Source organism: Streptomyces sp. NPDC048349 (assembly GCF_040651925.1).
GTDB lineage: Bacteria > Actinomycetota > Actinomycetes > Streptomycetales > Streptomycetaceae > Streptomyces.
This window is the reverse complement of the sequence record NZ_JBEZLA010000009.1, coordinates 1-56,215: the sequence shown is the minus strand read 5'-3', so window position 1 is coordinate 56,215 and position 56,215 is coordinate 1. Positions and strand designations below refer to the sequence as shown.

Annotated in this window: 48 protein-coding genes, 1 tRNA gene, 1 pseudogene and 1 riboswitch; of the genes and pseudogenes, 22 read left to right on the top strand and 28 right to left on the bottom strand. The window is 74.2% G+C overall.

Going from position 1 to position 56,215, the window contains the following annotated elements; all coding sequences use genetic code 11:
* Positions 1 to 122 precede the first annotated feature (122 nt).
* From galK to AB0D44_RS07735, 3 genes are read right to left on the bottom strand one after another with little or no spacing between them, the layout of a single operon-like run.
* Positions 123 to 1,280: a galactokinase gene (galK, locus tag AB0D44_RS07745; RefSeq protein ID WP_362585972.1), complete on the bottom strand. Its 1,158-nt coding sequence runs from the start codon at positions 1,278 to 1,280 to the stop codon at positions 123 to 125.
* Positions 1,277 to 2,320, bottom strand: a complete 1,044-nt coding sequence (gene galT, locus AB0D44_RS07740; protein WP_362585969.1) for a galactose-1-phosphate uridylyltransferase — start codon at positions 2,318 to 2,320, stop codon at positions 1,277 to 1,279. Before galT ends, galK begins: the two co-directional genes overlap by 4 nt.
* Positions 2,321 to 2,334: 14 nt before the next feature.
* Positions 2,335 to 4,146, bottom strand: a complete 1,812-nt coding sequence (locus tag AB0D44_RS07735; RefSeq protein ID WP_362585966.1) for a beta-galactosidase family protein — start codon at positions 4,144 to 4,146, stop codon at positions 2,335 to 2,337.
* Positions 4,147 to 4,312: 166 nt separating this feature from the next.
* Between AB0D44_RS07735 and AB0D44_RS07730 the strand changes: the two genes are divergently transcribed.
* Complete coding sequence (locus tag AB0D44_RS07730) at positions 4,313 to 5,458, top strand: substrate-binding domain-containing protein (RefSeq protein WP_362585963.1); 1,146 nt, start codon at positions 4,313 to 4,315, stop codon at positions 5,456 to 5,458.
* Between the two features lie 259 nt (positions 5,459 to 5,717).
* Here the strand turns inward: AB0D44_RS07730 and AB0D44_RS07725 are convergent, their stop codons facing one another.
* Together AB0D44_RS07725 and AB0D44_RS07720 are read right to left on the bottom strand one after the other, a co-directional pair.
* On the bottom strand, positions 5,718 to 6,533 hold the full coding sequence (locus tag AB0D44_RS07725; protein ID WP_362585961.1) for a sugar phosphate isomerase/epimerase family protein: 816 nt from the start codon (positions 6,531 to 6,533) through the stop codon (positions 5,718 to 5,720).
* Positions 6,530 to 7,606, bottom strand: a complete 1,077-nt coding sequence (locus AB0D44_RS07720) for a LacI family DNA-binding transcriptional regulator (RefSeq protein WP_362585958.1) — start codon at positions 7,604 to 7,606, stop codon at positions 6,530 to 6,532. Before AB0D44_RS07720 ends, AB0D44_RS07725 begins: the two co-directional genes overlap by 4 nt.
* A 214-nt stretch (positions 7,607 to 7,820) precedes the next feature.
* Between AB0D44_RS07720 and AB0D44_RS07715 the strand changes: the two genes are divergently transcribed.
* From AB0D44_RS07715 to AB0D44_RS07705, 3 genes are read left to right on the top strand one after another with little or no spacing between them, the layout of a single operon-like run.
* On the top strand, positions 7,821 to 8,972 hold the full coding sequence (locus AB0D44_RS07715; protein WP_362585955.1) for a Gfo/Idh/MocA family oxidoreductase: 1,152 nt from the start codon (positions 7,821 to 7,823) through the stop codon (positions 8,970 to 8,972).
* Positions 8,969 to 10,126 carry a dihydrodipicolinate synthase family protein gene (locus AB0D44_RS07710; protein WP_362585952.1) on the top strand — a complete coding sequence of 386 codons (1,158 nt, stop codon included), beginning with the start codon at positions 8,969 to 8,971 and terminating at the stop codon, positions 10,124 to 10,126. Before AB0D44_RS07715 ends, AB0D44_RS07710 begins: the two co-directional genes overlap by 4 nt.
* The gene (locus AB0D44_RS07705) at positions 10,123 to 10,962 is read left to right on the top strand and encodes a sugar phosphate isomerase/epimerase (protein WP_362585949.1); all 840 of its coding nucleotides are present in this window, start codon (positions 10,123 to 10,125) and stop codon (positions 10,960 to 10,962) included. The genes AB0D44_RS07710 and AB0D44_RS07705 overlap by 4 nt, the downstream gene beginning before the upstream one ends.
* A gap of 22 nt (positions 10,963 to 10,984) precedes the next feature.
* On the opposite strand, the gene AB0D44_RS07700 is transcribed toward AB0D44_RS07705, so the two are convergent.
* On the bottom strand, positions 10,985 to 11,878 hold the full coding sequence (locus AB0D44_RS07700; RefSeq protein WP_362585946.1) for a hypothetical protein: 894 nt from the start codon (positions 11,876 to 11,878) through the stop codon (positions 10,985 to 10,987).
* Positions 11,879 to 12,013: 135 nt separating this feature from the next.
* On the opposite strand from AB0D44_RS07700, the gene AB0D44_RS07695 reads away from it, so the two are divergent.
* Together AB0D44_RS07695 and AB0D44_RS07690 are read left to right on the top strand one after the other, a co-directional pair.
* On the top strand, positions 12,014 to 13,636 hold the full coding sequence (locus AB0D44_RS07695) for a N,N-dimethylformamidase beta subunit family domain-containing protein (protein WP_362585943.1): 1,623 nt from the start codon (positions 12,014 to 12,016) through the stop codon (positions 13,634 to 13,636).
* 138 nt (positions 13,637 to 13,774) lie between these two features.
* Positions 13,775 to 14,173, top strand: a complete 399-nt coding sequence (locus AB0D44_RS07690) for a VOC family protein (RefSeq protein ID WP_362585940.1) — start codon at positions 13,775 to 13,777, stop codon at positions 14,171 to 14,173.
* Between the two features lie 60 nt (positions 14,174 to 14,233).
* On the opposite strand, the gene AB0D44_RS07685 is transcribed toward AB0D44_RS07690, so the two are convergent.
* The 4 genes from AB0D44_RS07685 to AB0D44_RS07670 all read right to left on the bottom strand — a co-directional run bounded on the left by AB0D44_RS07685 (position 14,234) and on the right by AB0D44_RS07670 (position 17,524).
* Positions 14,234 to 15,004, bottom strand: coding sequence for an ABC transporter ATP-binding protein (locus tag AB0D44_RS07685; protein WP_362586182.1), 771 nt, complete (start codon positions 15,002 to 15,004; stop codon positions 14,234 to 14,236).
* A 119-nt stretch (positions 15,005 to 15,123) separates the two neighbouring features.
* The gene (locus AB0D44_RS07680; protein WP_362585937.1) at positions 15,124 to 16,185 is read right to left on the bottom strand and encodes an iron ABC transporter permease; all 1,062 of its coding nucleotides are present in this window, start codon (positions 16,183 to 16,185) and stop codon (positions 15,124 to 15,126) included.
* Positions 16,182 to 17,183 (bottom strand): ABC transporter substrate-binding protein, encoded by a 1,002-nt coding sequence (locus AB0D44_RS07675; protein WP_362585934.1) that lies wholly within the window; start codon positions 17,181 to 17,183, stop codon positions 16,182 to 16,184. The genes AB0D44_RS07680 and AB0D44_RS07675 overlap by 4 nt, the downstream gene beginning before the upstream one ends.
* Positions 17,184 to 17,229: 46 nt before the next feature.
* Positions 17,230 to 17,365, bottom strand: a riboswitch (cobalamin riboswitch).
* 82 nt (positions 17,366 to 17,447) lie between these two features.
* Positions 17,448 to 17,524: transfer RNA gene (locus AB0D44_RS07670), tRNA-Trp, on the bottom strand.
* A 90-nt stretch (positions 17,525 to 17,614) separates the two neighbouring features.
* Here AB0D44_RS07670 and AB0D44_RS07665 point away from each other — a divergent pair.
* The 4 genes from AB0D44_RS07665 to AB0D44_RS07650 all read left to right on the top strand — a co-directional run bounded on the left by AB0D44_RS07665 (position 17,615) and on the right by AB0D44_RS07650 (position 21,938).
* A complete protein-coding gene (locus tag AB0D44_RS07665) occupies positions 17,615 to 18,136 on the top strand; it encodes a hypothetical protein (RefSeq protein WP_362585932.1) in 522 nt (173 codons plus the stop codon).
* A gap of 303 nt (positions 18,137 to 18,439) precedes the next feature.
* Entirely contained in the window at positions 18,440 to 19,774 is a 1,335-nt protein-coding gene (locus AB0D44_RS07660; protein WP_362585929.1) for a glycoside hydrolase family 18 protein, read from the top strand.
* Positions 19,775 to 19,860: 86 nt separating this feature from the next.
* Entirely contained in the window at positions 19,861 to 21,060 is a 1,200-nt protein-coding gene (locus AB0D44_RS07655; RefSeq protein ID WP_362585926.1) for a serpin family protein, read from the top strand.
* Positions 21,057 to 21,938, top strand: coding sequence for an aldo/keto reductase (locus tag AB0D44_RS07650; protein WP_362585923.1), 882 nt, complete (start codon positions 21,057 to 21,059; stop codon positions 21,936 to 21,938). The genes AB0D44_RS07655 and AB0D44_RS07650 overlap by 4 nt, the downstream gene beginning before the upstream one ends.
* Here AB0D44_RS07650 and AB0D44_RS07645 read toward each other — a convergent pair.
* Both AB0D44_RS07645 and AB0D44_RS07640 read right to left on the bottom strand, forming a co-directional pair.
* Positions 21,925 to 22,908 carry a PfkB family carbohydrate kinase gene (locus AB0D44_RS07645; protein ID WP_362585920.1) on the bottom strand — a complete coding sequence of 328 codons (984 nt, stop codon included), beginning with the start codon at positions 22,906 to 22,908 and terminating at the stop codon, positions 21,925 to 21,927. The two genes, AB0D44_RS07650 and AB0D44_RS07645, sit on opposite strands and share 14 nt — an antisense overlap.
* A 146-nt stretch (positions 22,909 to 23,054) precedes the next feature.
* Complete coding sequence (locus AB0D44_RS07640; protein ID WP_362585917.1) at positions 23,055 to 23,705, bottom strand: bifunctional 4-hydroxy-2-oxoglutarate aldolase/2-dehydro-3-deoxy-phosphogluconate aldolase; 651 nt, start codon at positions 23,703 to 23,705, stop codon at positions 23,055 to 23,057.
* 87 nt (positions 23,706 to 23,792) lie between these two features.
* Between AB0D44_RS07640 and AB0D44_RS07635 the strand changes: the two genes are divergently transcribed.
* Together AB0D44_RS07635 and AB0D44_RS07630 are read left to right on the top strand one after the other, a co-directional pair.
* A complete protein-coding gene (locus tag AB0D44_RS07635) occupies positions 23,793 to 24,593 on the top strand; it encodes an IclR family transcriptional regulator (RefSeq protein ID WP_362585914.1) in 801 nt (266 codons plus the stop codon).
* Between the two features lie 387 nt (positions 24,594 to 24,980).
* Entirely contained in the window at positions 24,981 to 26,627 is a 1,647-nt protein-coding gene (locus AB0D44_RS07630; protein WP_362585911.1) for a sigma-70 family RNA polymerase sigma factor, read from the top strand.
* 51 nt (positions 26,628 to 26,678) lie between these two features.
* On the opposite strand, the gene AB0D44_RS07625 is transcribed toward AB0D44_RS07630, so the two are convergent.
* Complete coding sequence (locus AB0D44_RS07625) at positions 26,679 to 27,533, bottom strand: RNA polymerase sigma-70 factor (RefSeq protein ID WP_362585908.1); 855 nt, start codon at positions 27,531 to 27,533, stop codon at positions 26,679 to 26,681.
* A 179-nt stretch (positions 27,534 to 27,712) separates the two neighbouring features.
* Between AB0D44_RS07625 and AB0D44_RS07620 the strand changes: the two genes are divergently transcribed.
* Positions 27,713 to 30,220, top strand: a complete 2,508-nt coding sequence (locus AB0D44_RS07620; RefSeq protein ID WP_362585905.1) for a Helicase associated domain protein — start codon at positions 27,713 to 27,715, stop codon at positions 30,218 to 30,220.
* On the opposite strand, the gene AB0D44_RS07615 is transcribed toward AB0D44_RS07620, so the two are convergent.
* The gene (locus AB0D44_RS07615; RefSeq protein WP_362585902.1) at positions 30,214 to 31,605 is read right to left on the bottom strand and encodes a glutamate decarboxylase; all 1,392 of its coding nucleotides are present in this window, start codon (positions 31,603 to 31,605) and stop codon (positions 30,214 to 30,216) included. The two genes, AB0D44_RS07620 and AB0D44_RS07615, sit on opposite strands and share 7 nt — an antisense overlap.
* Positions 31,606 to 31,869: 264 nt before the next feature.
* Between AB0D44_RS07615 and AB0D44_RS07610 the strand changes: the two genes are divergently transcribed.
* Positions 31,870 to 32,265 (top strand): tyrosinase family oxidase copper chaperone, encoded by a 396-nt coding sequence (locus AB0D44_RS07610; protein WP_362585899.1) that lies wholly within the window; start codon positions 31,870 to 31,872, stop codon positions 32,263 to 32,265.
* Positions 32,262 to 33,109 (top strand): annotated as a pseudogene (locus tag AB0D44_RS07605) (tyrosinase family protein). Before AB0D44_RS07610 ends, AB0D44_RS07605 begins: the two are co-directional and overlap by 4 nt.
* Here AB0D44_RS07605 and AB0D44_RS07600 read toward each other — a convergent pair.
* Together AB0D44_RS07600 and AB0D44_RS07595 are read right to left on the bottom strand one after the other, a co-directional pair.
* Positions 33,064 to 33,765, bottom strand: coding sequence for a response regulator (locus AB0D44_RS07600; protein ID WP_362585896.1), 702 nt, complete (start codon positions 33,763 to 33,765; stop codon positions 33,064 to 33,066). The pseudogene AB0D44_RS07605 and the gene AB0D44_RS07600 overlap by 46 nt on opposite strands.
* Positions 33,762 to 35,372 (bottom strand): sensor histidine kinase, encoded by a 1,611-nt coding sequence (locus AB0D44_RS07595; RefSeq protein ID WP_362585893.1) that lies wholly within the window; start codon positions 35,370 to 35,372, stop codon positions 33,762 to 33,764. Before AB0D44_RS07595 ends, AB0D44_RS07600 begins: the two co-directional genes overlap by 4 nt.
* Before the next feature lie 106 nt (positions 35,373 to 35,478).
* Here AB0D44_RS07595 and AB0D44_RS07590 point away from each other — a divergent pair, with 106 nt between their 5' ends.
* On the top strand, positions 35,479 to 36,834 hold the full coding sequence (locus AB0D44_RS07590) for a cation:dicarboxylase symporter family transporter (RefSeq protein ID WP_362585890.1): 1,356 nt from the start codon (positions 35,479 to 35,481) through the stop codon (positions 36,832 to 36,834).
* 264 nt (positions 36,835 to 37,098) lie between these two features.
* On the top strand, positions 37,099 to 38,868 hold the full coding sequence (locus tag AB0D44_RS07585; protein WP_362585888.1) for a S8 family serine peptidase: 1,770 nt from the start codon (positions 37,099 to 37,101) through the stop codon (positions 38,866 to 38,868).
* Positions 38,869 to 38,924: 56 nt separating this feature from the next.
* Here AB0D44_RS07585 and AB0D44_RS07580 read toward each other — a convergent pair whose 3' ends face one another.
* Together AB0D44_RS07580 and AB0D44_RS07575 are read right to left on the bottom strand one after the other, a co-directional pair.
* On the bottom strand, positions 38,925 to 39,596 hold the full coding sequence (locus tag AB0D44_RS07580; RefSeq protein ID WP_362585885.1) for a (2Fe-2S)-binding protein: 672 nt from the start codon (positions 39,594 to 39,596) through the stop codon (positions 38,925 to 38,927).
* Positions 39,597 to 39,601: 5 nt separating this feature from the next.
* A complete protein-coding gene (locus tag AB0D44_RS07575) occupies positions 39,602 to 40,858 on the bottom strand; it encodes an MFS transporter (RefSeq protein ID WP_362585882.1) in 1,257 nt (418 codons plus the stop codon).
* Between the two features lie 702 nt (positions 40,859 to 41,560).
* Here AB0D44_RS07575 and AB0D44_RS07570 point away from each other — a divergent pair.
* Complete coding sequence (locus AB0D44_RS07570) at positions 41,561 to 42,247, top strand: GNAT family protein (protein WP_362585879.1); 687 nt, start codon at positions 41,561 to 41,563, stop codon at positions 42,245 to 42,247.
* A gap of 82 nt (positions 42,248 to 42,329) precedes the next feature.
* Here AB0D44_RS07570 and AB0D44_RS07565 read toward each other — a convergent pair whose 3' ends face one another.
* Positions 42,330 to 43,358, bottom strand: coding sequence for a hypothetical protein (locus tag AB0D44_RS07565; RefSeq protein WP_362585876.1), 1,029 nt, complete (start codon positions 43,356 to 43,358; stop codon positions 42,330 to 42,332).
* A 250-nt stretch (positions 43,359 to 43,608) separates the two neighbouring features.
* Between AB0D44_RS07565 and AB0D44_RS07560 the strand changes: the two genes are divergently transcribed.
* Complete coding sequence (locus tag AB0D44_RS07560) at positions 43,609 to 44,877, top strand: alpha/beta hydrolase-fold protein (protein ID WP_362585874.1); 1,269 nt, start codon at positions 43,609 to 43,611, stop codon at positions 44,875 to 44,877.
* Here the strand turns inward: AB0D44_RS07560 and AB0D44_RS07555 are convergent.
* Positions 44,855 to 46,336 (bottom strand): carboxylesterase family protein, encoded by a 1,482-nt coding sequence (locus AB0D44_RS07555; RefSeq protein ID WP_362585871.1) that lies wholly within the window; start codon positions 46,334 to 46,336, stop codon positions 44,855 to 44,857. The two genes, AB0D44_RS07560 and AB0D44_RS07555, sit on opposite strands and share 23 nt — an antisense overlap.
* A gap of 192 nt (positions 46,337 to 46,528) precedes the next feature.
* Here AB0D44_RS07555 and AB0D44_RS07550 point away from each other — a divergent pair, with 192 nt between their 5' ends.
* Positions 46,529 to 46,813, top strand: a complete 285-nt coding sequence (locus AB0D44_RS07550; protein WP_362585868.1) for a chaplin — start codon at positions 46,529 to 46,531, stop codon at positions 46,811 to 46,813.
* A gap of 78 nt (positions 46,814 to 46,891) precedes the next feature.
* Here AB0D44_RS07550 and AB0D44_RS07545 read toward each other — a convergent pair whose 3' ends face one another.
* The 6 genes from AB0D44_RS07545 to AB0D44_RS07520 form a co-directional block, all read right to left on the bottom strand.
* A complete protein-coding gene (locus AB0D44_RS07545) occupies positions 46,892 to 47,755 on the bottom strand; it encodes a tyrosinase family protein (protein ID WP_362585865.1) in 864 nt (287 codons plus the stop codon).
* Between the two features lie 16 nt (positions 47,756 to 47,771).
* On the bottom strand, positions 47,772 to 48,137 hold the full coding sequence (locus tag AB0D44_RS07540) for a tyrosinase family oxidase copper chaperone (RefSeq protein ID WP_362585862.1): 366 nt from the start codon (positions 48,135 to 48,137) through the stop codon (positions 47,772 to 47,774).
* A 59-nt stretch (positions 48,138 to 48,196) separates the two neighbouring features.
* Positions 48,197 to 48,724 carry a GNAT family N-acetyltransferase gene (locus AB0D44_RS07535; RefSeq protein ID WP_362585859.1) on the bottom strand — a complete coding sequence of 176 codons (528 nt, stop codon included), beginning with the start codon at positions 48,722 to 48,724 and terminating at the stop codon, positions 48,197 to 48,199.
* 115 nt (positions 48,725 to 48,839) lie between these two features.
* The gene (locus AB0D44_RS07530) at positions 48,840 to 49,964 is read right to left on the bottom strand and encodes an acyl-CoA dehydrogenase family protein (protein ID WP_362585856.1); all 1,125 of its coding nucleotides are present in this window, start codon (positions 49,962 to 49,964) and stop codon (positions 48,840 to 48,842) included.
* The gene (locus AB0D44_RS07525; protein ID WP_362585853.1) at positions 49,961 to 51,154 is read right to left on the bottom strand and encodes an acyl-CoA dehydrogenase family protein; all 1,194 of its coding nucleotides are present in this window, start codon (positions 51,152 to 51,154) and stop codon (positions 49,961 to 49,963) included. Before AB0D44_RS07525 ends, AB0D44_RS07530 begins: the two co-directional genes overlap by 4 nt.
* Entirely contained in the window at positions 51,151 to 52,122 is a 972-nt protein-coding gene (locus tag AB0D44_RS07520) for an NADPH:quinone oxidoreductase family protein (RefSeq protein WP_362585850.1), read from the bottom strand. The genes AB0D44_RS07525 and AB0D44_RS07520 overlap by 4 nt, the downstream gene beginning before the upstream one ends.
* A gap of 197 nt (positions 52,123 to 52,319) precedes the next feature.
* On the opposite strand from AB0D44_RS07520, the gene AB0D44_RS07515 reads away from it, so the two are divergent.
* Entirely contained in the window at positions 52,320 to 53,456 is a 1,137-nt protein-coding gene (locus tag AB0D44_RS07515; protein WP_362585847.1) for a hypothetical protein, read from the top strand.
* 49 nt (positions 53,457 to 53,505) lie between these two features.
* A complete protein-coding gene (locus AB0D44_RS07510) occupies positions 53,506 to 54,405 on the top strand; it encodes an SDR family oxidoreductase (RefSeq protein WP_362585845.1) in 900 nt (299 codons plus the stop codon).
* A 51-nt stretch (positions 54,406 to 54,456) separates the two neighbouring features.
* Here the strand turns inward: AB0D44_RS07510 and AB0D44_RS07505 are convergent, their stop codons facing one another.
* A complete protein-coding gene (locus tag AB0D44_RS07505; protein WP_362585842.1) occupies positions 54,457 to 55,293 on the bottom strand; it encodes an enoyl-CoA hydratase/isomerase family protein in 837 nt (278 codons plus the stop codon).
* Positions 55,294 to 55,346: 53 nt separating this feature from the next.
* On the bottom strand, positions 55,347 to 56,111 hold the full coding sequence (locus AB0D44_RS07500) for a PIG-L family deacetylase (protein ID WP_362585839.1): 765 nt from the start codon (positions 56,109 to 56,111) through the stop codon (positions 55,347 to 55,349).
* Between the last annotated feature and the right edge of the window lie 104 nt (positions 56,112 to 56,215).

The window sequence follows — 56,215 nt, the reverse complement described above, 5'->3', positions numbered from 1 at the left end:
TGTGTCCTGCGTCCCGCGGGTCGCGGGCCGCGGGGACGGGCCCGCCCGGCCGCCGCACCCGGCGGGCGCCACGGGTTCGGCGGTGCGCGGCGCTGGGGCGGGCGCGGCGGCGGGGGCGGCCGCTAACTCAGGCGGACGGCTCCCGCCGACGGGGCGGCCGCCGTGATGCGGGGTTCCGCGTGGCCCGCCCGCCGGAAGGCGGCCGTCACGGCGCTCGTCACGGCGGGCTCGGCGGCCGCGTCGATCAGGGCGAGGGCCGAGCCGCCGAAACCGCCGCCGGTCATCCGGGACCCGTGGGCGCCTGCCGCGTCGGCCGTGGCCACCGCCAGGTCGAGTTCGGGGCAGGAGACCTCGTAGTCGTCGCGCAGCGAGACATGGCCCTCGGTGAGCAGCGGGCCCGTCTCGCGCAGCCGCCCGGCGCCGAGCAACTCCTCGATCCGCAGGACCCGTTCGTTCTCGGTGACGACGTGCCGGACCCGTTTGCGCGCGACCGGGTCCGGCAGGCGGGCCAGCGTCCGCTCGAGATCCTCGTACCGGAGGTCGCGCAGGGCCGGTACGCCGAGGGCCTCGGCCGCCTGGTGGCAGGAGGCCAGGCGCTGCGCGTAGGCCCCGTCGGCCAGGGCGTGCTTGACCCGGGTGTCGATGACCAGGAGGCGCAGACCCGCGGCCGCGCAGTCGAAGGGGATGTGCCGCTGTTCGAGGCTGCGGGTGTCCAGGTGGAGGGCGTGGCCCTCGGTCGCGCACGCCGAGGCCATCTGGTCCATGACCCCGCAGGGGACGCCGACGTACGCGTTCTCGGCGCGCCGGGCGAGCGCCGCCAGGCGGGGGCGGGTGAGCGGGAGCCCGTGCAGGTCGGCCAGGGCCAGTGCGGTGGCCACTTCCAGGGCGGCGGAGGAGGACAGGCCGGCGCCGGTCGGCACGTCGGACCGTACGTGCACATCGGCCCCCCTGACCGGAAGGCCGGCGTCCAGCATGGCCCAGAACACCCCGGCCGGGTACGCGGCCCAGCTGTCGGCGCCCCGTGGGGGGCGGGCCGGATCCAGCGCGGCGAGGTCGAGGGTCACCACACCGGCCGGGGTGTCGGCGGAGTGGAACCTGAGGATCCCGTCAGTGCGCGCGGCGGCGGCCACCTCGGTGCGCTGCGGGAGCGCGAAGGGCAGCGCGAAGCCGTCGTTGTAGTCGGTGTGTTCGCCGATCAGGTTGACGCGGCCGGGGGCCGCCCAGACCCCCTCGGGCGGGTACCCGTACACCTCCCGGAACTGCCGGGCCGTCCCGGTCACGGGCTCGCCACCTCCCGCAGCCGCGCGGCCGCGTCCTCGGGCCGGACGTCGTTCATGTAGGCCTCCATCCCCGATTCGGTCCCGGCGAGGTACTTCAGCTTGTCCGCGGTGCGGCGGACGGTGAACAGCTCCAGGTGGAGCGCGAAGTCCTCGCGGCCCCCGCCGAGCGGGGCCTGGTGCCAGGCGGAGATGTACGGGGTCGGGTCGGTCCGGCCGAAGAGCCGGTCGAAGCGGCGCAGCAGCTCGAGGTAGATCCCGGGGAACTCGGCGCGGGCCGCGTCGCCCAGTGCGGGCAGGTCGGGGACCCGGTGGTGCGGGTAGAGGTGGACCTCGTACGGCCAGCGCGCCGCGTAGGGCACGAAGGCGGTCCAGTGCTCCCCGGCGAGGACGGTGCGCGAGCCGTCGGCGCGTTCGGCGGCCAGCACCTCCTCGAAGAGGTTGCCGCCGGTGCGGACCCGGTGGGCGGCGACGGTCGCGAGCATCCGGGTGGTGCGCGGGGTGACGAACGGGAAGGCGTAGATCTGGCCGTGCGGATGCGCCAGGGTGACGCCGATCTCGGTGCCCCGGTTCTCGAAGCAGTAGACCTGCCGGACGCCGTCGCGGGCGGAGAGTTCGGCGGTGCGGTCGGTCCAGGCGGCCAGCACCAGGGCGGCGCGCTCCTCGTCGAGCTGGGCGAAGGAGGTCCGGTGGTCGGGGGTGAAGCAGATGACCTCGCAGCGGCCGGTGTCCCCGGCGAGAGAGGGGAAGCGGTTCTCGAAGACGGCCACTTCGTAGTCGGGGGCCGGGATCTCGCTGGCCCGCCCTTCGGTGGACGGGCACAGCGGGCAGGCGTCGGCCGGCGGGTGGTAGGTGCGGCCCTGGCGGTGGGAGGCGATGACGACGCTGTCGCCGAGCAGTGGGTCGCGCCGTACCTCGGAGGTGGTCGCGGCGGCCGAGGCGTCGAGCGGGCGGGTGTCGGGGAAGGCGCGGGCCGCGCCGTCGCCGGTGTCGTAATAGAGGATTTCGCGGCCGTCGGCCAGGCGGGTGCTGGTGCGCTTCACGTGGAGATCCTCTCTCACTGGAGGGTGACGACGGTGCGGCGGCCGAGGTCGGGCTGGTCGCGCAGGGGCAGTTCGGTGCCGGGGCGCTCCAGTTCCAGGACGACGATCTCGTTGTCGCCCGTGGTCCACAGGGGGCCCGGGGCGTAGAGCGTGCGCTGCGGGCCGCGCGGTGTGTCGTGGTGGCCGAGGAGGAAGCCGTTGAGCCAGACCAGGCCGGTCCCCCAGCCGGACATGTCCACGAAGGCGTCGGCCGGCCCGCCGGGGAGGTGGTGGGTGAAGCGGTGGAAGACGGGCCTGCCCGCTTCGGGGACGGTGGCTCCGGGGCTGCCGGGGGCTTCGGGGGCGAAGTGGAGTCCGGTGAGGTCCGTGAGCGGCAGCGGGCGGATCTCCCACTCGAACAGCTGCTGGTGGCCGTGGCGCACGCCGCGCCAGATGCCCTTGCGGTCGTCGAGGAGCGGACCGTAGTTGACCCGCCCCTGGGCCCTGACCAGGACGTCGAGGACCACCCCGGCCTCCCCGACGGGCAGGTCCAGTCCTTCGTCGGGAGCGTTGCGGTCGAGTACGCCCAGGGGCGCTCCGTCGGCGAAGACGTACGCGCGGTCGCCGAGCCCGTCGATCTTCACCGGCATGGCGGGACGCGGGCCGGTGATCGTCGTCCGGTAGTGGATCAGCCCGTGGCTCTGGCCGAGGCGTTCCATGGACTGGGGAGCCGGTCGCAGCAGCGGCGGGCCGGCGAGCACGTCGAGGGCGGTCAGCAGCGGCGCCGTGCCCGCGGGGGTGGCGAGGGCGGGGGTGATCCGCGGCGGCGGCTCGGGCAGGGGGGCGTCGGGCAGCGGTACGTACCTGCCGATGACCTCGCGGAACGCATGGAACTTCGGGGTGAGTTCGCCGGCTTCGCCGATGGGCGCGTCGTAGTCGTAGCTGGTGACGGTGGGCTGGTAGCCGGCCTCCCCCGGGCGCGAGCCGGTGTGGTTGGCGCCGGCCCAGAAGCCGAAGTTGGTGCCGCCGTGGGCCATGTAGAGGTTGACGGAGGCGCCGGTGGCGAGGAGTTCGTCGAGCGATGCGGCGGCGTCCTCGACGGCGCGGACGTGGTGGTCCTCGCCCCAGTGGTCGAACCAGCCGATCCAGAACTCCATCGCGGCGAGCGGACCGGTCCGCTGGTAGCGGCGCAAGGCGTCGAGCCGCTCGGCGGGCCGCGCGCCGAAGGTGGCGGTGGCGAGCCGGCCGGGGAGCATGCCTCCCTGGAGCATGGCGTCCTCGGGGCCGTCGGCGGTGAACAGCAGGCAGTCCACGCCGCGTTCGACCAGGGCCTGCTCCACGTGGGCGCGGTAGCGGCGGTCGTTGCCGTACGAGCCGTACTCGTTCTCGATCTGTACGGCGACGACCGGGCCGCCGCGGCTCGCGAGGAGGGGCAGCAGCTCGGGGACGACCAGGTCGAACCAGCCGTCCACCTCGGCCTCGAACCGGGGGTCGGAGCAGCGCAAGTGGAGGCCGTCGACCGCGAGGAGGCGGGCGGGCAGACCGCCGAAGTCCCACTCGGCGCAGATGTAGGGGCCGGGGCGGACGATGGCGTCGAGGCCGAGGTCCTGGGCCGTGCGCAGGAAGCGTCCGAGGTCGCGCCAGCCGGTGAAGTCGGCCTTGCCGGGGGCGGTCTCGTGGAAGTTCCAGGGGACGTACGTGTCCACGGTGTTCGCGCCCATCGCCCGCAGCCGCTCCAGCCGGTCCTCCCACAAGTCCGGATGGACCCGGAAGTAGTGCAGGGCCCCCGAGACGATGCGGTGGGGGCGCTCTGCGCGCCGGAATCCGTCCTGGTCGTGCGTGAGCATGCGCTGACTCCCGGGAGAGGGTCGTGATGCCGTGAGTGCGGGACGCCGCCGAATATATGAACGTTCCGACCATGCCGTCAATGACGAATTGATCGGGTTCGATCGAATCGATCGGTTCGATTGCCTATGATGGCGCCGACGGAACGGCAGAGCGCAGGGGGACCCCTTGAGACCACACGTAGACCAGCGTCAGGCACAGGTGCTCGAGCTCGTCCGGGCGCGGGGCAGCGTGCGCGTCGCGGAGCTGGCCCGGGAGCTGGGCGTCTCCCCCGTCACCCTGCGGCGGGACATCGAGGCGATGGCGGGGCGGGGCGAGATCCAGCGGATGCACGGGGTGATCAGCCGGGTGGAGCCGGGAGCCGCACCGGCGGGCGCCGCGCCCGCGGGCGCGGGGGAAGCCGGGTCGTCCGCCTCGGCCTCGGCGGGGGACGGGGCACCGGCGGGGGGCGGCGAGGGGCTCGTGATCGGAATGGTGGTACCCACGACCGAGTACTACTACGCGGACGTCGTGCGCGGGGCCCGCGCGACGGTGGAGGCCCGCGGCGCGCGGCTGACGGTGGGGCTGACCCGGTACCTGCCGGGCGAGGACCGGACCCAGGCGGACCGGCTGCTGTCCACGGGAGCGCACGGGCTGCTGCTGACCCCGAACTGGGAGGCCGGGTCACCGGCGCCCGGGGAGGGCGCCTGGACGGCGGAACTGCCCGTCCCGACCGTCCTGGTGGAGCGGTGGGCGCCGCCCGGGCATCCGGCGGCGGCGCTGGACCGGGTGGCCTCCGACCACGCGCACGGCGCGGCCCGGGCGGTGCAGCACCTGGTGGAACTGGGGCACCGGCGGATCGCGCTGGCCAGCCGGACCACGCCGACCACGGCGCGGCTGCGGGCCGGATACGAGGCCGCCGTGGCCGCGCTCGGGCTGGAACCGGCGCCGCCGTGGCCGCCGGCCGGGCCGGGCCCGCTCTCGGACGCGGACGCCTTCGCCCGGACCCTGGACTACCTGTGCGACGCGGTGACGGCGGGCGGGGTGACCGCGGCGCTGATCCACAGCGACACGGATGCGATCATGCTGATCCCGCGGCTCCAGGCACGGGGGGTGCGGGTGCCCGAGGACCTGGCAGTGATCACGTACGACGACGAGGTCGCCGGGATGGCCGACGTACCGCTGTCGGCGGTGGCTCCGGCCAAGCGCGAGGTCGGCGCCCGCGCGGCGGCGCTGCTCCTGGACCGGCTGCTGGCCCGGGCCTCGGGCGAGAAACCGCTGGACGGTCCGCGGCAGCACCTGGAGCTGCTGCCGCGGCTGACCATCCGCACGTAAGGGCTCCCCGCCCCGCCGGCCGGGGTGCTCCGCCCTGCCGGTCCCGGTGCTTCGCTGCACCGGCCCGGTGCTCCGCCCCGCCGGTCCCGGCGCTCCGCCACGCCGGCCCCGGTGCTTCGCTGCACCGCGCCCTACCGGGCCGTCTTTCGCGCCCTGGCTTGAACAGCCCTTTGACGTGCGTGCGGGCAGCGCGCCGTGGGGCGCGGCGCAGGCCGCGGACCGGTCGCTGGGCGCCCTGCTCGGCCACACACGAGCCCGGCTACCGCGGCTCCCGGGGGCCGGCGTCCGCCACCAGATGCGCGAGGTGTTCCCTCCCCCGGGCGAGCTGACCGGGCAGCGCGGCCGCCTCGGGGTACCAGCGTTTCTCGTACTCCCAGCAGAGCCAGCCGTCGACCGGCGCGGCGGCCACCGCCTGGGCCACCGCTCGGGCCAGCGGCAGTACTCCGGCGCCGAGCCCGAGGGGGGTGAGGTCCTCGGCCGAGGCGACGTCCTTCACCTGGAGGTAGCCCAGGTGCGCGGCGAGGACCCGCCGCGACCGCTCCGGGGGCTCGCCCCCGAGCCAGGTGTGCAGTACGTCCCACAGCGCGCCCGCGCCCGGATGCGCCACCCGGTCCAGGACCCGGGCCGCGGCGGCTCCGGTGCGGTGGGAGTCATGGGTCTCCAGCAGGATCCGCACCCCGTGCCGCTCGGCGAAGGGCGCGGCGGCGCGCAGTCTGCGCACGGCGTGGGCGTCGGCGGCCGTCCCGGTCAGGTCACCGCCGCCCGGGAAGACCCGTACGTAGGGGGCTTCCAGGTCGGCTGCGAGCCGGACCAGCGCGCGCAGTTCGGCGAGGACCGGCGCGTCGGGGCCGGCCGCGGCCACCCGGGCGTAGCCCGCGACCCCCAGGGCGGCGACCCCCGCGGCGGTGAGCGTGCGCCGGGCGGCGGTGCGGTCGGCGGGAGGGCTGTCGGGGTGCAGGGGTTCGTCAGGGTGGGCGCGCAGTTCCAGGCCGTCGAAGCCGTGGTCGGCCGCGAGGGCGGCGCTGCGGTGGAGGGGGCTTCCGGGCAGGCCGAGCGTGGAGAAGGCGTACTTCACGCGCGGCTCCCTTCGGGCGGAGCGGGTCCGGTGGAGGCGCGCACCATCAACTCGGTGGGCAGGGTGGTGATCCCGCCCGGGGGCAGCGGCCGGCGGCCGGTGACCAGGTGGGCGGCGAGGGTGCCCGCCTCGCGCAAGGGCACCCGGACGGTGGTGAGGGGCGGGGCGGTGTCGGCGCAGAACGGGAGGTCGTCGAAACCGGCGACGGACACGTCCTCGGGGATCCGCAGTCCGGCCTCGCGCAGGGCGGCGACGACTCCGGTGGCGACGGTGTCGTTGGCCGCGGCGACCGCGGTGAAGGGTGCCCCGCGGCGCAGCAGTTCGCGGGTGGCGTCGTAGCCGGCGGAGCGTGCGAAAGCGGCGTGCACGGTCAGTTCGGCGCAGGCTTCCGGGAGGCGGGGGTCGTGCCGCTGCAGGGCGGCGCGGTGCCCGGCGAGCCGCTCGCGGGTGGTGCTCAGGCCGGGCGGGCCGGCGACGCAGGCGATGCGGCGGTGGCCGAGGGCCAGCAGGTGCTCGGCGAGGCGGAAGGCGCCCCCGTGGTCGTCGAACGTCACGGTGGCGACCGGCAGTTCGGCGGGCAGGGGCAGCGGGGACCGCCCGCACAGGACCACGGGTGCACCGGAGGCGGCCATGCGGGCGACGCGGGCGGCGAGCGACGCGGTGTGCCCGGGGTCGTCGGGGGCGCCGCCGGTCAGGACGATTCCGCCGGCCCGCTGGCCCTCCAGCAGGGCGAGGTAGGCGAGTTCGGCCGCCGGGTCCCCTTCGGTGTTGCAGACGACCGCGAGGCGGCGGGCGTCTCCCCGGCCGGTGGGGGCGAGGGCGCTCTGCAGGGATCCGGCGAGGATGCCGAAGAAGCTGTCCGCCACGTCGTGGACGAGGACTCCGACGAGGTCGGAGGTGGCGGCCGCGAGCGCGCGGGCGGGCCCGTTGGCGATGTAGCCGAGCTCTTCGACGGCCTGCTCCACGCGGGTGCGGGTGCCGCCGGCCACCGGGTATCCGCCGTTGAGCACGCGCGAGACCGTCGCCGGCGACACCCCTGCGCGCGCCGCGACCTCGGCCAGGGTCACCGCCATGCCGCACCACCTCCCTTCCCACTGTTCCCGGGCTGTTCCCGGGCTTTCCCGGGTCATCGTCTCATTCGGTGCGTCGATCTCCATAGTCCCGATTGGGCAAGCGCTTTCTATCACTCGTTCGTGTCTTGCTCTGGCGATGTCGGCGGCTCTAGCCTGATCCGAGTGAAAGCGCTTTCTATGCTTTCTTTCGCTCTTCACGGACGGGGAGGACACCGTGGACCGCAGGACCATCAAGATCGCCATGAACGGCGTGACGGGGCGCATGGGGTACCGCCAGCACCTGGTCAGGTCGCTGCTCGCCCTGCGTGAGCAGGGCGGACTTCCGCTGGGAGACGGCACCGTGCTGTGGCCGGAGCCGGTGCTGGTCGGGCGCCGGGAGCCGGCCCTTCGGGAGATCGCCGAGCGGCACGGCCTGGAGCACGTGGCCACCGAACTGGGGGCGGTGCTGGCCGATCCCGAGGTGGAGATCTACTTCGACGCCCAGGTCACCAGCGCCCGCGAGGCTGCGGTCCGGCAGGCCATAGCGGCCGGCAAGCACGTCTACTGCGAGAAGCCGACCGCCCTGACCTTCGAGTCCTCGCTCGAGCTGGCGCGGCTGGCCGCGGCGGCCGGGATCAAGCACGGCGTGGTGCAGGACAAGCTGTTCCTGTCCGGGCTGCTGAAGCTGCGGCGGCTGATCGAGGGCGGCTTCTTCGGCGAGATCCTCTCCGTGCGCGGGGAGTTCGGGTACTGGGTCTTCGAGGGTGACTGGCAGCCCGCCCAGCGGCCCTCGTGGAACTACCGCGCGCAGGACGGCGGGGGCATCGTCGCCGACATGTTCCCGCACTGGGAGTACCTGCTGCACGAGCTGTTCGGCAAGGTCCGCTCGGTGCAGGCCCTCACCCGGACGCACATAGGACGCAGATGGGACGAGGACGGCAAACCGTTCGAGGCCACGGCCGACGACGCGGCGTACGGGATCTTCGAGCTGGAGGGCGGCGCGGTCGCCCAGATCAACTCCTCGTGGGCGGTGCGCGTGCACCGCGACGAGCTGGTGGAGTTCCAGGTGGACGGTACGCACGGGTCGGCCGTCGCCGGGCTGCGCAGCTGCCGCGTCCAGCACCGCGGGGTGACGCCGAAGCCCGTGTGGAACCCGGATCTGCCGCAGACCGAGCCGTTCCGGTCCCAGTGGCAGGAGGTGCCGGACAACGCCCCCGCCGACAACGGCTTCAAGGCCCAGTGGGAGCTCTTCCTGCGGCATGTCGTCCTCGACGAACCCTGGAGGTGGGACCTGCTGGCCGGGGCGCGCGGAGTGCAGCTCGCCGAACTCGGCCTGCGCTCTTCGGCGCAGGGCCGTCGGCTGCCGGTGCCGGAGGTGGTCCTGTGAGCATCCGGCTCCCCTCGGCGGACGGCGGGTACCGCCTGCACCGGCCGAACACCGATCCCTGCGCACTGCTCCGCTGCGGCCCGCCCCGCAGCCGGCGGTTCTATGCGGCCGCGCACGTGGTCGCCGATCCGCGGGCCGCGCCGGGCGCGCCGGGGCCGGGGGTGGACTGGGGGGCGACCCTGGCCTTCCGGCACCGGTTGTGGGCCCAGGGTCTCGGGGTCGCCGAGGCCATGGACACGGCGCAGCGCGGAATGGGCCTGGACTGGCCGACGGCAGCGGAGCTGATCCGGCGCTCGGCGGCGGAGGCCCGGGGCGTCGGAGGCCGGATCGTCTGCGGGGCGGGCACCGACCAACTCGCCCCGGACCGGGCACATTCACTGGCGGCGATCACCGCGGCGTACGAGGAACAGCTCGCGCACGTCGAAGCGTGCGGGGCGGGCGCCGTCCTGATGGCCTCGCGCGCGCTGGCCGCTGCGGCTCACGGCCCCGAGGACTACCTGGAGGTGTACGGGGGCCTGCTCCGGCAGAGCGCGCGGCCTGTCGTACTGCACTGGCTGGGGCCGATGTTCGACCCGGCCCTGGCCGGCTACTGGGGCCATCACGGCCTCGAAGAGGCGACGGAGGTCTTCCTGAAGATCATCGCCGACCGGCCGGAGAAGGTGGACGGGATCAAGGTCTCGCTGCTGGACGCGGAGCGGGAGGTGGACATCCGCCGCCGGCTGCCGGCCGGCGTGCGCTGCTACACCGGAGACGACTACCACTATCCGGAACTGATAGCGGGGGACGGGGAGCTGGCCAGCGACGCGCTGCTGGGCGTCTTCGACCCGATCGCCCCGATAGCGGCGCGGGCGGCCCTGGCCCTGGACCGGGACGATGCCGCGGGCTTCCGGGAGCTGCTGGATCCGACGGTCCCGCTGGCGCGGCATCTCTTCGCCCCTCCGACCCGCTTCTACAAGACCGGGGTGGTCCTGCTGGCCTGGCTGGCCGGGTACCAGAAGCGGTTCACGATGGTCGGCGGGCTGGAGTCGGCGCGTCCCCTGGCCCATCTGGCGACCGCCTACGAACTGGCGGACGGGCTGGGGCTGTTCCCGGATCCCGAGCGTGCCGAGGACCGGATGCGCGGACTGCTCGCGCTGCACGGGGTGGCGTCGTGAGGCCGCCGCCGGCGCCGCCGCGGCTCAGCGTCAACCAGGAGACGATCCGCCAGTGGTCGCTGCCCGAGCTGGTGGAGGGGTGCACGGCCGCGGGGGTGGGGGCGGTCGGGCTGTGGCGCGATCCGGTCCGGACGTTCGGGGTGCGCGAGACGGCGAGACTGGTCGCCGGTGCGGGGCTGGGCGTCAGCTCGTTGTGCCGGGGCGGGTTCTTCACGGCCGCCGACCCGGGCGGGCGGGCGGCCGCGCTCGACGACAACCGCCGGGCCGTGGAGGAGGCGGCCGAACTGGGCGCGGACACACTGGTCCTGGTCTCGGGCGGGCTGCCGCCGGGCGACCGCGATCTGGTGGGGGCGCGCGGGCGGATCGCTGGGATACTCGGCGAGCTGGCGCCGTGGGCCGCCTCGCACGGGATACGGCTGGGGATCGAGCCGCTGCATCCGATGTTCGCCTCGGACCGCTGCGTGGTGTCCACCCTCGGCCAGGCGCTGGACCTGGCCGAGCAGTTCCCCGCGGAGGAGGTGGGAGTGGTGGCCGACTCCTACCACCTGTGGTGGGACGAGCGCCTGCCCGCCGAGCTGCTGCGGGCGGGCCGGGGCGGGCGCATCGCGTCCGTCCAGGTGGCCGACTGGGTGACACCGCTCCCCGAAGGCGTGCTGCTCGGGCGCGGCCAGCTCGGCGACGGCTCCATCGATCTGCGGGGCTTTCGCGAGCTGGCCGACGCGGCCGGCTACGGGGGCGCGGTGGAGGTGGAGATCTTCAGCCCGGGCCTGTGGGCCCGCGACGGCGCGGAGGTCCTGAGGGAGGTGGTCGACCGCTACCGCCGGCACGTCGGCTGAAGGATGCGGCGGCCGGGACGGGTCAGCTGGCGTAGTCGTACTTCATCCCGATGCCCAGGGTGCCCTGGGCCGGGAGGAGCCCGGCTCCGACGATGTCGAGGACCGGCGGGAGGAGCAGCTCGGCGAGCCGGGCCGTCTCCTGGGGGCTCAGCGCGTCCCACGGGGCGGCGGCGAGCTGGTCGGTGAGCTTCTCCACTGCGGTGCGCAGGGCCAGGCCCGCCGGGGTGGCCGTGCCGTCCTCGGCCAGCAGGCCCTGTGCGGCGAGGCGGGCGCGGGCCGCGTTCCACTCGTCCGCCGTCCACTCGCGGTTCTGGAAGGCTTCGGCCGGGGCGGCTCCGGCGCCGGAGTGCAGCACCAGGGACTCGACCGGGTCGAGGTGGTGGGCCTGGAGGGCGACGAGGTGCCCGTCGCCCCGGTGTTCGCGCAGGATGGTGGCGGCCTGCCACAGCACGGCGTGCGGCTCCTCGGGCCAGGGCAGGGCCGCGTTGGCCGCGGCCAGCGGGCGTCCCGCGGTGCCGGCGGCCTGCGCGGCACGGCGTACCAGGTGCGCCGCTTCGGCCAGCTCGGGGGAGGCCGTGCGCTCGCCCAGCAGGGCCTGCAGGGCGCGCCTGGCAGCGGTGGCGCGGGCCGCCAGGACCCGGTCCGCGGGGGCGGTGCGCCAGGACCGGTCGACGTAGCGCCGCACCATGCGCGGGCTGAAGGAGTAGAAGAGGGCGCTCACGAGATCCGCTCCGGCCGGGCCGAGCGGGGCCGCCCGGAAGGCGAAGTACATCGGCCACCGCTCGTCCGGGGCGTAGCCGAGGGCCGCGGCCTCCTCGTAGCACTCGGGTGCGAAGTAGACGATCGCATGGACGGGCTCCAGCAGCTGCCACAGCTGCCGGACCGCGCCGAGGTCGTGGACACCGCTGTACGTCATATCGCCTTCCCCCTGGGGCGGTTGGTACGGACAGGACAGGCGGCTCAGCCTAGGCGCTGCGGGCGCTGCGGGCACGGGCAGGGCGGTGGGAGGGCGGTGGGAGGAGGGTTCGAACGGTGACATAACGTGCCCTCCATGGATCAGGAGCACATAGCCGGGGACGGCGAAGGCGCAGGCAGGCGGCGGTTCCTCGCGCTCGCGACGGGGGCGGCCACGGTGGCCGGGCTCGGGGCGGCGGCCGGCTGCGCGGGCGGCGACGGCGGCGGCGCGGGCGGACAGGAGGGGGACCCGGCGGCCGGCGGGGCACCGGCGGCGGGCGCAGCGCCGTCGCCTGGGGGCGCGGCCTTCGACGTCCGGGCCGAGAACGCCCGTCCGGGCCACGCCGACTGGCCCGTGACCAAGGCCGGCCCGGCCCGTGCCATCGAGGGCTTCGCGGACCGGGTCAGCGTCCTGCCCGGGGAGTCCTTCGGGCTGCACGTGTCCACCACTGCGCCCCGCTTCGCCGTGTCCGCCTACCGGATGGGCTGGTACGGCGGAGCCCGTGCCCGCCTGGTATGGCGCTCCGAGGCACTGCCCGGCGTGCGGCAGCCCGAGCACCCGGTGGACTCCGGGACCCGGATGGTCCGCACCCGGTGGGCCCGGACGGCGACGGTCGACACCAAGGACTGGCCCGAGGGCTGCTACCTGCTGCGGCTCGACGCCGTGGGCGGGGAGGGCCAGCGGTTCGTGCCCGTCACCGTCCGCTCGGCGGCGACGGCGGGCCGTACGGTCGTGGTCAACGCGGTGGCGACCTGGCAGGCCTACAACCGGTGGGGCGGCTACGGCAGCTACGACGGCCCGGGCGGCAGCTACGCGACGCGCTCCCTCGCGGTGAGCTTCGACCGGCCCTACGAGTACGACGACGGCGCGGGCCTGTTCCTGGTCTACGAAGCCCCGCTGATCGCGCTCGCCGAACGGCTCGGCATACCCCTGGCGTACGCGACGACCACCGATGTGGCCCGGGAGAAGCGGCTGCTCGAAGGGGCCTCGGCGGTGCTCTCGCTCGGGCACGACGAGTACTGGTCGCCCGAGCAGCGGGCCCACGTCACGGCCGCCCGCGACGCGGGCACCAACATCGCGGTGCTGGGCGCGAACTGCTGCTTCCGCCGGATCCGGCTCGAGGCCTCCGACCTGGGCCCGGACCGCACGCTGGTCTGCTACAAGTCGTCCTACGCGCAGGATCCCGGCTTCAAGCGCGGGCACCCGGCCACCGTGGACTTCCGCTCGGCGCCCGGTGCGGATCCGGAGAGCTCGCTGCTGGGCGTGATCTACGACGGCTACCCGGTGGACGCCCCGTACGTGGTGACCCACCCCGGCCACTGGCTGTTCGAGGGCACCGGCGTCAAGGCCGGCGACCGCTTCGAGCACCTGGTGGGCGTGGAGTACGACAAGGTCGACACCGGCTTCCCGACGCCCCGCCCGATCGAGATCCTGGCCCACTCCCCCGTGGTGTGCGAGGGCCGGCCCAGCCATCAGGACACGGCGTACTACACAGCGGCGAGCGGGGCGGGGGTGTTCGCGACCGGCACGATGCGCTGGGTGGAGGCACTGGACGCGTCGGGCGACGGCAGCAGCGGCGCGAACCACGGCCTGGACGCGCGGTCCGGGGCGCTGACCACCCGCGTGACGGAGAACCTGCTCCGGGTGTTCGCGGCGGGGCCTGCGGGCCGTACGCACCCCGCGCAGGACAACCTCGCGGCGGTGTACGGGAGATCGTGAGGGAGCGGCCGTCGGCGGCAATCCGGTGGACTTCGCCCGGAACGGCTGCTTAGGATCGTGATCGCGGCATCGCGTGCCGGTCACCGGCCGGGTGAGGCATGGAGGTCGCCGCGAAGTGCCTTTCGGAGGCATTCACCCATGTCAGTCGCACTGAACCACACGATCATCCACTCCCGTGACAACCGGGAGTCCGCCGCATTCCTGGCGCACGTCCTCGGCCTGCGGGTCGGGACCGAGTGGGGCCCCTTCGTTCCGGTCGAGACGGCCAACGGCGTCACCCTGGACTTCGCCACCGTCCCCGCCGCGTCCATCACCCCGCAGCACTACGCGTTCCTCCTCTCCGAGGAGGAGTTCGACGCGGCCTTCGAGAAGATCCGGTCGGCGGGGATCGCGTACTGGGCCGACCCGCACGGGAAGCACCCCGGCGAGATCAACCACAACGACGGGGGCCGGGGCGTCTACTTCACGGACCCGGCCGGGCACGGGATGGAGATCATCACCCGCCCGTACGGGTACCAGGAGGACGGGGCCTCGTAGCTCCGGCACGGCCGGGCGGGGGCCGGGCGGCAGGCCGAGCCATCCGCCGCGGCCCCTGCGTCAGGGTGTTCCCGTGCGCTGCTCCCCGTACGCGGGGAGGTAGACGATGTTCGGCGTGCCCGTGTCGGGGTGGACGCCGATGCGGGTGCGCACCCCGTACACCTCGGCCAGCAGTTCCTCGGTCAGGACCGCGGCGGGCGTTCCCGAGGCCACCACCCGGCCGCCGTCCAGCACGTACAGCCGGTCGCAGAAGGCGGCGGCGAGGTTGAGGTCGTGCAGGACCAGCAGGGCGGTGGCGGGCAGGGCGCGCACCAGGCCGAGGATCTCCAGCTGGTAGCGGATGTCCAGGTGGTTGGTCGGTTCGTCGAGGGCGAGCAGGCCTGGGTCCTGGACCAGGGCGCGGGCCACCAGCGCGCGCTGGCGTTCGCCGCCGGACAGCTCGTCGAAGCGGCGGGCGGCGAAAGCGCCCGCGCCCACCGTCCGCAGCGCCCGGGCCACCCGACGGACGTCGTCCGGACCGTCCTGTTCCCAGAACCGCTTGTGCGGGCTGCGCCCCATGGCGACGACCTCACGGACGGTCAGCCCGAAGGTGCCGCTCGCGTCCTGCGGCACGACCGCCACGCGCCGCGCCCGGTCCTTGACCGTGAGCGCGGCCGCGTCGGCGCCGTCCAGCAGGACCCGGCCGGCGGTGGGCCGCAGGGTGCCGTACACACAGCGCAGCAGGGTGGTCTTGCCGCTGCCGTTGGGGCCGACCACGCCGACCGTCTCGCCGGGGCGGGCGGTGAGGTCGACACCGTGCAGCAGCGTGTGCCCTTCGGTTTCGTACCGCACGCCCTCGACGGCGAGTTCCAGCGCCCGGGCCTGCGGCTGGGCCTGGGCCTGGGCCTGCGCCTGCCCCTGGGCCTGCGCCTGCCCCTGCCCCTCCGCCTGCTCCTGCCGCGCGGTCCCGGTCATCCGGTCATCCCCTCGGTCCGAGTGGAGCGCCGCAGCATCCACAGGAAGAACGGCCCGCCGACGAGGGCCGTGACCACGCCGACCGGGATCTCCTCGGGCGCCGCGGCCGTACGGGCGACGAGGTCGGCCAGCATCAGGAACACCGCCCCGCCGAGCGCGGCCACCGGCAGCAGCGCCCGGTGCCCGGCGCCGACGACCATCCGGGCGGCGTGCGGAATCATCAGGCCGACGAACCCGATCGCCCCGCTGTAGGCCACGAGCACGCCGATGACGAGCGAGGTGAGGACGAAGACGGCGGCCCGGAAGCGCCCGGTGTCCAGGCCGAGGGTGTGCGCACCCTCCTCGCCCGCGAGCAGCAGGTCGAGCGGCCGGGCGAGGGCGATGAGCAGCACGGTGCCGACGAGCAGTGCGACGGCGGGCAGGGCCAGTTCCTCCCAGCGCGCCCCGCCGAGGCCGCCGAGCGTCCAGAACAGGACGGAGCGGACCTGGTCGGGGTGCGCGGCGAGCACCAGGACGAGGCTGGTGAGGGCGGACAGGACGTACTGGACGGCGACCCCGGCGAGGATCAGCCGTCCGGTGGTCATCACTCCCCCGCGCCGGGCCATCGCGTAGACGGCGACGAGCGCACCCAGCGAGCCGGCGAACGCGGCGAACGGCACGCCCAGCCGGCCCGCGAGACCCGCGAGGCCCGCCATGCCCGCGACGCCGCCGCCCGCACCGAAGACGATCACGAGGACGGCCCCCGCGGAGGCCCCGGACGAGGCTCCGAGCAGGAACGGGTCGGCGAGCTGGTTGCGTACGAGGGCCTGGAGCACGGTGCCCGCGACGGCGAGCCCGGCGCCGACGACGGCCCCGAGGAGGACCCTGGGCATCCGGACGTCCCACACGATGGAGGCGAAGGCCCCGGTGCGCTCCTCGCCCGTCAGGCGGCCGAGCACGATGTCGAGGACCTGGCCGGGCGCGATCCGGACCGGCCCCAGGGCCAGCCCTGCCACGGCGGACGCCGCCAGCAGGGCGGTGAGGAGGACGACGACGGCCGGGGTCCGGTGCCGCCTCACGCGGCGTCGGGGTGCAGTTGGCGGCCCAGGGACTCGACGGCGTCGGCGACGCGCACGCCGAGGACGGCCGAGGAGAGCGGGAGCACGACGAACCGCTGGTTCTTGATGGCGGGAACCTGGGCGAGCGCCGGGTCGTTCAACAGGCGCTGCTTCTTGGCTTCGACGGTGGTGCTGCCGTAGTCGTAGATGAGGACGACCTCGGGCTTGCGCTCGATGACCTTCTCCCACGACACGTCGCCGAAGGTGTCCTCGAGGTCGGCGAAGACGTTCGTCCCGCCGGAGAGCGAGACGATCTGGTTGCCGATGCCGCTGCCCCCGGCGGTGAAGGCGGAGGCTTCTCCGGAGTCGTAGACGAAGACGGACGGCCGGGGCTCGTCCTTCACCCTGGCGGTCACCGTGTCGATGCGCCGCTGCTCGTCCTCGACGAGCTGCGCGCCGCGCTCGGGCACGCCGAAGGTCTGTGCCACCTCGGTGATCTCGGTCTTGAGCTGGTCGATGCCGACCGGCCCTGCGGCGCAGTTCTCCACGTTCAGCCGGGTGGCGATACCGGCCTTGGCCAGCCCTTCGCGGTCGCGGCCCTGCCCCTTGTCGAAGGCGCTGGAGTAGCCGCCGTAGACGAAGTCGGGGTTGGCGCCGAGCAGGACCTCCTTGGAGGGGTACTCCTCGGCCAGCACCTTGAGCTTGTCGTAGGCGGGCCGGTAGGCGGGCAGCACGGCGTCGTCGAGGTAGGCCGTGCCGGCGATCCGGTCCTCCAGGCCGAGGGCGAGCAGCACCTCGGTGGCGTGCTGGTTCATGGTCACGGCTCGCCGCGGCGGGGCCTGGTAGGTGCTGCTCACACCGCAGTTGGTGACGGTGTACGGGAAGCCGGGCGCCCCGGCCGACAGCCCCGCGGCCTCGGCCTGCCGTTCGGCGGGGGAGCCGGCGCAGGCGGCCAGGGGTATCAGGAATGCGAGGGGCGTGAGGGCGCGCAGGACGGCGCGGGCGCGGTGACGCGACATGGCAAGGCCTCTCCGGGGGATCCGCGTCCCCTGGTCGACGTGAAAGAGCGAGCGGAGGCGGTGCGTCAGTGTCTGACTCCCGGCCTCCCCGCGGGGAGGCCGGTCACAGTGGCGGGACCGCACCGGAATCGCACCGGTTTCCTGTCCTGCACCGCCTGGGTAACGCGGCCAAGTCTGCCAGAGGTGATCTCCTGACGTGCCGTCGGGCCGGACCCACGCGGGGGATCCGGCCCGACGCAGCGCCGCGTACGCGGCGCGCGCGGGTGGCAGGGGCGGCAGGATTCGAACCTGCGACCGACGGTTTTGGAGACCGTTGCTCTGGCCGGCTGAGCTACGCCCCTTGGCTGGAACCGACCCTGTCACGGCGCGGCCCGGCGATCCACCGAATTCCCGGGTGGCGGGAGCCTCGAGCGGGGAGGATCGTGGAGAGGGTGATCGGTGGACCGGCAGGCACCCCCATGCCCCGGCGCCGCCTGCGCGGGGCGCTGGCCGCGCTCGCGCTCCTCGGCCCGGCGCTGCTGGGTGCCGCCCCGGGCGGGCCGGGAGACGAGACCGTCTCCCTCGCCGGGAACGAGCCGGGTCAGCGGCTCGACGTCACCCTGGTCCGGGTGGTGGACCCCGCGACCCCGGCCGATCCGCAGGGCCCGGCGCCCGACGCCTCGACCCGGCTGCTGGCCGTCCGGTTCCGCCTGGAGAACACCGGGACCGCTGTCTACAAGGACTCCCCCGCACCGGCCGCCCACCTGCTGGACACCGCCGGGAAGCGGTTCTCCGGCCTCAACAACCCGACGGCGGCCGGGGCCTCCTTCCCCGACACCGTCACCCTGGACCCCGGCGGCTCGGCCGAGGGCTTCGTCACCTTCCGGCTCCCGCAGGACGCCGTGGCCGCGGCCGTCCAGTTCGCCCTGAACGGCGGCCTGGCCGACGACGTGGGCCAATGGAGCCTTTCCTAGCACTCCGCCAGCCGTCCCGTAGCTCGCCTCCAGCCCTCCCCAGCTCTCCCGTAGCTGTCCTCCAGCCCACCCCCAGCTCTCCCGTAGCTCGCCTCCAGCTCACCCCCAGCCTTCCCACGGCTCGCCTCCAGCCCTCCCGCAGCTCTCCGCGGATGTCCTGCGGCACTCCTGTGGCACTCCCCGGGCCGCCCTCCGGCGCGCGAGTTTTCGCCACCCCCTTGACCACCCTGGTCCAGACCAATAGTTTCCGGCATGCACCGCGCACGCGCTCACGCCCCGCTCCCGCATCCGCAAAGGAAGCCCATGCGCCGCAGCATGCTCGGCAGGCTGGCCGTCGCCGCCTGTTCCCTCTCCCTGCTGACCGCCTTCGCACCCGCCGCCGGGGCCTCGCAGGACGAAGCGGCGGGCGGCCACCACCGCTCGTACAAGAAGGTCGGCTACTTCACCCAATGGGGCGTCTACGGACGGGACTTCCAGGTCCAGGACCTGGAGAAGAACGGCTCGGCGGGCAAGCTGACCCACATCAACTACGCCTTCGGCAACGTCAGCGCCGAGGGCACGTGCTTCACCGGGAACGTGCCCGGCGAGGCCGACGCCTGGGCCGACTACGTCCGCCCGCTCGGGGCCGAGGACTCCGTGGACGGCGTCGCCGACACCCGGGAGCAGCCGCTCGCCGGCAACTTCAACCAGCTCCGCGAGCTCAAGGCGAAGCACCCGGGCCTCAAGGTGCTGATTTCGCTGGGCGGTTGGAGCTGGTCCACGCACTTCTCGGACGCCGCGCTGACCCCCGCCTCCCGCAAGGCGTTCGTCGAGTCGTGCATCGACCTCTACATCAAGGGCAACCTGCCGCAGGACGGTACCCGCGGTGGCGCGGGCGCGGCTGCCGGGGTGTTCGACGGCATCGACCTCGACTGGGAGTGGCCGGGCTCCGCGGGTGACACGGACACGAAGTTCCGGCCCGAGGACAAGCGCAACTTCGCCGAGCTGGTCAAGGAGTTCCGCACGCAGCTCGACGCGTACGCGCGCGGCCAGGGGAGGAAGTCCCCGTACGAGCTGACGGCCTTCGTCCCGACCGCACCCGCCAAGATCGACGCGGGCTTCGACGTCCGCCGGATCATGCGCGACCTCGACTTCGTGACCCTCCAGGGCTACGACTTCCACGTCTCCGGTGAATCCACGACGGCCCAGCAGTCCGCGCTCTACGCCCGGGGCGACTTCAGCGTGGACGGCACGGTCGACGCCTGGCGGCGGCGCGGCGCGCCCGCGCACAAACTGGTGATGGGCATGCCCTTCTACGGACAGGGCTGGACGGGCGTCAGCGGCGGCGGGGACGGCATGGGACAGCCCGCTGCCGGACCGGCGCCGGCCACCTGGGCTGCCGGGTACGAGGACTACAAGGCGCTGAAGGAGCTGGCCGGTTCCGGGACCTACCGGGTCCACCGGGACCGGCGCGGCGGGCACGCCTGGCTCTTCGACGGCACCACCCTGTGGACGTACGACGACCCGCAGGTGCTGCGCACCAAGGCCGGCTACATCCGCGAACACGGCCTCGGCGGCGCCATGTTCTGGTCGCTCGACGCGGACACCGCCGACGGCGAGCTGATGACGGCCGTGGACTCGGGCCTGCGCGGCCGCTGAACCGGTCCGCGGGGCCACCGACCGGCGCCGCCGGGCCGCGGAAAATGATCCGGCCCGGCGGCGTCCCACCCCGTACGCTCCCGCGCATGACGAACTCGACGGTACGGGCGGTCAACCGCCTCTCCCGGCGCTGGGCTGCCGTGCAACCCCCCGCCGGGGACCCTTCCCGGGACCGAGGCACGGTGTTCACCGCGGCCGGGGTCTGGCCGCTGCTCGCCCTGCTGGCGGACGGCGCCGACGGCGCTGCCCGCGGGGAACTGGCGCAGGCACTGGGCGTACCCGCAGGGGCCGCGGCCGCAGCCGCACGGGAGTTGCTGGACGTGCTGGCGGGGGTACGAGGCCTTCGGGCGGCGACCGGGCTCTGGGCCCGGGACGACCTCCCGCTGCAGGAGGCCTGGTCGGCGAAGCTGCCGGCCGGGGCCCGGGGGACGCTGAAGGGTGACGCGGGGGCCGACGCCAAGGTCCTGGACGCGTGGGCGTCGGAGCGCACCGGCGGCCTGATCGAGCGCATGCCGGTGACCCTCCAGGAGGACACCCGGCTCGTCCTGGCCTCCGCGCTCGCGCTGCGGCTGAAGTGGATCCGTCCGTTCCGAGAGATACCCGGCGGCGTCGACGAGGGACCGTGGGCCGATCGGCTCCTGCCCCTGCTGGTCCGCAGCACCTCCCTCCTCGACCGGGTCCGGGTGGCGCACGGCCCGGCCGGTCCGGTCACCCTGCTGGAGGTGGTCGGAAACACCGGGGTCGACGTCCACCTCGTGCTGGGCGAGCCCGGGGCGCCGGCCGGCCAGACCCTCGCCGCCGCGATCGACGCCGTCACCAGGGCCCTCCCGTCCACGGGCGCCGACCTGCTCCCCGAGGGGAACCCCGGTCCGGGGCTGTCCGTCGCCACCGTGCCGGCCGCCTCCCCCCACCCCCGGCTGACTGTCTGGACCGTCGCGTTCGACGTCCGTGCGGAGCACGACCTCCTGGCCCAGGCACGGCTGTTCGGGCTGGAAACCGCATGCGACGCGAGCCACGGCCACTTCCCCGGTGTCAGCGCCGACCCGCTGGCCGTCGGATCGGCCCGGCAGACGGCCATCGCCCGCTTCGGCGCCGAGGGTTTCGAGGCCGCGGCCGTCACCGCCGTCGCGGCGGCGGCAGGGTGCGCCCCGCCGCGCATGAGGTACCGGGTCCGCCGGGCAGAGGTCCGCTTCGACCGGCCCTTCGGCTTCCTGGCCGTGCACCGCACCTCCCGGCTGGTCCTGGCCGCCGGATGGGTCGACGAGCCCGCTACGGTCTGCGCATGACAGAAACGATCACTGCGGCCACGGCCGGAACCTGGCGGCTGGGCGACCTGACCGTGAACCGGCTCGGCTTCGGCGCCATGCGGCTCACCCACCTCGCGGACGGCTCCCCCAGCGACCGCGAGCGGGTGACCGGAGTGCTCCGCCGCGCCGTGGAGCTCGGCGTGAACCACATCGACACCGCCGCCTTCTACTTCTCCCCGCTGCGCTCCGCCAACGAGCTGATCAACCGGGCCCTGGCCCCGTACGGCGACGACCTCGTGATCACCACCAAGGTCGGGCCGGGCCGCGACGCCGCCGGGCAGTGGTGGTGGGCCGAGCCCGGGCAGTTGCGGGGGCAGGTGGAGGAGAACCTCCGCCAGCTGGGCCGGGACCACCTCGACGTGGTCAACCTGCGCGTCCCCCGCCGGGAGACGACCGGGTCGGTCGCCGAGCACTTCGGGGCGCTCGCCGAGCTCCGCACGGCCGGCCTGATCCGGCACCTGGGCATCTCCAACGCCCGCCCCGACCACCTCGCGGAGGCCCTCGCCATTGCGCCGGTGGTGTGCGTGCAGAACCCGTACGGCATCGGGTCCCCGGCCGAAGACCACGCCTTCCTGGACGCGTGCGGGCAGCAGGGCATCGCCTTCGTACCGTTCTTCGCGATCGCCGGCGCCGGCAAGGAGGCGGGGGCGACCGCCGAGGACAGCCCCGAGGTGCGCGCCCTGGCCGAGGCCCACGGGGTGTCGGCGGCCCAGCTGCGCCTGGCGTGGACGCTGAGCCGCGGCCCGCACGTCCTGGCGATCCCGGGCACGGGGAACCCGGACCACCTCGTGGAGAACATCGCCGCCGGGTCCCTGCGCCTGACCGCCGAGGAGGTCGCGGTCCTCAACGCCCTGTGATCCGGCGGCAGCGCGCCGCCAGCGCCGCCGTCTCCGCGAAGGCGGGGACGCGCCCGGTGCCCCCGCGGCCGGACACGGACAGGGAGGCGGCCGCCGCGGCATAGGTCACCGCCTGCGCGAGCCCGTCGCCGAGGGCCAGCCGGGCGGTCGCGGTCCCGGTGAAGCAGTCGCCCGCGCCGGTCGCGTCGGCCGGAGCCGGATTCACGGGCACCGGCTGGTACCGGGCGCCCGCGCCGTCGTCCAGCAGCAGCTGCCCGGCGCCCGCGGTGACGACGACCGCACGGGCACCCAGCGCGCGGCAGCGGGCGGCGGCGGTGGCCGGGTCGTCGGTGTCCACCAGCGCGAGGGCGTCCGCCGGGCAGGAGGTCTTGAGCAGCCCGGTCAGCGGGGCAATCCGGGCGAGCAGGTCCCGGGCCCGGCCGCGGTCCGTCAGCCGGGGGCGGAAGTTGGGATCGTACGAGAGGTGCCCGCCGGCGCCGTGCACCAGGTGCGCGGCGGCCAGCACCGCGTCGCGGCTGCTCGGCGACAGGGCGCCCGTGATGCCGCTGGTGATCAGCGCGGTGGAGGCGGTGAGCAGGCCGCGCCAGGACTCGACGTGGGCGGGTGCGAGCGTGGAACCGGCGCTGCGGGCGCGCCAGTACACGAACTCCCGGTCGCCGTCGGTGTCGGCGGACAGCAGGTAGGCGCCGTTGGGCCGCGGGGCGGGGCGTACGTGGGAGACGTCCACGCCCAGTTCGGCCGCGCGCCGCAGCAGCGGGGTGCTGAGCTCGTCGTCGCCGACGACGGCGAGCAGGGCGGTCCGGGCGCCCGCGGCGGCAGCGGCAGCCGCCGCGTTCAGCGCGTCCCCGGAGTAGGAGATGCGGGCCGGGGTGCCGTCGGCGACCTCGTTCAGCGGGGCTCCCGCGTGGATCTCGACGAGCACCTCACCGAGCACGAGGACGTCGTACGGCGCGCCGTCCCGAGCGGCCACGGCCGGCGCGGACCCGGCCGGCGCGGTCCCCGTCGACGCGGTCCCCGTCGACGCGGTCCCGGCCGGCGCGGTCCCGGACCGACCCCTCACCGACCGCGCGGTCGCGGACTGCGCGCCCACGCCCCGGCCGCTCATGTCCCGCGCCGTCACGGCCGGGGTTCCCGGTCGGTGCAGTCGCCGCGACCGCAGCACGGACCGGCCAGTGCGGCGAACACGGCGGCGAGTTCGGCCGGGTCGCCGGGCAGCCCGCTGCCGATCCCGACGGCGGCCGCCCCGGCGGCCAGCCACTGCGGGACCTCGTCGGGCCGGATGCCCCCGGTCGGGATGATCAGCCCCTCGGGAAGGACGGCCTTGAGGGAGCGGATGAAGCCCGGACCGCCCACGTGGGCGGGAAAGACCTTGGCGGCGCCCCCGGCCCTGACGGCGGAGGCGATCTCGCCCGGGCTGAACCCGCCCTCGATGAACACGGCTCCGCGGCGCGCGGCGACGGCGCGCACCTCCGGGGCCGGGTGAGGGGAGATCAGGAAGCCGGCCCCCGCGTCCAGGGCGGTCCGCGCCTGCTCGGCGGTGGTCACGGTGCCGACGCCGACGAGGGCGGGGTGGCGGCGCGCGTCGGTGAGCCGGGCGGTGCTGGTGACGGCGGCAGCCCAGCCGGGGGTGGAGGTGGTCAGCTCGACGGCGCGGCACCCGGCGGCGAGCAGGGCGGCGGTCTGCCGGACGGCCTCGTCGGCGCCGGCGCTGCGCAGCACCGGCAGCAGGCGCTGGGCGGCTATCACCGCGTACGGGTGGCAGGACAAGCGACCCTCCGTTCGTTCCACGTAGCGGAACGGCGTATGGTGGGGCGGAACGCCGTGGTCTAGACCCTACACAGTCCGGGAGTTGTCGTGTCAACGGAGCGGACCCGGGAGCCCGGGGACGGCGGTGCACCGCGCGCAGGGCGGGCCTCCGCCGCGGGGTCGTCGCTGGAGAAGTCCCTGCGCATCCTGGAGGCGGTGGCCGCGCCGGGCGGACCGCACCGGCTCGCCGAGGTGACGGCGGCGGCCTCCGTGCCCAAGTCCAGCACCTTCCGGATCCTCGCCTCGCTGGCCGAGCAGGGCTTCGTACGCCGGGAAGACGACGGCCGGTACGCGGTGGGACCGCGGCTGCGCGGGCTGTCCGCCCTGGTCAGCGGCGGGGAGCCGGCGAGCATCGGGCGGATCCTGGACGAGCTGCGGCGGGCCGCAGGCGGACAGACGGTCCATCTCGCCCTGCACAGCGGGGAGTCGATCACCTACATCCGGAAGCTGGAGGGCGAGCAGCCCTTCCGGACGGCCTCCCGGGTCGGCATGCGCATGCCGCTGCACACCACCGCGATCGGCAAGAGCATCCTGGCCCACCTGCCCGAGGAGGAGGTGCGGGAGCTGATCGCCACCACCGGGCTGCCGCCCCGGACACCGCGGACGGTCACGAGCACGCGGGCGCTGTACGCGCAGCTGGCCGAGATCCGTGCACGGGGCTTCGCGCTGGACGACGAGGAGAACGAGGCGACCATCCGCTGCATCGGCGCCGCGGTCCTCGGCCCGGACGGCCGGCCGGTCGGCGGGGTCAGCGTCACCACCGTCACCTTCCTGGTCTCCCGCGAGGAGATCGAGGCGTGCGCGCCCGCCCTGCGCGCGGCGACGGAGGCGCTGGCTCCGCTGCTGTGAGCGGAGCCCGCGCCCCCGTCTCTCAGCGCGCGGCGGCTCGGGGCGCGTTGTCCGCCGCGGCGCCCCTGCCGCGCGGTCGAGGCGCCGCGGCAGGGGGACTGCTTGGTCCATCTGGGCGAGTTCGCCGCCACCGACCTGGTCTTCGTCGCGCGCCGGACGCAACGGGAGGACATGGTGGAGTGGGTGGTGGTCGGCACCGTACGGGGGGATGCGATGCTGGCTGCGCTGCGGCGGCTCGCCCGGACCGACGCCTCGGCGCGGCGCTACCCCTGCCGCCCGCAGCGGATGCCGGGACATCAACTTCCGGATAAGTGTTATCGAGGCCCCTCTCGACGGTCTCCCAGGCATTGGGCATCATCGACCGCCGGTACGGACAGGGAACATCACATGAGCACTCAGCACACGGCAGCGCTGGTGGCAGCGGCCCGCTCGGGCGATCCCCGCGCGCAGGACGAGCTCGTCGGCACCCATCTGCCGCTCGTCTACAACATCGTCGGCCGGGCCCTGAACGGGTCCTGCGACGTGGACGACGTGGTGCAGGACACCATGCTGCGGGCCCTCGACGGGCTGGGCGCCCTGCGCGCGGACGAGAGCTTCCGCTCCTGGCTGGTCGCGATCGCGATGAACCGCGTACGGGCGTACTGGCAGGCCCGGCAGAGCGGTTACGGCGAGAGCACCCTGGAGGAGGCCGGCGAGGTCGCCGACCCGGGGGCCGACTTCGTCGACCTGACGGTCGTGCGCCTCAACCTGGCGGGGCAGCGGCGCGAGACGGCCCGCGCCACGCGCTGGCTGGAGCCCGACGACCGGGCGCTGCTGTCTTTGTGGTGGCTGGAGTGCGCCGGCGAGCTCACCCGGGCGGAGGTGGCCACCGCGCTGGAGTTGTCCCCGCAGCACACGGCCGTACGGGTGCAGCGGATGAAGGCGCAGCTGGAGGCCGCCCGGGTGGTGGAGCGCGCCATGGACGCCCAGCCGGGGTGCGAGGAACTGCGGACGCTGGTGGCGGGCTGGGACGGCCGGCCCTCGGCGTTGTGGCGCAAGCGAATAGCCCGCCATGCGCGGGAGTGCGTACGCTGCTCCGGCCTGTGGAGCGGCCTGGTGCCGGCGGAGGGACTGCTGGCCGGGCTGGCCCTGGTGCCCGTCTCCGCGGCCCTGCTGGCAGGGGTGCGCGCGGCCGGCCCGGACGACTTCGACCCCGCGGCCTTCGCCGACGGTGCGGGCACGGGCCCGGGCTTCGCCGACGCGGGCTTCGCCGACACGGCGGCCCAGGCGCACCTCGCCCCGGAGGTGGCCACGGCGGGCGGCGGCCGGGGCGCGTCGCGCCGGCGCAGGCAGAACCGCCGCCGGGTGATAGGCGGAGCGGTGCTCGCCGCCTGCGTCGCCGGCGGCGGCCTCGTGTACCTCGGCACGCTCCCCGGTTCCGAGGGCGCCAAGACCGGCGACACCGCCGCCCCGGCCCCGCTGGCCGCGCTGTCGGCCTCCGAGTCCGCGCTCCCCTCGGAGCCGCCCTCGCCGTCCGTCTCCGCCCCGGCCTCGCCCTCCGCGTCCCCCTCGCCGTCCGCCTCGGCCTCGCCGACCCCGGCCGCGAGCCCGACCCCGGCGCCGAGCCGCAGCAGCTCCCCGGCCCCCAAGCCCCCGGCGCCAGCCCCCGCCCCGCCGGGCATGGCGGGCCAGGTCCTGGCCCTGGTCAACTCCGAGCGGGCGGCGGCCGGCTGCGGTCCGCTGAAGGAGGACCCGCAGCTGCGGGCGGCCGCCCAGGGGCACTCCGACGACATGGCGAAGCGGGACTTCTTCTCGCACACCAGCCCCGAGGGAACGGACCCCGGCCAGCGGACCACCGCGGCCGGATACCGCTGGTCGACGTACGGGGAGAACATCGCGAAGGGCCAGCAGACGGCCCAGTCGGTGATGGACGCCTGGATGAAGAGCCCCGGCCACCGCGCGAACATCCTCAACTGCTCCTTCAAGGACATCGGCGTCGGCATCCACCAGGGTGCGGGCGGTCCCTGGTGGACGCAGAACTTCGGGGCCAAGTAGCCCGCCGCGGGGTGGTACTTCGGAGGCAAGTAGTCCGCCCGCGGGTGCGGTTCAGGGCTGGACGCCGCGCAGCTTCTGCGGGTTGACGACGAAGCGCAGCGCGGTGATCCGGCCTCCGGCCGCCTCGAAGGTGACCGCGCCGATGTGCGCTCCGCCGAGGACCAGCAGCAGTCCGGGCTCGCCGTTGATCTCGGTGATGCGCATCTCCATCCCCCGGACATCGGGTTTGGCCAGGACGCCCAGCAGCCAGCGGGCGACGCGGTCGGGTCCCTGCAGGGGGCGGCGGGCGGCCGAGACGACGCCGCCGCCGTCGGACCAGGAGACGACGTCGGGGGCGAGGAGCGCGAGCACCTCGCCCAGGTCCCCGCCCGCGCAGGCCGCGAGGAACTTCTCGGCGATCTCACGCTGTTCGGAGGCGTCCGCGGTGAACCGGGGACGGCGGGCCCGTACGTGCTCGCGGGCCCGGTGCGCGGACTGGCGGACCGCGGCCTCCGATTTCCCGACCACCTCGGCGATCTCCGCGTACGCGTACCCGAACACCTCGCGGAGCAGGAACACCGCGCGTTCGACCGGGGTCAGGGTCTCCAGCACGACCAGGACGGCCATCGAGACGGTGTCGGCCAGTTCGGCCTCCTCGGCGACGTCCGGCGAGGTCAGGAGGGGCTCGGGGAGCCACGGGCCGACGTACGCCTCGCGGACGGCCCGGGCCGAGGTCAGCCGGTTCAGGCTGAGGTTGGTGACCGTGCGCACCAGATAGGCCTGGGGGTGCGCGACGGCCGTCCGGTCCGTCCGGTTCCAGGCGAGCCAGGCGTCCTGCACGATGTCCTCGGCGTCGGCGACGCTGCCGAGCATCCGGTAGGCGGTGCCGAAGAGCAGTCGGCGGTTCTCCTCGAACGTGTCGGTCATGGGCCCCACCGTCGCATTCGGACGCCAGTCGATCAAGAACGGGTTCACGCCCATGGGACAGGGCGGCCGCGACGGATGTGACACGCGCGTTCCGCGGTGGTGGGCCCAAGGTGCGTCAAAAGGGGGGCAGGATAGTAGCTGGAGCGGAACCGGCAGATCACACGGGTGGAGCGGGACACATGGCGAAGAAGGACCTCCGTCCGCACCAGCGCGAGGCCGTCGACGCAGTCGTGCGGGCGCTGGAGGTGCCCCCCGGGGGCCGGGTGCCCGAGCGCGGGCTGCGGACCCAGGTGATCATGGCCACCGGTTCGGGGAAGTCCCTGGTCGCCGTCGGTGCGGCGGAGGAGCTGCGGGCGGGACGGGTGCTGGTGCTGGTGCCCTCGCTGGACCTGCTCGTGCAGACCGCCGCCGCCTGGCGGGAGGGCGGCCGCACGGGGCGGTCGCTGGCCGTGTGCTCCCTGCGCCCCGAGGACGCGGGCGTGGCGACCACCACCGATCCGGCCGAACTGGCCCGCTGGGGCGGGCCTTCCGCGGACCGGGTGACGGTGTTCGCCACGTACGCCTCGCTGGGCCTGGGCACCATCGAGCGCGCCCATCTCGCCGGGCTCCCGGGCTGGGACCTGATCGTGGTCGACGAGGCGCACCGGACCTCGGGGCGGATCGGCAAACCGTGGGCCGTGGTGCACGACAACGCGCGGATCCCCGCCCTGCGGCGGCTCTACCTGACGGCCACGCCGCGCGTCTGGCAGGACGGCGAGGAGGCTGCGGGGCCGGCGGGCGGGCAAGGCGGCGCGGCCGGTACGGGCAGTGCGGGCGGTGCCGGCGGTGCCCGCGGTGTCGGCGGTGCGGGCGGTGCGGGCGGTGTTCGAGGGCGCGGCGAGCTGGTGGCGTCCATGGAGGACGATCCGCGGGGGCCGTTCGGCGCGCGCTGCTACACGCTCACCCTCTCGGAGGCCATCGACCGCGGGATCTGCGCCCCCTACCGCGTGGTGTGCGTGGACGTCACCGATCCGCAGTTCCGGGCGGCCGTGCTGCTGGGCCGCGACGGCCGCTCCGACGCGGTGCGCGGGGCCCGGCTGGCGGCCCTGCAGACAGCGCTGGTCAAGGCGGCGGCCCAGGAGGGGTTCCGGCGCACGCTCGTCTTCCACCACCTGACCAGGGAGGCGGAGGCCTTCGCGGCCGGGCTCCCGGCCGTGGCGGAGCGGCTGCGGCTCAGCGCCGACGCCGGCGACCGCGACAGCAGCTCGCAGCCGGCGTATCCGCGCACGGTGTGGGCGGACTGGCTCTCGGGGCAGCACTCCGCCGCCCACCGGCGGCAGGTGCTGGGCGCGTTCGCGGACGGCCGGGTGGCGGAGAAGGCGTTCCTCGGCAGTGTGCGGGTGCTCGGCGAGGGCGTCGACACCAAGGAGTGCGACTCCGTCTACTGGGCCGACGTACGGGGATCCATGCCCGACCTGGTCCAGGCCGTCGGGCGGGCGCTGCGGATCCGGCCCGGGGAGGGGAAGGTCGCCTCCCTGGTGGTCCCCGTCCTGCTGGAACCGGGTGAGACACCGGAGGCGATGCTCACCTCGCGGGCGTACGGGGACCTCGCGCGGCTGCTGGAGGCGCTGCGTGCGCACGACTCGCGGCTCGTGGAGGCGCTGGCCCAGCCGCAGGCGCCGAGCCGGACCGCGGCCCCGGGGGCGGGCTCCGGGGCGCAAGGGCTGCTGAGCTTCTCCACCCCCCGGGACCCGGCGCAGCTGGCCGCCTTCGTACGGCTGCGCGTGCTGCATCCGGAGCACGCGCACTGGCGGCGCGGGGTCGAGGCCGCCCGGATCTATGCCGCCACGGCCGGGGACCTCAAGGTGCCGTTCGGCTTCAAGGTGCCGGCGGAGGGCGGGGCGTGGCCCGCGGGGCTGGCCCGGTTCCCGCTCGGCCAGTGGATCGCGGACGTCCGGCGCACCTACCGGCGCGGAGCGCTCGGCCGGGAGCGGGTGGCGGCGCTCGACGCACTCGGCATGGTGTGGAGCCACTTCGACGTGGCCTTCGAGGAGGGCCTGGCGGCGGCCCGCGGCTGGGCGGCGGAGCACGGCCACCTGCTGCCGCCGGCGGACGCCACGTGGCGGGGCGCGCCGGTCGGGATCTGGGTGAAGAACCAGCGGGCGGCGGCCCGCCGCGAGGGGCCCGGGGCGCTGTCGCAGGAACGCCGGGAGGCCCTGGAGGCGGTGGACGCCTCCTGGTGCCCCGCCTGGGAGATCTCCTGGCAGCGCGCCTTCCACCTGACCCGGGTCCACCTGGACGCGGGCGGCCGCCTCCCGCTCGCCCCCGGCGAGGTGGTGGTGCAGGGCGAGGACCTGGGCGGCTGGGTGCGCACGCAGCGGCTGAACTGGGAGCGCCTGTCGTGGGCGCAGCGCTGGCTGCTGGAACACGCGCTGGGCGTGACGCGGGCTGCGGAGGCCGAGCGGCCGCGGCCGCGCCGCAGCCACGCGCGGGCGTGGGCGGAGCACTTGGAGGCGGCCGAGCAGTTCCGCCTGCGCGAGAAGCACCTGCGGGTGCCCCGTACGCACGTGGAGCGGTACGGGGACCAGGAGTACCGGCTGGGTGCCTGGATCGCCAACCAGCGTTCCCGCGCGGCCTCGCTCACACCGGAGCGGGTGGCCGCCCTGACCGCCCTCGGCATGCGCTGGTCGGCGAAGCCGGCTCAGTGATGGAAGCCGGAGCGCGGCTCGACGGCCGCGGCGGGCGGGGGCGCGGTCTCCAGGTGCTCGACGGCCCGGCGCAGGTCGTCGACGAGCAGGGCGATCTGATCGCGGGTCACTCCGTGCCGGACGAGCACCCGCTGGATGACGGTGTCGTCCCGGTCGGCGGGCAGCGGGTACGAGGGCACCTGCCAGCCGCGCATCCGCAGCCGGTCGGAGAGGTCGTAGAGGCTGAAGCCCGCACCGGCCGGGTCGGTGAGGGTGTAGGAGACGGCGGGCAGGGCGCCGCGGCCGTCGTAGAGGAGGGTGAACGGGCCCATCCCGGCGATCTCGGCGGCCAGGTACTGGGCGGTGTCGGCGCAGGCTTGCTGCACCCGGCGGTAGCCGGCCCGGCCCAGGCGCAGGAACAGGTAGTACTGGGCGACGACTTCGCCGCCGGGGCGGGAGAAGTTGAGGGCGAAGGTCGGCATGTCGCCGCCGAGGTAGTCCACGTCGAAGACGAGGTCCGCGGGGAGCAGGTCGGCGGTGCGCCAGACGATCCAGCCGACGCCCAGCGGCGCGAGGCCGTACTTGTGACCCGAGGTGTTGACGGAGGCGACGCGCGGAAGCCGGAAGTCCCAGACCACGTCGGGGTGGAGGAAGGGTGCGATGAAGCCGCCGCTCGCCGCGTCCACGTGGACGGGGACGTCCCAGCCGTGCTCGGCCTGGATGCGGTCGAGTGCGGCGGCGATCTCGGCGACGGGCTCGTAGTCGCAGGTGTAGGTGACGCCGAGGATGGCGACGACGCCGATGGTGTTCTCGTCGACGTGCGCGGCGAGCTGGTGGGGCCGCAGGCCGGTGGCGCCCGGTTCGAGGGGGACCTGGCGCAGTTCCACGTCGAAGTAGCGGGCGAACTTCTCCCAGCAGACCTGGACCGGGCCGCAGACCAGGTTGGGGCGGTCCGCGGGGAGGCCCTCGGCCCGGCGGCGGGCTCGCCAGCGCCATTTGAGGGCGAGTCCGCCGAGCATGGCGGCCTCGCTGGAGCCGGTGGTGGAGCAGCCGGTCGCGGTGGTGCCGGCGGGGGCGTTCCACAGGTCGGCCAGGATGTTGACGCAGCGGGCCTCGATCTCGGCGGTCTGCGGGTACTCGTCCTTGTCGATCATGTTCTTGTCGAGGCAGTCGTTCATCAGGCGGTGGACGCCGTCGTCGGACCAGGTGGTGCAGAAGGTGGCCAGGTTCTGCGCGGCGTTGCCGTCCAAGAGGAGTTCGTTGCGCAGGAGTTGGTAGACGACCTCGGTGGAGGAGTGGTCTTCGGGCATCCGGTGCTTGGGGAGGACCTGGCCGCTCAGGACGGACGCGAACACGTCCGAGTCGGCGTCGGGGGCGTCCGCGTCCTTCGTCTTGTGAAGAGCCATAACGGGGCTATAGGTGAGCACCAGACATATCCCTCCGACGTCACGCCGCGGCTTCCGGCCGACTCCGCGATGTGATCCCCTCCATAGCCGCCCCGTCGAACCGAAGAAATTACTGTCGAGTAGCATCATCACCGCAGATCTTCCCGCCTTGGGCGCGGAAGTCCGCCGGGACCGGAAGATCCGGCAATTCGTTCTAAACCAAACTTATCCGATGATGTCCGGAACATGGCCAACTGCCGTCACTGCCCTGGTAGTTCTTCGGTCATGAACAAGATCACCCGCAGGCAGGCCCTGGGCACCACTGCCGGCGCACTCACCGTCCTCGGCCTGGCGGGCGCCACCGCGCACGCCGCCGCCACCGATTCCCGGGCCGCCGCCACCCCCGCCGGCACGGTCGACGAGGTCTACAAGGGCCGACGCATCCAGATAACCCCCGGCACGGGAGGCGGCCACCACGGCGGCCACCACTCCCCCGGTCTGCCCACCGTCCGGATAGACGGCCGCGAACTGCACGTGATGCGCAACGCCGACGGCAGCTGGATCAGCGTGGTCAACCACTACGAGACGTATCCCGACCCGGCCTCGCTGGCCCGCGCCGCCGTGCGCGAGCTGCAGGGCGCCGTGCTCGCCCCGTTCGCGCCCGCGGGAGGCACGGCATGACCGTCCGCAAGAACCAGGCCGCGCTCACTCCCGAGGAGCGGCGCGCCTTCACCAACGCGCTGCTGGAGCTGAAGCGCACCGGCCGCTACGACCGCTTCGTCACACCCACAACGGCTTCATCATGAGCGACACCGACTCGGGCGACCGGGTGGGCCACCGCTCCCCGTCCTTCCTGCCCTGGCACCGTCGGTTTCTTCTCGAGTTCGAGGCTGCTCTGCAGGAGGTGGACGCGAACGTCACGCTCCCGTACTGGGACTGGACCACCGACCGCACCCCCAGAGCCTCCCTCTGGGCCGCCGACTTCCTCGGCGGCACCGGCCGGGCCCGCGACGGCCAGGTCCTGGACGGCCCCTTCGCCTACGCGACGGGCAAGTGGAACATAGCCGTTCGGGTCGACGGGCGGGCCTACCTGCGCCGGGCGCTCGGCCAGGGCGTCGCCGAGCTGCCGACCAAGGCGGAAGTGGACGCCGTACTCGCCATGCCGGTGTACGACGCGGCCCCCTGGAACAGCTCCTCCAGCGGCTTCCGCAACCACCTGGAGGGCTGGCGGGGCGCCAACCTGCACAACCGGGTGCACGTGTGGGTCGGCGGCCAGATGGCCACCGGGGTCTCCCCCAACGACCCGGTGTTCTGGATGCACCACGCCTTCGTGGACAAACTGTGGGCGGACTGGCAGGCCCGCCACCCGCAGTCCACGTACCTTCCCGCGGCCGGCACCCCCAACGTGGTGGACCTGCGCGACACGATGCGGCCGTGGAACGACGTGACCCCGGCGGACCTGCTGGACCACCGGAAGTTCTACACCTTCGACACCGAGCCGGTCGCCGCCGCCAGCCAGCGGTAGTGCAGTTCGGGGCGGCCCACCTGGCCGTAGCGGGGGGTGCGGTCCGCGCGGCCGGTGTCCACCAGGTGCTCCAGGTAGCGGCGGGCGGTGATCCTCGAGATTCCGGCCGCCTCGGCCGCCCCCGCCGCCGTCAGCCCCTCGGGGGCGGCCCTCAGCAGCGCGGCGACCCGGTCCAGGGTCGGCGCGCTCAGCCCCTTGGGGAGCTGCGCCGGACGAGGGGCGCGCAGGGCCGCCATCGCCCGGTCCACGTCGTCCTGGCCGGCCGCCTCGCCCGCCGTCGCGCGGAACTCGGCGTACCGCAGGAGCCGTTCGCGCAGGGTGGGGAAGGCGAAGGGTTTCAGCACGTACTGGACCACGCCCAGCGAGACGCTCTCGCGGACCACGGCCAGGTCCCGCGCCGAGGTCACCACGATGACGTCGACGGGGTGTCCGGCGGCCCGCAGTCCGCGCGCGAAGCGCAGACCGTGCCCGTCGGGCAGGGTGAGGTCGAGCAGCAGCAGGTCGACGCGGGTCCGCTCCAGGGCCCGGGTGGCCTCGGCGAGCGAGTGCACGGTCCCGACGGCGGTGAATCCGGGGACCCTGCCGACGTAGAGCGCGTGCGCGTCCGCGGCGACCGGATCGTCCTCGACGATCAGGACCCGCACCTGCGCGCTCACGCCGGACCCGCCGCGGCGGGGCGCACCGGCGCCGGCAGCCGTACGGTGAACTCGGCCCCGCCGGACGGACCCGGGGCGGCGTCCGCGGTGCCGCCGTGGCGCTGCGCCACCTGCCGTACGAGGGCCAGGCCCAGGCCGCGGTCCTCGCCCTTGCCGGACCAGCCCCGCCGGAACACGTCCACCCCTTCGGGGAGGCCGGGCCCGCTGTCCGCCACCCGCAGGAGCAGTCCTTCGCCGTCGCGGCGCACGGTGACCGCGATCCGGCCGCCCGGGACGCCGGTGAGCGCGTCCATGGCGTTGTCCACGAGATTGCCGACCACGGTGACCAGGTCCCGGGCCGGCGGGGTGCCGGGCCCGCCGTCGATGGCCGTGCTGTCGGGGGTGACCACCAGCTCGACCCCCCGTTCGTGCGCCTGGGCGGCCTTGCCGAGCAGCAGCGCCACGAGCACCGGCTCGCCGACGGCGGTGACCACCTCGTCGGTGAGGGCCTGCGCCAGCTCCAGTTCCGCGGTGGCGAACTCCACCGCCTCGTCCGCCCGGCCGAGCTCGATGAGCGAAACCACCGTGTGCAGCCGGTTCGCCGCCTCGTGCGCCTGGGACCGCAGGGCCTGGGTGAATCCGCGCTCGTGGTCCAACTCACCTGCCAGCACCTGGAGTTCGGTGTGGTCACGCAAGGTGACCACGGTGCCCCGGCGGCCGCCTCCCGCGACGGGCGAGCTGTTGACGACGAGCACCCGCTCGGCGGTCAGGTGCACCTCGTCGACCCGGGGCCGGTCGGCGAGCAGCGCCCCGGTGAGCGGCGCGGGCAGCCCCAGGTCGGCGACGCCGGTGCCGGTCACCGCGCCGCGCAGGCCCAGCAGCTCGCGTCCCGCATCGTTGATCAGGGTGATCCTGCGCTGGCCGTCGAGCATGAGCAGCCCCTCGCGCACACCGTGCAGGGCCGCCTGGTGGTAGTCGTACATCCGGCTGAGCTCGGCCGCGTTCATGCCGTGGGTGTGGCGGCGCAGCCGGGCGTTGACGATGTACGTGCCCGCCCCGCCGAGGGCGAGGGCCGCGGCCGCGACCCAGGCGAGCGCGGTGAGCTGCTCGGCCAGGCGTGCGCTGATCGCCCGGACCGTGATCCCGGCGCTGACCATGCCGACCACGCGGCCGTCGTCCGTCAGCGGGGTGACCACGCGGATCGAGGGCCCCAGCGTGCCGGTGTAGGTCTCGCTGAAGGTCCGGCCGCGCAGGGCCGGGCCCGTGTTGCCCATGAAGGGCTCGCCGATCCGACGCGGGTCGGGGTGGGTCCAGCGCCGTCCGGCCGGGTCCATGATCGTCACGAAGTCCACGCCCGAGTCGACGCGCACCCGCTCCGCGTAGGGCTGCAGCCGGGCCGTGGGATCGCTGCCGCGCACGGCCTCCCGTACGGCTTCCAGGACCGATGGGGAGTCGGCGACCGCGCGGGCCACGGCCCCGGCCTGCCGGCGGGCCGCGTCCTCGGCCTGGCCGCGGGCGGTGGCGTACGCGAAAACGGCGCACCCGGCCACGACCACGGCGACCAGCAGCACCTGCATGGCGAAGAGCTGGCCGGCGAGGCTGCGCGGCGGCCGGGGCAAACGGAACATGGCGCTCAGTGTGCACCGGGTCGTGAACTCAATGAACGCAAGGGTGACCGGGGTCACAGCGCCGCGCGATGGTCCTCCCGGAACGTTTTCACCACCAGGAGGCATCGTGGCCGCCACGCGCGACAGAACGCACTATCTCTACATCGCGGTGATCGCCGCGGTGCTCCTCGGCATCACCGTCGGCTTCGCCGCACCCGGCGTGGCCGTGGAGCTCAAGCCGCTGGGCACCGGCTTCGTGAACCTCATCAAGATGATGATCTCGCCCGTGATCTTCTGCACGATCGTGCTGGGCATCGGCTCGGTCCGCAAGGCCGCCAAGGTGGGGGCGGTGGGCGGACTCGCCCTGGGCTACTTCATGGTGATGTCCACCGTGGCCCTCGCCATCGGCCTGCTGGTCGGCAACCTGCTGGACCCGGGCAGCGGGCTCCACCTGACCGAGGCGGCCAAGCACGCCGGCGAGGCGCAGGCCAAGGCGGGCGGGGCCAAGAGCACACCGGAGTTCCTGCTGGGGATCATCCCGACCACGCTGGTGTCCGCCTTCACCGGCGGCGAGGTGCTGCAGACCCTGCTGGTGGCCCTGCTGTGCGGGTTCGCGCTCCAGGCCATGGGCACGGCGGGCGAACCCGTGCTGCGCGGGATCGGACACGTACAGAAGCTGGTGTTCCGGATCCTGGCGATGATCATGTGGGCGGCCCCGGTGGGTGCCTTCGGCGCGATCGCGGCGGTGGTCGGGGCGACCGGCATCGACGCGCTGAAATCGCTCGCCGTCATCATGATCGGCTTCTACGCCACCTGCCTGATCTTCGTGTTCCTGGTGCTCGGCACGCTGCTGCGGGTGTGCACGGGCGTCAGCGTGTTCTCCCTGCTGCGCTACCTCGGACGGGAGTTCCTGCTGATCCTGTCGACCTCCTCCTCGGAGTCCGCGCTGCCGCGGCTCATCGCGAAGATGGAGCACCTGGGGGTGTCCCGGCCGGTCACCGGCATCACGGTGCCGACCGGGTACTCCTTCAACCTGGACGGGACCGCGATCTACCTGACGATGGCCTCGCTGTTCGTGGCGGAGGCGATGGGCCAGCCGCTCGCGCTGGGCGAGCAGATCTCCCTGCTGCTGTTCATGGTCATCGCCTCGAAGGGCGCCGCCGGGGTGACCGGCGCGGGCCTGGCCACGCTCGCCGGCGGACTCCAGTCGCACCGGCCGGAACTGGTGGACGGGGTCGGCCTCATCGTCGGCATCGACCGGTTCATGAGCGAGGCGCGGGCACTGACCAACTTCGCGGGCAACGCGGTCGCCACGGTGCTCATCGGCACGTGGACCAAGGAGTTCGACCGCGCACGGGCCGCCGAGGTGCTCGCCGGACGGCTGCCCTTCGACGAGACCACGCTGGTCGACGACGCGCCGCACGAGCCGGCGGGGGCCGTCCCGCCCCAGCCGGAAGGCGCCAAGGACGGCGTGCCGGTGTAACCGGAACGCCACTCGGGCCGGCCGGGCAGGGTTCGCCCCCACGGTGCCCAGCCCGGTCGGCCCCGACTGCTCCCGCTATAGGCGCTTTTCGGCCACAGGCCGAAGAACGCGCGTGCGGTAAAAGGTACTTCCATACCAGGGCACGCGTCTGACATCTTGCGTTCGACCACTTGTTTCGTACGACCCGTAGGTGCCAGCCGCACCGACGGGTCTTCGGAGGACGCATTGATACCCCACATATCCAGCCGACCTCGACGTGCCCTGGTGCTGGCCGCAACCCTCGGTGCCGCACTGACCTTCGGGGCTCCCGCCGCGCTCGCCGGCACCGACCCCGTCTCCGGCTCCGCTTCCGCCCCGGCGGCCGCGGCGGCTCCCCAGGCCGCGGCCCCGACTTCCCAGAGTGCGACCTGGGTTGCCGGCACCCGCGCCTACCTCGTGATCACCGCCCCCGGTGACAGCTCGGCGGTGCGTGCCGCCGTCGCCGCCAACGGCGGCACGGTCTTCGCGAACTACGACGCAATCGGCGTCATCGTCGCCCACTCCGCCTCCGGCTCCTTCGCCGCCACCATGCGCGGTGTGAGCGGGGTCCAGCAGGTCGGGGCCACCCGCACCTCGGACGTTCCGGCGGACGCCTACAACCCGGCGCTGCCCGCCAACCCGGCGCAGTCCACCACCCCGGTGGGCGAGCCGGTCCGCGCCGACATGACGCAGATCAAGGCCGACCAGGCCTGGGCCGTCACCACCGGCTCCGCCACCGTCAAGGTCGGCATCCTGGACACCGGTGTGGACGACCAGCACCAGGACCTGGCGCCGAACTTCAACGCGGCGGACTCCGCGTCCTGCGCGTACGGCAAGGCGGACACCCGCGCCGGCGCCTGGCGCGACGTCGGCACCCACGGCACCCACGTGGCCGGTACGGTCGCGGCCGCCAAGAACGGCAAGGGCGTCATCGGCGTGGCCCCGGGCGTGAAGATCTCCTCGGTGCGCATCGCCGAGCCGAACTCCTCGCTCTTCTTCGCCGAGAACACCGTCTGCGGGTTCATGTGGGCGGGTGACCACGGCTTCAAGGTCACCAACAACAGCTACTACACCGACCCGTGGCAGTTCAACTGCCCGGACAACGCCGACCAGGCCGCGATCATCGAGGGCGTCAAGCGCGCCCAGGAGTACGCGGAGAGCAAGGGCTCGCTGCAGGTCGCGGCGGCCGGCAACTCCAACCTGGACCTGGCCAACAAGACGACCGACACCGAGAGCCCGAACGACTCGACGCCGGTCACGCGCACCATCACCAACGCCTGCCTGGACATCCCGACCGAACTCCCGGGCGTGGTCACGGTATCGGCGATGGGCACCACCGCGAAGGCCTCGTACTCCAACTACGGCCTGAACGTCATCGACGTGACGGCCCCCGGCGGCGACGCGACCGGCATCTACAGCACCCTGCCGGGCGGCAAGTACGGCAGCATGAGCGGCACCTCGATGGCCTCCCCGCACGTGGCCGGCGTGGCCGCGCTGCTGGTGAGCACCAACCCGGGCATCACCCCGGCGCAGCTGCGCGACAAGCTGGCCACCCAGGCCAACGACGTGGCCTGCCCGTCGGACACCCGGTGCAAGGGCACCACGACGAAGAACGGCTTCTTCGGCGAGGGCCAGGTCGACGCGCTCAAGGCCGTCGGCAGCACCCCGCCGCCCGGGAAGTACTTCGAGAACCCCGGTGACGTGGCCATCGGCGACAACACCACCGTGGAGAGCCCGATCACCGTCAGCGGGGTGACGGGCAACGCCCCGGCCACCCTCAAGGTGGGCGTGAACATCGTGCACACCTACATCGGTGACCTGAAGGTCGACCTGATCGCCCCGGACGGCTCGGTGTACAACCTGCACAACCGCACCGGCTCGGGCACGGACAACATCAACCAGACCTACACCGTCAACGCCTCCTCCGAGGTCGCGAACGGCACCTGGAAGCTGCGGGTCAACGACAACGCCGGCGGCGACACCGGCAAGATCGACGCCTGGAACCTCACCTTCTAGTTCCGGCCCGCCACGGGGCCCCCGGGAGCACGAGCTCCCGGGGGTCCTGCCGTTTTTCAGCGGGTCCGCAGCACGCAGTCCCCGCAGAAGCCGCCGCCGGGCACCCGGTAGTAGAGGCAGCAGCTGCGCCGTACGAAGGCCACCCCGAGCCCCTCCTCGTGGACGAAGGTGCCCGTCCCGGCGAGGGCCCCGCCCTCGGCGAGCAGGGCCGACGCCAGCTCCACGGCCCCGCCGGCCGGGACCCGGTCGACCAGCACGCGCAGGGCCCCGACCAGACCCGACGCGGTGTTGCCCCGCAGGACTTTGGGCGACACCCCGAACCGCTCCCGGACGGCCGCGTCGAGCAGCTCCAGGTGGCCGAGGACGTTCTCGCCGAGCTCCCCCGCCGCCAGCTCCCCCGGCTCGGGCAGCCACAGTTCCAGCGATCCCGCAGAGGGCAGCCGCCACCACACCCGGTCCGCCGCGAGGTCCGGCACCCGCCCGGCCAGTGCCGCGCAGCCCAGCCCGATCGACCAGAGCCGCGCGGCGATGCCGAACTGGGCGGTCGAGGCCGCCACCCGCCCCGGCCCGCTGCGGCCCCGCCGCCCCACCTCGGCGACGTAGGGCGCGAGCTGCTCCCCGTACAGCACGGTCAGCGGCCGGAAGCCGGGTCCGGGCGGCGGCTCCTTCCCGTACGCCACGGTGAAGAAGGGCCCCACGGCTTCCAGCCGCCTCAATACGTCGTCCACGCCGGTCACCGTATCCGCAGCCGGTCCTCGGACCGACGGCGGCGGTGCGGGTCGGCCGGACGGGGGACGGCCCCGGCCCACCGGACCGCCGGACCCATCCCGTACGAGGCGGCCAGCAGGACCGCGCCGAGCAGCAGCCACCCCGGGATCCCCCACCCCAGGAGCAGCCAGCTCAGCACCAGCGGACCGGCGGTCCTGGCCACCGGGACCCCGGTTCCGAAGAACCCCTGGTACTGGCCGGTCCGGTCCGCGGGGGCCAGCGCGAAGCCGATCTGCCAGGACCCGGCCGACTGCCGCATCTCGGCATCCGTCTGGAGCACCGCTGCCGTCACCAGCAGCGCGGCGGCCGCCCAGGCCGGGCCGGGCAGCGCGGAGAGCGCGAACACGGCGCAGGAGGCGGCCATGACCAGCCCCGACGCCCGCACCGCCCGCCGTGCGCCGTCCAGGCCGGTGACCGGCCGGGCCCAGCGCACCTGGAAGAGCATCACGGCGACCGTGTTCAGCACGAACAGCGCCGACACCAGCCAGTGCGGGGCACGGGTGCGCTCCACGATCCACAGCGGGACGGCCAGGCTGAGCAGCGGCATCCGCAGCAGCAGGATCGCGTTCAGCAGGGTGACCAGAGCGTACGGCCGGTCGCGGAGCACGGCCAGCCGGGGCTCCCCCGCCGCACGCCCGGTCACGGGTGCCACCGCCGGCAGCCGCAGCAGCAGGGCCGCGCAGAGCAGGAAGCCCAGCCCGTCCAGCACGAACACCGCCAGGTAGGCCCGCTCGGTGTCCGCGCTCAGGGCCAGCCCGCCGACCGCGGCCCCCAGGGCCAGCCCGCCGTTGAGCATGGACTGGAGGTGGGCCAGCACCCCGGTGCGCTGCTCCGGGGGGACCAGGCCCGCCAGCAGTGCCTGGCGGGAGGCCGCCAGCCCGCACTGGGCGGCGGCGTAGACGGTGACGGCGATCAGGAAGGCCGTGTAGGACCGGATGAAGAGGAAGGCGAAGACCGGCGCCGCGGTGGCCACCGCCAGCGCCGCCGAGGTGCCCCGGGGTCCCCGCCGGTCGGCGAGCGCGCCCAGCGGCACCCCGGCGACGGAGCCGACGGCCCAGGCGAGGGTCAGCCCGAGGCCGATCTGCGCGGGCGAGAGACCGACCACGCGGGTGAAGTAGAGCGCCGAACACACGTAGTAGGCGCCGTCCCCGACGGAATTGCTCAGCTGGGCGGCGGCCAGTCGGCGCGGAGCGCCGGGCGGAGGCAGGATCCGTATCGTCACCGGTCCCATTGGATCAGCCGGACGGCCCACTCCCGTGGGCCATTGGGGGCGCCTCGGACCGGTCCAATCACCTCCGGCTCACAGGCCTGCGAGGAACTCCGGCAGCGCCCGGTTGAGGGCCTCGGGCTGCTCCACGCCGGGCAGGTCCCCGGCCCGCTCGATGATGGCGAGTGCGGAGTTCGGCAGCAGCGCGTGCAGGGCCTCGGCCGCCGCGACGGGGGTGCATGCGTCGTCCGCGCCGACATGGCGATCCGCCCGCCCCGGGACACTTCGCCGACGACCGCCTGTTCGACGCCCGGGCGGGCGAGCAGGACGGCGAGCTCATCGGCGGGGTCATCGGCGAGATCGGCGAGCGGCGCTTGGCCCGGAGCACCGGGCTCTCTCCACATCCTCGCAGGTCAGGGGTGATCACCCGGTATCCGGCGGACGTCAGGGCGGCCGTCCGGGGGGCCCGCATGGTGCGGTTGAACGGATGTCCGTGGATCAGGATTACGGGCGCTGCGCCCCGGGGAGCGAAGTCGTCGAAAAAGACGTTCACGCCATTGCCAAATTGGGGGTTCATGAGAGGACTTCGAGGAGCTACATTGAGCCACTCGCGTTCACCTGACAGCTCGTTGCCTTTCACCCGTGTTTTGCACGGGGGGCGACGTCAGGGACGCAGACTGTGCAACCACCCCACCGCCCAGAAGGACCGAAGGCTCCGTGCCCGTACCCGTACTCCTCGCCGGCCGCACCGTGCGGCTCGAGCCCCTCGCACCCCACCACACCGAGGCCCTGGCCGTGGCCGGTGCCGAGGATCGTACGACTTACGCCTTCACCCCCGTACCCCACGGGGTGCAGGCGTCCCACGAGTACATCGACCGTGCCCTCGCCGATCAGGCGGCGGGTCGATCCCTCCCGTTCGCGGTGGTCAGAGCCACCGACGGCCGGGTGGTCGGTTCGACCCGGTTCCTGGAACTCGACTACTGGCAGGGGCCGCTGGTGTGGCCCGCCGTGCCCGGCGTCCCGTTCGGCGATCCGGCGACGGCGATCCCCGATGCCGCCGAGATCGGCAATACCTGGCTGTCCCCGGGCGCCCAGGGCACCGGCATCAACACCGAGGCGAAGCTGCTCATGCTCCGCCATGCCTTCGAGACCTGGGGTGTGCGGCGGATCTCGCTGCGGGCGGACGCCCGCAACGGCCGCTCGCGTGCCGCGATGGAACGCCTCGGCTTCACCTGCGAGGGGGTCCGCCGGGCCCATTCGCGGGGGCTGGACGGGGCGGTCCGCAGTACGGCCTTCTACTCGATCCTCGACGAGGAGTGGCCGGCCGTGCGGTCGATCATCGAGCTGAGGCTGTCGGCCGGTGCGCAGCGCAAGCGGCGCCGCCGCACGCTGATCCCCGCCTAGCCCGTCCGGCCCGCGTGGCGTAACGCTCCTGCGGCGGGCCTCCCCCGGCCTCGCGGCCCTCCCCCGTTCTCCCCCTCGGGATTCATCCGAGGAAGGCCGGGGCGAGGGCCGAGGCCATGAGCCGGACGGGGGCCCCGCTCCCGTCAGCCGCGACGGAGTGCAGGTCGGCTCCGAAGTCTCCCGGCAGGGCGTAGACGACCGTGTGCTCGTCGGTCCACACCACCTGGTCGTCCACGCTCCGCTCCTCGGCGAGCGGCACCTCCGCTCCGGAGGCCAGGTCCAGCACGTGCAGCCGCCACGGTGCCTCGGCGGGCAGGCCCGGCACCCGCTTCTTGAATGCCACCCGGGTCCCGTCGGGCGACAGGGAGGGGCATTCGACGTTCTCCCGGAGCGTGGTCACGGTCCGCGCCGCCAGGTCCCCGCGGACCAGGTGGGTGCGGCCCGCGGTGCCCAGCGTGGCGTAGAAGGTCCGCTCGTCGGCGGTGAAGGTGACTCCCCAGAAGTTCACGTCCGCGCTCCGGTAGGGCTTGCCGTCCTTGAGGACCGTGAAGTCCTCCAGCGAGGCCTCGAGCCTGCCGGTGCGCAGGTCGAGCACCGAGGTCCGCGTGGAGAAGTCGGTGCCCGCGTACGAGTCCCCGCCGACGAAGACCGTCCAGGCGGCGAGCCGGCCGCCTGGCGAGACCCGGGCGCGGGTGGGGATGCCGGTCAGCTCGTGCGCGGAGACCTCCTTCAGGCGGGCGTCGAGGACGACGGCCCGGTAGCGGTCCGGGCCACCGCCCTTGTCGGCCTGGAGGCAGATCCCGGTCCCCGCGGCGGCGTGGAAGCGCAGGCAGGACACGCCCGAGGCGGTCCGGTCCCCCTCCGGACCGGCGGCGGGGACGGTCGCGAGCTCGTCGCGGTGCGGGCCCCAGGCCATGTTCCGGAACACGATCCGCCGGTTCCCCCCGGCCGGGTCCAGCGAGACGGGGCCCCGGGTGACCTGGGGGCCGTCGGTCTGCACCCGGTTCTTCTCCTCGGCCCGTGAGGAGGCCCGCACGAGGGCCGTCACGGCCACGGCGGCGAGCAGGACGACGGCGGTGGCCAGGATCAGGATCCGGCGCTGGAGGGTCAAGGGGTGTTCTCCTCTCGCGGGGCGGGGGCACCCTACCTATTGGCATGTACATGAGCCAGACCCGTTCGGCGAACAGCCGGGGAACCCGACGCGCCCTTGCCGGGGGCGGGCAACGGCCTTCCCCAGAAAATCCCAAGAGAAGGAAAAATGCGGAACCCGGGCGTGCTTTCGTTCATCTTTCGAACGGAAGGATCAAGCCCGCCAGACCACCGCCCCCCTCGGGGCAGCACCAGCCGGAGAGCCACCGCACATGTCGTACGCACCCGAAGGGCAGCAGCCCCAGCCGCCGTACCGGCCGGAGGGGCAGAACCCGCAGCAGCCCTACGGCACCCCGTACGCACAGCAGCAGTACGGGCAGCAGCAGGGCGGCGGGCAGCAGCCTCCCTACGGACAGGAGCCGTACGAGTCCTACGGACAGGAGCCGTACGAGCCGTACGGGCAGGAGCCGGAGCCCCGGCGCAGGTCGAAGGTCCGGCGCTGGGTGATAGCCGGCGCCTGCGTCCTCGCGCTCGCGGGCACAGCGGCCGGCGTGATGCACCACTACGAGATACCCCCGTTCACCGACAAGGGCTCGGCCGTCTCCTTCGGGACCCCGCCCGCGGGCGGCGACGGCAAGAAGAGCGCGGCCCCCCAGCAGCCGGCGAACTCCAAGATGCTGATGCCCACCGGGCCCGCCGCCGAGTTCAAGAACTCGATGACCCTGCCCGACGGGACGCACGTGGCCGTCACCACCCTGGACGGCAAGAAGTCCGGCTTCAAGGGCAAGGTGTGGGTCTGGGCGCCCAAGGAGTACAACGACCCCAAGTTCGCCAAGAGCGGCTTCCCCGTCATGATCGCCCTGCCGGGCGGCGCCGGCTACCCGAGCAACTACTGGATGGGCACCGACCTGGGCCTCCAGACCAGCATCGCCAAGTGGTACTCCGAGGGGAAGAGCAAGCCCTTCATCCTGGCCATGCCGGTGCTCAACCCGGCCCCGGACGACAAGGGCGTCTACTGGGACGGCTCCGACATCCCCGACCAGCCGAAGATGGGCACGTGGCTGACCGAGGACGTGCCGGACCTGATGAAGGCGAACTTCCGGACCGTGAAGTCCCGTGACGGCTGGGCCTTCATGGGCTCCTCCACCGGCGGGTTCGCGGGGCTGAAGGCGGTGCTGAAGCACCCGGACAAGTTCAAGGCGGTGATCGCCTCGGGCCCGGACATCGTCCCGGACTCCTCCCTCTGGAAGGGCCACGACAAGGAGAAGGCCGAGAACAACCCGGAGGTGCTGGCGAAGCAGCTCATCGACCGCAAGGGTCCGGACGTCTACCTCGCCTTCCAGGTCGGCGACAGCGAGAACAACAAGAAGACGCTGCCGGACGTGCAGAAGTTCATCGCCACCTTCGGCAACAAGGGTCCCGTGCACACCGAGCTGAGGATCATCAAGGGCGGCCAGCACAACGCCAAGACCTACGTCCCGAACATGGGCGAGGGGCCGATCCAGTACATCAGCAAGGTCATGGAAGGACCCGTCGAGTAGGTCCGGGCGCCTCCACCGCCCCCACCGCGTCCTTCCCGTCCTTCTCCTGCGGCCCGCCGAACACCTTCGGCGGGCCGGAGCCGTTCCAGGGAGCCCAGCCCGGCTCGCCGCTCACCGCGAAGCGCACCCAGGCCGCGTGCATCTCGTCGGCCAGCGCCTGCGGAGCGTCCGGGCCGGCCAGCCGGGCCGCCTCCGGCGCGTGCAGCGTGTCGAACACGAAGCCCAGCTCCAGGGCGTGACAGGCGCCGAGCCCCGGGACGCCGGAGCGCCACGCGAACTCGTACAGGAAGCTCGGCGCCCCCCGCCGCGCCCCGGCGAGCCGCCGCAGCGGGTCGCGCAGCAGTACGTCGGTCAGCAGCTGCCCCGCGAGGTCGGCGGGGCCGGCGCCGGGCAGGGCGGCGCGCAGCGCCCGTACGGCGGACCGGTCCTTGCCGCTGCGCCGGCGGGCCAGCGCCACGGCGAGCGGGCCCATCCGGTCCAGCACCCGCATCGTGCCCGTCGGGGCCAGCCAGAGCCGGTACTCCTCGGCGGTCCAGCCCAGCAGGAGCGGAACGCCGGTGGCCCGGGCGCCGTCGAGCGGATCCCCGGGCAGCGTGTCCGGGTCGCTCACCAGGCCGAAGGCGGGACCGCCGGCGAGCGGGCTCGAGCGGCGCAGTACGGCGGCCTGGGCGGCGAGCAGGGTGGGCAGGGCGGTGGCGCCGAAGGCCTCCGCGGTGGCGTCGGTCTTCAGCAGCGAGGCCATCCGCCGGACCACGGCGCGGACCCGGTCGCGGCGCAGCACCTCGGGGGCGCCGCTCTGCAGGGCCGCCCGGGCGAAGAGTCCGGCGGCCCGCGGGGCGGCGAGCAGGGCGCCGATGCTGATGGCGCCGGCGGACTCGCCGAAGACGGTGACGCGGGCGGGGTCGCCGCCGAAGGCCGCGATGTTGTCCCGGACCCACTCCAGGGCGGCGATCTGGTCCCGCAGTCCCCGGTTGGCGGGCGCGTCGGGAAAGAGCCCGTAGCCGAGGACGCCGAGGCGGTAGTTGAGGGAGACGAGCACGACCCCGTCGCGGGCGAAGGCGGAGCCGTCGTAGACGGGGACGGCCGAGGAGCCGCGGGTCAGCGCCCCGCCGTGGATCCACACCATGACCGGCAGCCGGGCGCCGGGCGCCGGGTCGGGCGTCCACACGTTGACGTTGAGGCAGTCCTCCCCGGGGATCTCCGGATCGGCGAGCAGGGCGGCGAACGTGGGCGGGTAGGGCACCTTCGGCGCGGTCGGACCGAAGGCTCCGGCGTCGCGGACACCGTCCCAGGGCTCGGGGGGTGCGGGCGCCGCGAACCGCAGCGCGCCGACGGGCGGGGCGGCGTAGGGGATGCCGCGGAAGACCGCGGTGCCGTCCGGCGTCGTCCGCCCCTCGACCACGCCGTACGCGGTCCTGGCCCGCGGCCGGGCACCCGCGTCGCCGCCCGCAGTGCTCATCTGGTCCTCCCGGTCCGCCCCGCGCACGCGCGCGGTGCGCGCACGGTCGCACAGCGGCCCCACGCCTGACAAGCCGTGACCCCGACCTCACCAAGTAGGCCCAGCGGCCGTGACCCGCCGCGCCTCCCAGCGTTGTACGCCATGTCAAACGCTGCACATGGTGCGGCGCCCCATTCTCATGAGGAGATCTTGATGTCGCGTATCGCGAAGGCATTCGCCGTCACCGCTGTCGCCGGTAGCGCCGTGGCCGCCGGAGCGGGTCTGGCCGTCGCCGATGCCGGAGCGCACGGTGCGGCGGTCGGCTCCCCCGGTGTCCTGTCGGGCAACCTGGTCCAGGTTCCGGTGCACGTCCCGGTCAACGTCTGCGGCAACACCGTGAACGTGATCGCCCTGCTGAACCCCGCGTTCGGCAACACCTGCGTCAACGCGTCGGGCGGCGGCAGCGACCACCACACCGAGGGCGGCTACGGCCACTGATCGCCTGACCGGCTGATCGGCTGATCCGAAGGGGCCCCCGCCGTACGGCGGGGGCCCCACCCGTGTGCCCGCCCGCCGCTATTCGTAGCGGTAGAGGCCCTGGTGGCTGAGCATCTGGCGCGGGGTGACGTCCCACGGCGGCATCGGCTCGTCGAGAGCGATCACCCGGCCGCGCTGGAGGTCGCCGAGGCGCAGGGGTGCGGCGGGCAGATAGCCGGAAGCCGGGTGCTTCTGCTGCCAGCGGGTCCAGATCAGGTCCACGAAGGCGTGGTGCAGCCAGAAGGCCGGGTCGTTGGGTGCGGTGCCGCCCGTCATGTGGCCGCCGATCCACTGGTGGACCTTGTTGTGGTTGCGCCAGCGCTCGCTCTTGGGGGCGGCCCAGCCCTCCAGCTTGTTGCGGAAGCCGCCGGCGGTGGCGGTGGAGTCCCAGGGCGAGACGTCGTAGACCGGGTCGTCGATGGCCCACTGCAGTTCGGCGGGAGTGGGCAGGGCGATCGGGTTCTGCGGCCGGCCGAGGTTGCGGGTGAGGAAGCGGGCTTCCGTGATGCCCACGGTCACCGTCCAGTTGCCCTTGTCGTAGGCGAAGGGTCCGGTCATGACCTGCCGGTCCGAGGCGCGGCCGGTGCCGCCGAGGAAGTCGTCGGCCCAGAGGGAGGAAACCGGGCTGGTATCGGTGGTCCAGTCCCAGTACGGGATGGAGACGCCCGGGTCGACGGTCCGCAGCTGCCTCTCGAACTCCAGCAGGTAGTACCGGTGCCACGGGAAGAAGGACGGGGACATGTGCCCCACGCGGAGCTTGCGGTCGCGGTCGGGCACGAAGTACTTGCCGTGGGTGCGCACGAAGGAGTCGTAGACGCCGTTGCGCTTGAGCTCCAGCACGGCCGCCGTGAACCGCTTCTTCTGGGCGCTGGTCAGGTTCTTCTGGTTCTGCCGGACGTACAACGCGGGGCTCCTTCCGTCAGCCGTGGTGGGGGGCGGACGCCAACGCCAGCCGGGCCGTGCCCAGTTCGTCGACGGCCGCACGGGCCAGTTCCAGCGGTGTCCCGTAGGACTGGAAGTGGTTGACCTCGCTCAGGTAACTGCCGTCGGCGCGGCGCATGACGTGCAGGGGGCGCCCGTCGATGCGGATCCCGGCCCGGTCCACGGCGATGTGCCGGCCCCGGTACGTCTCCTCCGCGAGCGGGGCCGGGGTGAGCGTCTGCCGGGGGCGGCGGGCCCGCAGGACGGGGGCCAGCGCCGCCGCGGTGCCGGCGAGCACGGCCGCGGTGAAGGCGGTGCGCAGAAGGGCACGGCGGGTGGGAAGTGCGGCTGGTGCTGCGGACATTCGGTCTCCCTCGCTCGGTGGCCGGCGGCTACGGGTCTAACGCCGCGCGGCGGGCGAGGTCACCCCTTGGGGTGCTTGTAGAAGAGGGTCGTGGGGTGCAGTCGGCCGTCGGGGTCCGTGGCGTAGTCGGGGATGGTGCCCGCCTCGGTCCAGCCCGCGGACCGGTAGACGCGCTCGGCGCCGCTGCCGGTCTCGGTATCCAGGAACAGCAGCACCACCCCGGCCGCGGCGGCCGCCGCCTCGGCCTCGGCGAGCAGGGCGCGGGCGGTGCCGCGGCCGCGGGCCGCCGGATGGACCATGAGCTTGCGCAGCTCGGCGCGGTGGCGGCCGTTGGGCTTGGACTCCCGGTACCAGCTGACGGTGCCGTCGACGCGGCCGTCGTCCGTACGGGACACCCACAGGGCGAGCGAGCCGTCCTCGACGGCCGGCAGCAGGGAGTCCCACCAGGCGGCGGCGCTCTCGCGGTCGAGGCCGGCGAGGAAGCCGAGCGAGGCGCCGCCGTCGACCACGTCGAGGAGCAGGGCGGCGAGCTGGTCGCGCTCCGCGCGCAGCGCGGAGGCGGAGAGCCGGGTGATGTGTGCCGTCATCCGGCCAGGATAGGGATCGGGCCGCCACGCGCCGGCCCGTCCGCCCGTCCGTCCGCCCGCCCGTGGACCCGTCCGCCGGCGGATCCGTGCGTCCCCACCCCGGCCCGGGCGCCCCCTACGGTGCCGGGAGTTCCGCGAAGTCGGCGACCAGGCCCCGGTGGTGGCCGGCCGTGCCCAGGGCCAGGGAGTCGGCCTTGGCCCGCTTGAGGTAGAGGTGGGCGGGGTGCTCCCAGGTCATGCCGATGCCGCCGTGCAGCTGGACGCACTCCTCGGCGGCCCGGACGGCCACGCCCGAGCAGTAGGCCTGGGCGACGGCCACCGTGAGCGGTGCGTCGGGGGACCCGGTGGCCAGGGCATCGGCGGCGGCCCGGGCCGCCGCCCGGGCGGAGGCCACGTCGAGCCAGCGGCGCGCGAGGCGGTGCTTGAGGGCCTGGAAGGAGCCGACGGGCCGGTTGAACTGGTGGCGGACCCGCAGGTACCCGACGGTCTGGGTCAGGCACCATTCGGCGATCCCCAGCTGTTCGGAGGCGAGCAGCCCGGCCCCGGAGAGCAGGGCCCCCGCGACGGCAGCCCGCGCCGTGGCGGGGTCGGCGAGCCGGGTGCCCGCGGCGGCGTCGAGGGTGACCGTGGCGAGCGGCCGGGTCAGGTCGAGCGGGATCTGCGGGGTGAGCCCGGCCGAGGCGGCGGGCACGGCGTGGAGCCCGGTGTCGGCGAGCACCAGCAGCACGTCGGCGGCCACCGCGTCCGCGACGGAGGTGACCGTGCCGGTCAGGGTCCCGCCGCCGGAGTCGCGGACGGCGGCCGGCAGCGGGGCGCCGGGGGCCAGGGTCAGCGGCACGGCCGGTACGCACACCTGCCGCCCCGAGGCCAGCTCCCGCAGCAGCGGGACGGCCTCCTCGGTGTCGCAGCCGAGCAGGATCTCGGTGGCGAGCACCGAGCTCGTCAGGTAGGGGGCGGGCGCAACGGCCCGGCCCAGTTCCTCCAGGACCACGGCCGCCTCGCGGTGGCCGGCGCCCTGGCCGCCGAGTTTCTCCGGGACGAGCAGCCCGGCAGCGCCGATCCCGGTGGCGAGGGCGCTCCACACGGCGGGGTCGTGGGGGCGGTCGGTTTCGATCCGGGCGAGGACGGCCGCCGGTGCGAGGCGGGCCTCGAGGAGGGAGCGCACGGCGGCGCGCAGTTCCTCCTCCGCCTCGGAGTACAGCAGGTCGGCCGAGGTGGTCGCGGTCGTCGGTGTGGTCATCGGGCCAGGTCCTTCCAGGCGAGGTCCTTGTCGTCGCGCGGCTCGGACGGCAGGCCCAGCACGCGTTCGGCGACGATGTTGAGGAGGACTTCGCTGGTGCCGCCCTCGATGCTGTTGCCCTTGGCCCGCAGGTAGCGGTAGCCGGCGTCGCGGCCGGTGAAGTCGACCAGTTCGGGACGGCGCATGGTCCAGTCCTCGTACGACAGGCCCTCCTCCGCGAGGAGTTCCACCTCCAGGCCGCTGATCTCCTGGTTGAGGCGGGCGAAGGTGAGCTTCATCCCGGATCCCTCGGGGCCGGGCTGGCCGACGGCGAGCTGCTGGCGCAGCCGTTCACCGGTGAGCCGGGCGACCTCGGCCTCCACCCACAGCTCCAGCAGCCGCTGGTGCAGGGCGTGGGTGCGCAAGGCGGGCCGTTCGCGCCAGGCGGCGGCGACCGGCGCGATCATGCCGCCCTCGCGCGGAATGCGCATGCCGCCGATGGAGACGCGCTCGTTCATCAGAGTGGTGCGGGCCACCGCCCAGCCGTCGCCGACGGCGCCGAGCCGGTGGGCGTCGGGGATGCGCACCCCGGTGAGGAAGACCTCGTTGAACTCGGCCTCGCCGGTGATCTGGCGCAGCGGCCGGACTTCCACGCCGGGGGCGTGCATGTCGCACAGGAAATAGGTGATGCCGCGGTGCTTGGGCTGGGACGGGTCGGTGCGGGCGATGAGGATGGCCCAGCGGGCGGTGTGGGCGCTGGAGGTCCACACCTTCTGCCCGTCGACCACCCACTCGCCGGACTCCTCGTCGAGCACGGCGCGGGTGCCGAGCGCGGCGAGGTCGGAGCCGGCGCCGGGCTCGCTGAAGAGCTGGCACCAGACCTCCTCGCCGGTCCACAGGGGGCGCAGGAAGCGGCGCTTTTGCTCCTCGGTTCCGTAGGCGAGGATCGTGGGCGCGGCCATGCCGAGGCCGATGCCGATCCGGCGCGGGTCGTTGTCGGGGGCTCCCGCGGCCTCCAGTTCGGCGTCGACGACGGCCTGCAGGGGGCGGGGGGCGCCGAGGCCGCCGAGGCCCTCGGGGTAGTGGACCCAGGCCAGTCCGGCGTCGAAGCGGGCGCGCAGGAAGTCCGTACGGGAGGTGGCAGCGGGCGGGTGGGCGGCGAGCAGGTCCCGTACGCGGGTGAGCAGCTGCGCGGCGGTGGCGGCGGTCATCGGGAGGCACCTCCGGGCATGGTCAGGACCAGCCGGCCGGTGGTGGCGCCGTCGGCGAGGCGCTGCACGGCGTCGGCGACGTCCGGGAGCGCGAGGGTTTCGCTGACCAGGGGCCTGACGGCGCCCTCGGCAGCGAGGCGGGTGAGTTCGGTGTGGCAGGCGGCGATCGCGGCCGGGTCCTTGGCGGCGTAGAGCCCCCAGTGCAGGCCGAGGATCGAGTAGTTCTTGACGAGGGCGTGGTTGAGGGCGGGGGCGGGGACGGTGCCGCTCGCGAAGCCGACGATGACGATCCGGCCCTCGAAGGCCACGCATTTGGCGGAGGCGGTGTAGGAGGCACCGCCGACCGGGTCGTACACGACGTCGGCTCCGCGTCCGCCGGTGAACTCCTTCACCCGGGCGACGAGGTCCTCCGCCGTGCGGTCGATCACCAGGTCGCAGCCGAGTTCCTCGGCGGTGCGCGCCTTGGCCTTGCCGCCGACGACCCCGATCACGGTGGCGCCGGCCGCCTTGCCGAGCTGGACGGCGGCGCTGCCGACCCCGCCGGCGGCGGCGTGCACGAGCAGGGTCTCGCCCGCCTGGAGGCGGGCCCGGCGGTGCAGGCCGAACCAGCCGGTCTGGTAGCCGATGTGCAGGGCCGCGGCCTGGGCGTCGTCGAGGCTCTCGGGGGCCGGGAGCAGGGCGCGTTCGGGCGCGACCACGTACTCGGCGAAGCCGCCGTGGGGCAGGCTCGGATTGGCGATGACGCGGCGGCCGTCCTCGGTGAGGCCGCAGATCTCGACGCCGGGGGTGAAGGGCAGCGGCGGGCGGATCTGGTACTGGCCGCGGACGAGGAGCGCATCGGGGAAGTTGAGGTTCGCCGCGAGCACCTTCAGCCTCACCTCGCCCTCGCCCGGCACGGGTTCGGGGACCTCCTCGAGGCGCATGGCCTCTCGGGGTTCTCCCAGGGTGTGTACTCGCCATGCCTGCATCCGGGGCCTCCAGCCGCCGTCGAGGAACCACGCTCCGCGGCATACTAAGCGGTCGCTTGCCCATCTGGGAACCACGGGGACACGCGAGGACGGAGCCGGGGCTTCCGTAGATCCCCCGCTTACCATCAACGGGCAGTTGTCCTAGGGCATATGACACGATCTTCGGGGGGAACCGTCCCGTGAACACCGCACGCCGTATGAGAGGTACCACGTCCGCCGCCGCGGCCGCCGCCGTCCTCGCCGGGCTGATCACCGCCGCCGGACCGGCCGCGGCGGCCGAGCCGGCGTGCGCGCCGGGCATCACCGTCCTGCCCTCGCTGACCGGCGGCCCCGCGGGGTCGGTCCGCGGCTTCGGCGCGGACGGCCTGGCGGTCGGCTCCAGTGCCGGACTGCCCGCGTACTGGACCGCGGACCGCCAGGTCCACGCGGTGCCGATGCCGGAGGGCTACCAGGAGGGCACGGTCACCGCGGTGAACAGCAAGGGCCTGATGGTGGGCACCGTCCGCAGCACCACGCAGGGCTACCCCGGGGCCGCCTTCACCTACCAGCTCGGGGCAGGCTCGGTCCAGCTGATCACCGCCACCTCCGCGCGCTCGGGCGGGGCGGACGTCAACGACGCGGGCCACGTCGTCGCCGTGGACGACGGCGTCGCCAAGGAGTGGGTGAACGGCACGGTGGTGCGCGAGCTGCCGGTCCCCGCCGACGCGCACCCGAGCACCGTCATCAGCTCGGTGAGCGGCATCAACAAGCGCGGCGACGTCCTCGGCACCGCGTACACGAACTACTGGGACCAGGACAACGACCAGATCGTCAGCACGACCTTCCCCGTGGTCTGGCCCGCCGGTGACTACCCCACCGCCAGCCTCCGGGTGTGGAACGAGGGCGACTGGACCATCGGCACCCACGCGACCGGCATCGACGACAAGGGGCGGGTCGTCGGCTACGAGAAGCTGAGCCACCGGGACTGGCAGGAGCGCAAGCCGGCCGCCTGGAAGCGGCCGTACGACGCCCTGCCGGCCAGTCCCGGCCCGGTCGCCGGATACGAGCACCTCACGCTCGACGCCATCAGCCCGAACACGAACGCGACGGTCGGCACGGCCATGACCTTCGTCGAGGGGTACGCCAACCGCGTCCGGGCCGCGTACTGGCCGGGGACGGGCCCGGCGAAGGCGCTCCCCCACCCCGCGGGCGCCACCCAGGACGCGCGCAGCGAGGCCTTCGCGGTCTCGGACGACGACCGGGTGGGCGGCAGCTACTGGGGCTGGGACGGGGTCGGGTCGGGGGCCGTGGTCTGGTCCTGCGCGAGCAAGCAGGCGTACGTCCCGCAGAGTTGATCCCGTCCGGGGCATGGTGATCTCGGCGCCCGCGCGCTATCGATGCCCCATGACGGACGACATCCGGCGCGGCCTTCCCGCGCCACCCCCGCTCGGCGCCGCCGCCCTGCCTCCCGGTACGTACGCGGGGCAGGTGGTCCTCGTGACCGGCGGCGGCACCGGGCTGGGCAAGGCCATCGCCGCCGAGTTCGCCCGGCTCGGCGCCGATCTGGTGATCGCGAGCCGCCGGGCCGATCAGCTCGAGGCCGCGCGGGAGGAGCTGGCTGCGGTCCCCGGCGCGGGCCGGGTGACGGCCGCCGTGTGCGACATACGGGACCCCGAGCGGGTCGCGGAGGTCTTCGACGCGGCCCGGGCCGCCTCCGGGCTGCCGGACGTGCTGGTCAACAACGCGGCCGCGAACTTCCCCTCCCCCGCCGAGGACCTTTCGCCGAACGCCTGGCGGGCGGTGGTCGACATCACCCTGACCGGCACCTGGTTCGTGACCCGGGAGTTCGGCCGCCGCCACCTCGCCGCGGGCACGCCCGGATCGATCGTGAACATCGGTGCCTCGTACGCCTGGACGGGCGGTCCGGGATTCGCGCACAGCGCTGCCGCCAAGGCGGGGGTGAAGAACCTGGTGGAGACCCTCGCCGTCGAGTGGGGGCCGTACGGCATCCAGATCAACGGCCTCGTGCCGGGGCTGTTCCCGCACGCCGACATGACCGGGGACATCCGGGACGGCCTGGACCGCGCGGCGCCCGACGCCAAGGACGGGCGGCAGCCCGCGCTGCGGGTGGGCGCGCCCCGGGAACTGGGCTGGGCCGCGACCTTCCTGGCCTCGCCCTACGCGCGGTTCGTCACGGGCCACACCCTGGTGGTGGACGGGGCGAACTGGCAGCGCCGGGCCCTGGTGAACCCCGAGGTCGTGCCGGTGCGCGAGCAGCTGGGGCGCGGGCCCTTCGGCGGGTGAGCGGGGGACCGGGCGACGGCGGCCCGACCCGCAGGATCCGAAAGGGACGGATCACGTCCCCGTGAAGCGCGGGGGGCGGCGGGCGGCCCGGGCGCCGTAGCCCTCGCGGCAGTCGTCCGAGGTGAGGGTGAGGGCGGCCGTCAGGGCGACGCGGTCGAGGGCCGCCGGCAGGGCGGCGTCCGCGTAGGCGTCGATCGCCCGCTTGATGCCCTGGACCGCGAGGGGGGCGTTCGCGGCGATCTCCGCCGCCAGGTCCCGGGCCGTGGCCTCCAGCTCCTCGCCGGGCACGACCAGTTGGACGAGGTTCAGGCGCCCGGCGGTCGCCGCGTCGATGCGGCGGCCCGTCAGGGCCAGGTACTTGGCCCAGCCCGCGCCCGCCTCCCGGGCGATGCGGAGGTCACCCCCGGCGTCCACGGCCACGCCCAGCCGGGCCTCCGGCAGGGCGAAGACGGCGTCCTCGGCCGCCACCCGGATGTCGGCCATCAGGGCCAGCTCGAACCCGAAGCCGAGGCAGTAGCCCTGGACGGCGGCCACCACCGGCTGCGGGAGGCGGGCCAGGACCGCGAAGCGCTCGTGGACCCAGCGGATGCCCTCGTAGTAGTTGCGGGTCCGCTCGGCGGCCGAACCGCCGGTGATCGCGCCACCCGGAGCGGTCACGTCGATGCCCGCGCAGAAGGCCCGGCCCTCGGCCCGCAGCAGTACCGCGCGGACCGAGGGGTCGAAGCGGATCCGGTCCGCCAGCAGCCCCAGCTGGCGGGTGGATTCCCAGCTCCAGCCGTTGAGCGTGTCGGGGCGGCACAGGGTGAGGACCGCGAGCCCGTCGCCGGCGCTCTCCAGCCGGATCCGCTCCTCCCCCTCCGCGATCTCCGTGGTGACGGTGTCGATCACGCCGGCTCCCCCCGCAAAATGTCTGACGGATCGTCAGACTAGGGGGTGCCCGGTCAGCGGGGGAAGACCTCGAACGGGACCGCCGGGCGGCCGTCGAACCGGGCCGCCGCCTGCTGCACGTTGCCGGTGAGGAAGGCGCGGACGTACTCCGCGGGGTCCTGGTCGGTGAGCACCTCGATGTACGCCTTGTGCTCCAGCAGGGAGGCGATCGCGCGCTCGAGGCCCGGACCGGCGTCGGCCGCGTGCGTCGGCGTGGTGGAGCCGGCCACCGCGACCCAGCGCACCCCGTTCCACGGCTCCAGGCCTTGCTCGGTGAGGAGTTCGGGGAAGATCCACCGGTTCCCGGCGTCCCCGGCCGCGTCCAGGGTGGCCCGGCCGACGGCCTTGTGGTCGGGGGTGTTCCAGTACCCCCCGCCCTGTGCGCCGCCCCAGGTGTCACGGTGGTTGAGCGTGAGCACCAGCTCGGGGCGGTGGCGGCGGATGGCCGCCGCGATGTCCCGGCGCAGGCCGAGGCCGTACTCGACGACACCGTCGCGGTAGTCGAGGAACTCCACCTCGGACACGCCGACGACGGCCGCACTCGCCCGCTGCTCCGCCTCGCGCAGCGGGCCGCAGTCCTCGGGGGCCAGGGTGTCGATGCCCGCCTCGCCGCGGGTGGCGAGCAGGTAGACGACCTCGCGGCCCCCGTCGGTCCAGTCCGCGATCGCGGCCGCGCAGCCGTACTCCAGGTCGTCCGGGTGGGCGACGACGGCGAGGGCGCGCTGCCAGTCGGTGGGCATCGGCTGCAAGGGGGCGGGCTGATCACGCAGTTCGGTCATGCTCCGCACCCTAGGGGGTGTCTGACGGAGGTCCGTGGTGAAGGAGCGGTGTCCGGTGCGTGCTCTCGGCGTGCCGGCCGGATGCCCCCGTACTGGACGTACTT

Coding starts and splice junctions, on each gene's coding strand:
- AB0D44_RS07720 (WP_362585958.1), bottom strand. CDS start 7,606: ATGGCGGTGACCCTGGCCGAGGTCGCGGCGCGCGCAGGGGTGTCGCCG.
- AB0D44_RS07550 (WP_362585868.1), top strand. CDS start 46,529: ATGTCGCGTATCGCGAAGGCATTCGCCGTCACCGCTGTCGCCGGTAGC.
- AB0D44_RS07520 (WP_362585850.1), bottom strand. CDS start 52,122: ATGCAGGCATGGCGAGTACACACCCTGGGAGAACCCCGAGAGGCCATG.
- AB0D44_RS07610 (WP_362585899.1), top strand. CDS start 31,870: ATGAACAAGATCACCCGCAGGCAGGCCCTGGGCACCACTGCCGGCGCA.
- AB0D44_RS07515 (WP_362585847.1), top strand. CDS start 52,320: ATGAGAGGTACCACGTCCGCCGCCGCGGCCGCCGCCGTCCTCGCCGGG.
- AB0D44_RS07700 (WP_362585946.1), bottom strand. CDS start 11,878: ATGACGTACAGCGGTGTCCACGACCTCGGCGCGGTCCGGCAGCTGTGG.
- AB0D44_RS07655 (WP_362585926.1), top strand. CDS start 19,861: ATGACGAACTCGACGGTACGGGCGGTCAACCGCCTCTCCCGGCGCTGG.
- AB0D44_RS07540 (WP_362585862.1), bottom strand. CDS start 48,137: ATGTCCGCAGCACCAGCCGCACTTCCCACCCGCCGTGCCCTTCTGCGC.
- AB0D44_RS07595 (WP_362585893.1), bottom strand. CDS start 35,372: ATGTTCCGTTTGCCCCGGCCGCCGCGCAGCCTCGCCGGCCAGCTCTTC.
- AB0D44_RS07660 (WP_362585929.1), top strand. CDS start 18,440: ATGCGCCGCAGCATGCTCGGCAGGCTGGCCGTCGCCGCCTGTTCCCTC.
- AB0D44_RS07555 (WP_362585871.1), bottom strand. CDS start 46,336: ATGAGCACTGCGGGCGGCGACGCGGGTGCCCGGCCGCGGGCCAGGACC.
- AB0D44_RS07530 (WP_362585856.1), bottom strand. CDS start 49,964: ATGACCACACCGACGACCGCGACCACCTCGGCCGACCTGCTGTACTCC.
- AB0D44_RS07695 (WP_362585943.1), top strand. CDS start 12,014: ATGGATCAGGAGCACATAGCCGGGGACGGCGAAGGCGCAGGCAGGCGG.
- AB0D44_RS07535 (WP_362585859.1), bottom strand. CDS start 48,724: ATGACGGCACACATCACCCGGCTCTCCGCCTCCGCGCTGCGCGCGGAG.
- AB0D44_RS07650 (WP_362585923.1), top strand. CDS start 21,057: ATGACAGAAACGATCACTGCGGCCACGGCCGGAACCTGGCGGCTGGGC.
- AB0D44_RS07500 (WP_362585839.1), bottom strand. CDS start 56,111: ATGACCGAACTGCGTGATCAGCCCGCCCCCTTGCAGCCGATGCCCACC.
- AB0D44_RS07675 (WP_362585934.1), bottom strand. CDS start 17,183: ATGTCGCGTCACCGCGCCCGCGCCGTCCTGCGCGCCCTCACGCCCCTC.
- AB0D44_RS07615 (WP_362585902.1), bottom strand. CDS start 31,605: ATGGCTCTTCACAAGACGAAGGACGCGGACGCCCCCGACGCCGACTCG.
- AB0D44_RS07690 (WP_362585940.1), top strand. CDS start 13,775: ATGTCAGTCGCACTGAACCACACGATCATCCACTCCCGTGACAACCGG.
- AB0D44_RS07620 (WP_362585905.1), top strand. CDS start 27,713: ATGGCGAAGAAGGACCTCCGTCCGCACCAGCGCGAGGCCGTCGACGCA.
- AB0D44_RS07630 (WP_362585911.1), top strand. CDS start 24,981: ATGAGCACTCAGCACACGGCAGCGCTGGTGGCAGCGGCCCGCTCGGGC.
- AB0D44_RS07525 (WP_362585853.1), bottom strand. CDS start 51,154: ATGACCGCCGCCACCGCCGCGCAGCTGCTCACCCGCGTACGGGACCTG.
- AB0D44_RS07510 (WP_362585845.1), top strand. CDS start 53,506: ATGACGGACGACATCCGGCGCGGCCTTCCCGCGCCACCCCCGCTCGGC.
- AB0D44_RS07735 (WP_362585966.1), bottom strand. CDS start 4,146: ATGCTCACGCACGACCAGGACGGATTCCGGCGCGCAGAGCGCCCCCAC.
- AB0D44_RS07560 (WP_362585874.1), top strand. CDS start 43,609: ATGTCGTACGCACCCGAAGGGCAGCAGCCCCAGCCGCCGTACCGGCCG.
- AB0D44_RS07625 (WP_362585908.1), bottom strand. CDS start 27,533: ATGACCGACACGTTCGAGGAGAACCGCCGACTGCTCTTCGGCACCGCC.